Genomic DNA, 56626 nt, shown 5'->3' with positions numbered 1-56626 from the left:
GCTACCGGATTTCATCGCGATAGAGGCGCCGGGGCTGGTCTGGAGCGCGCGCAGCGCCTTGCGCCGGGGTGTTTCGAAGCTCGTCAGCGACTGGCGAGAACAGCGTTGGCAGCACGCCCCGGTGATTCGCCTGGGCCTGCACCCGGTGGACATGCGCCATGAGTTCTCACGCCGATACTGGCTACAAACCCTGGAGCACCTGCTCGACATCGGAAGAGTTCCGATGACCAAGGCCCGCTGGCTGGCGCTGCAAAACGACCGAATGGGCCTTGCCGCATGAGTCGCGCACTGCTGTTGTTCGTCGGTTTGCTCGCGGCAGTGCTGATTCCATTATTGTTGGGCGGCAGCGAAACCTGGTCTCGGCTGAGCGCATTTCCGCTGCCGTGGTTGCTGATCATGTTCGGCATGATCCTGCTGTGCTGGGGAGTGAACACTCTGCGTTTGCGCCTGTTGCTGGGGGATCAGTGCGACAAGGTCGGCCGACTCAGGAGCCTCGGCGTGGTGATGGCCGCCGAATTCGCCTACTGCGCCACGCCCGGCGGCAGTGGCGGACCTCTGACGATCATGGCCTTACTGGCGCGTCGCGGCGTGCGTCCCGCCAGGGGCAGTGCAGTGTTTGCCATGGATCAACTGAGCGACTTGCTGTTTTTCCTCTGTGCCCTGAGCGGGATTCTGATTTACGCCCTGTTCCAGCACCTCAGCCAGCGCATGGAATGGATGCTGATGGTCAGCACCGTTTCGCTGTTCGGCGGCCTGATCAGTTGCGTCATGGTGGCCCGCTATCACCGCTTATTGATTCGCCTGAGTGGCCGTTGGCTCGCCCGACTCAATGTCAAGGCGGCCACGCGAATGCGCTGGGCGCGCAAACTCCTGCAGTTTCTGGCGGCGTTTACCGACACGTTGAAGTTGCCCGTGCGGACCTTGATCAAGGTATTCGCCCTGACCTGCATGCACTGGGTCCTGCGCTACAGCGTGCTGTACCTGGCGCTACGAGGGCTCGGCGCGGACTTGCAGTGGGCCTGGAGTTTTCTGGTCCAGATGCTTGCCCTGAGCGCCGGTCAATTCAGCCTGCTGCCGGGGGGAGCCGGGGCGGCCGAACTGACGTCCGCTGCACTGCTGGCGCCCATGGTCGGGAAATCCACGGCAGCCGCGGCGATTCTGATTTGGCGGGCGGTGACCTATTACTTCTATTTACTGGTCGGTGGGCCGGTATTTTTGCTGATGCTGGGTCGGCCACTGCTGATGAAGTTGATGAAACTCAGGCAGGCTTAGGTTTGTCCTCGGGCTCTTGCTGCATCTGCTCCCACAGCTGCGCGGCGTCAGGAAACTCCGTACCGGTTTCAGGCCCCATGTCATCCGGGTCGTAGCGGCTCAGGCAACCCTCGCCCAGCGTGGCGGGAGCCTTGGAGGTGGCTTTGTCCAGTGGATCGGCCATGGTCATGTCCTCGGTGCAGTAACGGCGAAGGGCCTGAAGCGATTGAACGCCCAGGCCCTTCGAGTTTCAACTGTGACGTACGTCTGTCAGAAGACGACAGTCTTGTTGCCGTGCACCAGCACCCGGTCTTCCAGGTGATAACGCAAGCCACGGGCCAGCACCATTTTTTCGACATCACGGCCGAAACGCACCATGTCTTCGATGCTGTCGCTGTGGCTGACGCGTACCACGTCCTGCTCGATGATCGGGCCGGCATCCAGCTCTTCGGTCACATAGTGGCAGGTCGCGCCGATCAGCTTCACGCCACGCAGGGAGGCCTGGTGGTACGGCTTGGCACCAACGAACGACGGCAGGAAGCTGTGGTGAATGTTGATGACCTTGTGCGCGTATTCGCTGCACAACTCGGGCGGCAGGATCTGCATGTAGCGGGCAAGCACCACCACTTCGGCGTCGTGCTGCTTGACCAGGCGCGAAACCTCGGCGAAGGCTGGCTGCTTGTCCTGCGGATTGACCGGGACGTGGTAGTACGGAATACCGTGCCACTCCACCATGCTGCGCAAGTCATCATGGTTGGAAATCACACAGGAAATTTCGCAGTCCAGCTCATCGCTGTGCCAGCGGTGCAGCAAGTCGGCCAGACAGTGCGACTCGCGGCTGGCCATCAGGACCACGCGCTTCTTTTGCTCGGTATCGGTGATGCGCCAGTCCATCGAGAACTCTTCGGCGATCGGGGCAAAGGCTTCACGAAACGCTTCGATACCAAATGGCAGGGAGTCGGCACGGATTTCGTGACGCATGAAGAACCAGCCACTGAGATTGTCCGAGTGATGGCTCGCTTCAGTGATCCAGCCGTTGTGTGATGCCAGAAAGTTACTGACTTTGGCAACGATGCCAACACGGTCCGGGCAAGAAATCACCAGACGAAAAGTGCGCATGAGGGGGAAACTCCAGAACTTCGCAAAGGCCGCCATTCTAGCGATTGCGCAGCAAAACTGCAGTATTGTTGACGTTTCGCCCTGCCGGAAGGTCAGTGCGCCAGGGCGGACACCCGCAGTGCCTGCTTGCACAGATGCTCTTGCGTCGCCGAGCAATTGTTAATTTATGTATATCTGACAGACCGGGACCACACTAAAAACTGCATTACCAATGCGAGCCAAAACCCCGGCAATTAAATTAAATAAACTTGCCTTAAATGTTTACTTGATGAAACACGGTGACTATTATTGCCGCACTGTCACCTGCCATCCAGCGTACAACATAAGGTAGTCACCATGTCCTTGATCAACGAATATCGCGCCACCGAAGAAGCTATCAAAGAGCTGCAAGCCCGTTTGAAGAACCTGTCCCAAGACGACAAACTGCAAACCGAGCTGGAATTCGAAGGCAAACTGCGCACCCTGATGGGCGAATACTCCAAGTCCCTGCGTGACATCATCGCGCTGCTGGATCCAGAATCCAAAACCAAGGCACCACGCGGCGGTGCAGTGAAAACTACTGGCACCAAGCGTGCTCGCAAAGTTAAACAATACAAAAACCCGCACAACGGTGAAGTCATCGAAACCAAAGGTGGCAACCACAAGACTCTGAAAGAGTGGAAAGCCAAGTGGGGCGGTGACGTGGTGGAAGGCTGGGCTACCCTGCTGGGCTAAGCCTCAGAGCTTGTCGCAGATGGATCCGTGACAAAAAATAACGCCAGCAAATGCTGGCGTTTTTTATGCGCGGTGTTTAAGCCCCGGCATGTTCGATTTCAAAGACTCAAACGCTTGCGCAGTCCCTGGACATAATCCTGCCACTCACCGAGCACCCCCTGCTGAAACGCAGTAGCACTAACGCTCAATTGGGCCGCGGCGTCCACAAAACTATCAAGGGTATTTGGCGCACCCCATTCTGGGTCTGACAAACGTTTCTGACAGAATATTCGCCAGCGTTCTTGCTCTTCGGAATTCAACGTGTCGGGAAAGTTGCGTGCGCGATATCGAAACAGCAATTCAGGCAAACGTTCGTCATCGAAAGGCCACTGCTCTTGTGCCAATTGCATCGGGTCAACGGTCCTGACTTGTTCACACAATCGTCGATCCCGATCACCGATAAATCCATCATATAACTGTTGCTCCGGATCCTGGCTCTGGGAAAAATCTTCGCGCGCATAAATCGCCAGGATTTTATCCTGCCAAACTTTCCGGGCGTCATTGAGCTGCGACACCCTCTGCTGATACAGCGCCATATCCAACCCCAGACGCTGCTGATCTTCCTGGCGAAGTACCGACAACGGAGCCACTACCGGGCACTTGTTGATGTGAATCAGCTTCAATGGCACCGGCAACTCGCCCTCGGCCAGCTCGTCGCGGCGGGTATACAAGCGCTGGCGCAAACTTTCGGCATCCAGGTCGAGCAGGCCCTGGGGATCGAGGTGCAGATCACAGACAATCAGGGCGTTCTTGTTGCGCGGGTGCCAGGCCAGCGGCAACACCACACCCACATAGCTGCGCGCGGCCGAAAAACGTCCGGAAACATGTACCAAAGGTTGCAGCAGGCGTATCTGGTCCATGACTTTCTGTTTGCTGCGCAGTTGAAACAGCCAGTCGTACAACTTCGGTTGTTTTTCCCGTATCAGGCGCGCCAGGGCGATTGTCGCGCGAACATCCGACAGCGCTTCGTGGGCATTGCCATGATCGATGCCATTGGCAGCGGTCAGGCGTTCGAGCTTGAGCGTGACCCGCCCCTCGTCATCGGTCGGCCAGACCAGGCCATCGGGGCGCAGGGCATAAGCGGCGCGCACCACATCGATCAGGTCCCAACGACTGTTACCGCCCTGCCACTCCCGAGCATAGGGGTCGAAAAAGTTTCGGTACAGGCTGTAGCGGGTCATCTCGTCATCGAAACGCAGGGTGTTATACCCCGCGCCACAGGTACCGGGCGCCGAGAGCTGGGCATGCACACGGGTCATGAAATCGGCTTCGCTCAAGCCTTGCGCCTGCAGTTGCCCGGGGGTGATCCCCGTGATCGTGCAGGCAGCCGGATGCGGCAGGATGTCATCACTGGGCTGGCAGTAAAGATTGACCGGCTCATCGATTTCATTGAGATCGAAGTCAGTGCGCAAGCCGGCCATTTGCAACGGACGGTCGCAACGGGGGTTGATGCCAGTGGTTTCGTAGTCGTACCAGAAGATGGAGGTCACGGGCGATTCCTGAACTGAAGATCGACAAAGTCTAGGCGTTCACCTCCCGCCCCGGCCAGTAGTCTTGTCATTCAAACACCTTGCGCGGCTCACCATGCAATACATAGTTATGTCGTTTCCTCCCGCCCCCGCCCCTCGAATAGGCTGCTAGCATCGAATGGATACACAATCCCGAATAAGGCCACATCGTCAGGTTGCCCATGCTCGAGACAACAGCACAGCCACGGAATGCGCCGCTGTCACCGCCACTGGATACGCGGTACCAGGTCGAAACGCCGGAAGGCATCGATCTGCCACTGCGGCCGGCCGGGTTGATGGTCCGTGCGCTGGCATTCTCCATCGACCTTGGTTTGCGCGGCCTGGTCCTGGGCGTGCTGTTCATTGTGCTGGCGATGCTCGGCAAACTGGGAGCCGGGCTCGGCTCGATCCTGCTGTTCGTGGTGAGTTGGTGGTACATGGTGCTGTTCGAGGTGCTGAACCACGGCCGCTCGCCGGGCAAACAATGGATGGGCTTGCGGGTGGTGCACGACGATGGCACCCCGGTCGGCTGGTCGGCGTCGCTGCTGCGCAACCTGTTGCGCGTTGTCGACCTGCTGCCATTCGGTTACTTCCTCGGGGCCGTCAGTTGCCTGCAACACCCCCACTTCAAGCGCCTCGGCGATATCGCCGCCGGGACCCTGGTGATCTACCGCGAACGACCGCACACCCGCCCCCAGCTCCCCGAAGCCCAGTCGCGTCGCCCGGCCTTTGTCCTGACACTCACCGAACAACGGGCCATTCTCGGGTTTGCCGAGCGCCAGGGTGAACTCTCCGCAGCCCGGGTCAAAGAACTGGCTTCGATTCTCGCCCAACCCTTGAAAGTCCAGCCCCCACAGGCGGTGACCGAGCTCAACGGCATCGCCCGCGGCTTGTTGGGGCCGACATGAAGCAAAGCCTTTTTGAAAGCCGGCACAAGGCCGAATGGGAGCATTTCGCCCACCTGCTCGAGCAGTTGGAACGGGACGGCAAAAGCACCGACGCCGGCAGTTTCCCGAAGGACTACCGACGTCTCTGCCAACACCTGGCACTGGCACGGGAGCGTGGCTACAGCAGTTTTCTGATCGACTCCCTGCAGCAACAAGTGCTGCGCGGACACCAACAGCTTTACCGTCATCGCAGCCGTTTGGGGGCCAATGTGCTGGCGTTCATCATGGCTGACTTTCCGCGACTGGTGCGCGAACAATGGCGTTTTGTCCTCGCCGCCAGCCTGATGTTCTTTGGCAGCCTGGCCGGCTTCGCGCTGTTGGTGTACCTGTACCCCGAGCTGGTCTACAACCTGATCCCCGCCGCGCAGGTCAGCGAGATGCAAAGCATGTACGACCCCGTTGCCGGTCACCTCGGGCGCACGGCGGGGCGAGCCGCCAGTGAGGACTGGGCGATGTTCGGCTACTACATCATGCACAACATCGGCATTGCCTTTCAGACCTTCGCCAGCGGTTTGCTGTTTGGTTTGGGCAGTGTGTTTTTCCTGATTTACAACGGCCTGATGATCGGGGCGGTGGCCGGGCATCTGACCTACGTCGGCTATGGGCAAACCTTCTGGTCATTCGTGATCGGCCATGGCGCCTTCGAACTCAGCGCCATCGCCCTGGCCGGTGCCGCCGGTCTGAAGCTGGGCTGGGCCTTGGTCGCCCCCAGGCGCCTGCCACGCGCCGAGGCCTTGCAATTGGCAGCGGGCAAGAGCGTGCTGCTGATCTGCGGGGCCATGCTATTTCTGTTGATCGCGGCCTTTATCGAAGCCTATTGGTCGTCGAAGACCGGCCCTTCGCACCAGACCAAGTACCTGGTCGGCGCGGCGCTCTGGCTGCTGGTGGTGGTTTATCTCGTGTTCGCCGGACGTCACCGCCATGCGCCTGAGTGACGCCACGGTGGTGATTCGCCCACGTTCGAACTGGGAAGCCATGGATCTTGGGGTGCTCCTGAGCCAACGCCATCGACGCCTGTTGATGACCAGCTGGGCCCTGGTTACTTTGCCGGTTTTCGCGCTGCTCAGTTGGGGGCTCTGGGATTCGCCCACTCTAGCGGTGTTCATTTTCTGGTGGCTGAAGCCGGCGTTCGAACGCCTGCCCTTGTACATCCTGTCCAAAGCCATGTTCGGTGAAACGCCTACGCTCAAGCAGGCCCTGCACCAATGGCCACGCCTGCTCAAACCGCAATTGCTGGCCAGCCTGACCTGGCGACGCCTGAGCTTGCCCCGCAGTTTCCTGATGCCGGTGATGCAACTCGAAGGACTGGATGGGCAGCAACGGCAACAACGGATACAGGTGCTGTTGCAGCGAGATGCCGGCGCCGCACGCTGGCTGACAATCGTCGGCGCGCACCTGGAAGGCACGTTGTGGACCGGCTTGATGGTGTTGTTCTATCTATTGCTGCCACAACAGGTCGCGCTCGACTGGAGCTGGCAGTCGCTGATCTCGGCGGCCACCCAGGACTGGCGCTGGCTGGAACACCTGACCAACGCCTTTTATGCGCTGGTGCTGGTGGTCTGGGAACCGATCTATGTCGCCTGCGGTTTCAGCCTGTACCTCAACCGACGCACCGTGCTGGAGGCCTGGGATATCGAACTGGTGTTCCGTCGAATGCGCCAGCGTCTGGTCGGTGCAAGCGCTGTCCTGTTGATGGCCGTGATTGTGCTGATGCCGACCACCCACACCACATGGGCCACGGAGCCGGCCCTCTCACCCGACAGCCCGCGCCTGCTGGATCAGCCCCTGACCAGCCAGGCCTCCAGGGACAGCATCAAGGCGATCCTCGAACAGCCGCCCTTCAAGAACCGGGAGTCGGTCACGCGCTACCGCTTTGGCGAAGAGCAATCGAGTGCTGGCGCCACGGACGATGGCAAGACACCGAAATGGTTGAAGACCCTGCTGAAGCTGTTCGAGGGACAAGGCTTCGGGGCATTGGCGACCCTGATTGAAATCGTGCTGTGGGGCATCGTCATTGGGGCCGTCGGCCTGTTGATCTGGCGCTATCGCGACTGGTTACAGGCCTTCGTCAGCCGCCGACCGATCCCCGTCTACAAAGCCACGGGACCGTTACCGCCGCAGGCGTTCGGCCTGGACCTCAAGCCCGAGTCCCTGCCCAGCGACATCGCCGCCCACGCCGAAAGTCTTTGGCAGACTCATCCACGCGAAGCGCTTGGTTTGCTTTATCGCGCCCTGCTCAGCCGTCTGCTGCACGACTTCAACATCGCGCTCAAGTCCGCCGACACCGAAGGCCAGGTGCTTCGGCGTGTCGAACTACTGCAACAACCGGCCTTGCTGGCCTACAGCCAAAACCTGACCGGGCACTGGCAAAACATGGCCTACGGGCATCGCCTGCCGCCCGCTCAGGTGCAGCAGGAACTGTGTAATGGCTGGCGTGTTCTGTTCGGCCCGGAGACTGCCCGTTGAGCCGGCGCTGGGGCTCGATAGCCGGTGCGTTGGTTGCCGTGTTGCTGGCTGCACTGAGCGTTTATCTGTACCTCAAGGCTACCCCCTACCAGACCGAAATCGACCACGGCCCCTCCCCCGAAGCCAATGCCAACCCTTATCTGGCGGCAGAGTTGTTCCTGCGCAAACAAGGCCTGAGCGTCGACCACGCCAATGGCCTCGACATCCTGCCCAGCCTCGACCCTCGCCAACACAGCCTGCTGTTGCTCGGGGAACGGGGCAACATGAGTCCAAGGCAGATCGACCAGTTGATGAACTGGACCCGGGCCGGCGGGCGCCTTCTGTTCGTCGCCGAGTCGCTGTGGGATGAAAAGCTCGGCCACAGCAATGACCTGCTGCTCGACAAGGTGCAACTGCACCAGTCCCTGAGCAAAGACCTCAAGGCCCCACCGCCGGGTGTCGGTGACGATCCGTACCCGCCACTGACCAAGCTCTACCTGGAAGACGAAGACGCCCCGGCCTATGCCGGTTTCGATACCGCGTTCCATCTCGAAGACCCGAAAAACCTCGCCCTGGCCTGGGCCAACAGCGCCAGGGCCACCCACATGATGCAACTCGACCACGGGCTCGGTTCGATCATCGTGGTCACCGATGCCGACCTGTGGAAAACCCCGGCCATCGACCGGTACGATAACGCCTGGCTGCTCTGGTACCTGACCGCCGACACCCGCGTGACACTAATATTCAACACCGATCACGACAGCCTGCTGACCTTGCTGCTGCGTTATTTCCCCCAGGCGCTTGTCGCGCTGTTCGCCTTGATCGGCCTGGGTTTCTGGCACTTTGGCGTGCGTCAGGGTCCATTGCTGGAACCGGCGCCGAAAGCGCGCCGACAACTGCAGGAGCATCTGCGCGCCAGTGCCGACTTCCTGTTGCGCCGCAACGGTCAGGCCGGCCTGCTGCAAGCCTTGCAGCAAGACATCCTGCGGCGTGTGCGGCGTCGCCACCCCGGTTTTGAACAGCTCGGTGTTGCCGAACAATGGCTGGTGCTCGCGCGCCTGACCGGCCAACCCACACGCGCCATCAGCCAGGCCATGAGCCCGCGGCCGAAACAACGGCTTTCCAGCGTTGAATTCAGCCGTCAGGTCGCCCACCTGCAAACCTTGAGGAACGCCCTATGAGTCAATCGATCGAGCCCGACGCACCGAGCCATGCCGCTCAACAGCGCCAGCGTGCCGGCCATCTGGCCCAGGCCGTACGCAAAGAATTGCAAAAAGCAGTGATTGGCCAGGACTGCGTGATCGACGACGTCCTGACCGCGCTGATCGCCGGTGGCCACGTGCTACTCGAAGGCGTACCGGGCTTGGGCAAGACCCTGTTGGTGCGCGCCCTCGCCCGCTGCTTCGGCGGTGAGTTCGCGCGAATCCAGTTCACCCCGGACCTGATGCCCAGCGACGTCACTGGGCATGCCGTGTATGACCTGCAGACCGAGCAATTCAAACTGCGCAAGGGGCCATTGTTCACCAACCTGCTACTGGCGGACGAGATCAACCGTGCCCCGGCGAAAACCCAGGCCGCGCTGCTCGAAGCCATGCAGGAGCGGCAAGTCACCCTCGAAGGCCAGCCATTGCCGATTGCGCAACCGTTCATGGTGCTCGCCACGCAAAACCCGATCGAACAGGAAGGCACTTACCCCTTGCCGGAAGCTGAACTGGACCGCTTCATGCTCAAAGTGCGCATGGACTACCCAGATGCCGGGCAAGAGCTGGACATGGTGCGTCAGGTCTGCCGCTCGACCCGGGCCGATATGCTTGATGTCCAGCCGATGCGCACGTTACTCCAGGCCAGGGATGTACTGGCCCTGCAACGCATCGCCAGCGACCTGGCCCTGGATGACCAGGTGCTCGATTACGCCGTGCGCCTGGCCCGCTCCACCCGCAATTGGCCCGGTTTGACCCTCGGCGCCGGCCCACGCGCATCCATCGCGCTGGTGCGATGTGCCCGGGCCCGAGCGCTGTTGCGCGGCGGTGAGTTCGTGATTCCGGATGACATCAAGGGCTGTGCCCTGGCCGTGCTGCGCCATCGGGTGCGCATCGCGCCGGAGCTGGACATCGAGGGCCTGGATGTCGATCAGGTGCTCCAGCAGATGCTCGACCAAGTGCCGGCGCCGCGCCTGTGAAACCCTCGCGCCTGATGCTCGCCTGGCTATTGATCCTGCTGGCTTGCACCATTGTGTCGGGCGCTTTGCGGGCATTGCAGTTCGCGGTTCCGGCGAATCTCATGGCGATCAACTGGGGGTTGCTCCTGGCGCTGCTGGCCCTGGCCATCCTCGATGCCATTCGCCTCAAGCGCTTGCCTTCGCCCCGGCTGAAACGCCAGATACCCGGCAGCCTGGCCCTGGGTCGATGGGGCGAGGTGCAACTGACGGTCGAACACGACTTTACGCAACCGCTGAAGGTACAAGTCTTCGATCATGTGCCACCTGGCCTGAGCTTCGAACACCTGCCGCTGACGGTCGAGCTGCAACCCGGCCAGCACAGCCTGGCCGGTTATCGCCTGCGCCCGCTCAAGCGCGGTCACTTCAGCTTCGAACGCTGCGAAGTCGGCCTGCCAAGTCCCTTGGGGCTCTGGTCGGACAGACGCTTGCTCGAACTGCCCGACGCCACCCGCGTCTATCCCGATTTCGCCCGCTTGTATGGAGGGCAATTGCTGGCGGTGGACAACTGGCTCAGCCAGCTTGGCGTCCGCCAGAAACAACGGCGGGGCCTGGGCCTGGAATTCCATCAATTGCGCGAGTTTCGCGAGGGTGACAGCCTGCGCCAGATCGACTGGAAAGCCACCGCCCGCCAGCGCACGCCGATTGCCCGGGAGTATCAGGACGAACGCGATCAGCAGATCATTTTCATGCTCGACTGCGGCCGGCACATGCGCAGCCAGGATGATGAGCTGTCGCACTTCGATCACGCCCTCAACGCCTGTCTGTTGCTTAGCTACGTGGCGCTACGTCAGGGCGACGCGGTGGGCCTGAGTACCTTTGCCAGCGAACAGCCGCGCTACCTCGCGCCGGTAAAAGGCACCAGTCATCTCAACACCCTGCTCAACACCGTCTATGACTTGAGCAGCAGCCAACGCAGCGCCGACTATCAAGCCGCGGCCACGCAACTGCTGGCACGGCAAAAACGCCGGGCACTGGTGGTGCTGGTGACCAATCTGCGCGAAGAGGACGACGATGAACTGCTTCCGGCCGTCCACCGCCTGAGCCGGCAGCATCAGGTGCTGGTCGCGAGCCTGCGCGAAGACGTGCTCGATACCCTGCGTCAGTCATCGGTGCAGACCTTGTCCGAAGCGCTGGCCTATTGCGGGACCGTGGACTACCTCAATGCACGCGCCGAACTCCATGAGCGCTTGAACGCTCATGGAGTGTTGGTGATGGATGCGCGGCCCGGTGAGTTGGGGGCAGAGCTGGTGACTCGGTACCTGGGCTGGAAAAGAACCGGACTCTGAGCCTGAGCAATCACTCACAGCCGAGTTCCCATTGATCTCAGGCCGAAGCCGGCAACGGCAGAAAACTGAAGTACTGCTTCAACGCCTCCACCAATTGCCCATATTCCGGTGGCGCCCGTTGCAGGCTGAACCCGGCGTCGTAATGTTGGGGGGTCGCGTCTTCGTGGCACCACAGGCAACAGGCCTGCAGGTCGATGATTCGCTGGCCACCTTCGCTGGCGGGAATTTTCAGGCGCAGGTTGAAGTCCGCGCCGATCATCATCGGCAACTGGCTGATCAGCATCAGCCCGTCTTCGGAGACATTGCCCAGGTAGCCGATGGGTTTGCCGGTGATGCCGTTGAACACTTTGAGGAAGTACGGCAGTTGATGCCGCTCGATTCGGCGGTCAGTGAACATGTGCAATTTCGCTATGCAAGGCTCTTAAGCAGAGCCGCACTACTGCTTCGGAACGGGTATGCATGAGTCTTTGCCCGCTCTCCCCGCTTCCGGTGCGCCAGTCCTTGTAGCGCAGAGTCCTGCTTGTGCCGGTCACAGGTGTTGCCCCGGTTCAGAGGACAAGGCTCTAAAACCGGTTCATTGGACTATAGCTCAGCACCGCCGGTGAGCCAGCGACTGGAGGGTTATCGCCATCAGAACTGCGTAGGTTTAACAGCCGCTGCACTGCGCATCGGGTAGTGACCCAGGCTCTGCAGGGTTTCGATGCGGGCACGGGCGCGGTAGGCATATTCGCTCTGAGGATAGGACGCCATGATGAACTGATAGGTTTGAACCGCATCGATGTACATCTTCTGCCGCTCCAGGCACAGGCCGCGCATCAACGATACTTCCGGCCACACATAAGGCCGCGCGCGGCTGTCGCGTTCGACCTTGGACAACTCGAGCATCACTTGCTCGCAATTGCCCCGGTCGTAGGCGCTGTAGGCATTGTTCAAATGATGGTTCATCGACCAACGGGTGCATCCCGTGACGCTGAGGGCGCTGATGGCAAGGGCGGCAATGAGAACGAAACGCATGGGGAAATCTCCTGTCTTGAACGCTGTATCGACCCATGGCCGGAAATCTTCAGGCTGCCGGGACGCAAAGTTGCAGGGTTCAATAAAGAAAGAAATAAGTAGTGCAAACGAACAATGACTACAACTTCGGAGCATAGTAGCCTCACTCAGCGCTTGAACTCAGGAGTCTTTGCATGTCCGTCCGTCGTACCAAAATCGTCGCCACCCTAGGCCCGGCCAGTAACTCGCCGGAAGTTCTCGAACAGCTGATTCTGGCTGGCCTGGACGTCGCCCGCCTGAACTTCTCCCACGGCACTCCCGACGAGCACAAGGCTCGCGCGAAGCTGGTGCGTGACCTCGCTGCCAAGCACGGCCGCTTCGTCGCCCTGCTGGGTGACCTGCAAGGCCCGAAAATCCGTATCGCCAAATTCGCCAACAAGAAGATCGAGCTGAAGATCGGTGATCAATTCACCTTCTCCACCAGCCATCCTCTGACCGAAGGCAACCAGCAAGTGGTCGGCATCGACTACCCGGACCTGGTCAAGGACTGCGGCGTGGGCGATGAGCTGCTGCTCGACGACGGTCGCGTGGTAATGCGCGTCGATACCGCCACGGCCACCGAACTGCACTGCACCGTGACCATCGGCGGCCCGCTGTCCGATCACAAAGGCATCAACCGTCGCGGTGGCGGCCTGACCGCTCCGGCCCTGACCGAAAAAGACAAGGCCGACATCAAGCTCGCCGCGGAAATGGAAGTCGACTACCTCGCGGTCTCCTTCCCCCGTGACGCCGCCGATATGGAATACGCCCGTCAACTGCGCGACGAAGCCGGCGGCACTGCCTGGCTGGTGGCGAAGATCGAACGCGCCGAAGCCGTGGCCGACGACGAAACCCTCGACGGCCTGATCAAGGCCTCCGACGCGGTGATGGTTGCCCGTGGTGACCTGGGCGTGGAAATCGGCGACGCCGAGCTGGTGGGCATCCAGAAGAAGATCATTCTGCACGCACGCCGCCACAACAAGGCAGTGATCGTCGCGACCCAGATGATGGAGTCGATGATCCAGAACCCGATGCCGACCCGCGCCGAAGTGTCCGACGTAGCCAACGCCGTGCTCGACTACACCGACGCCGTGATGCTCTCGGCTGAAAGTGCTGCTGGCCTGTACCCGCTGGAAGCCGTTCAGGCCATGGCGCGTATCTGCGTCGGCGCCGAAAAGCACCCGACCAGCAAGACCTCCAGCCACCGCATCGGCAAAGAGTTCGAGCGCTGCGACGAGAGCATTGCCCTGGCGACCATGTACACCGCCAACCACTTCCCGGGCGTGAAGGCGATCATCGCCCTGACCGAAAGTGGCTACACCCCGCTGATCATGTCGCGCATCCGCTCCTCGGTGCCGATCTACGCGTTCACCCCCCACCGCGAAGCCCAGGCTCGCGCGGCAATGTTCCGTGGCGTGTACACCATCCCGTTCGACCCGGCTTCGCTGGCGCCGAACGAAGTCAGCCAGAAGGCTATCGACGAGCTGGTCAAGCGCGGCGTAGTACAGAAAGGCGACTGGGTCATCCTGACCAAAGGCGACAGCTACCACACCACCGGCGGCACCAACGGCATGAAGATCCTGCACGTTGGCGACCCGATGGTCTGAATGACCGGTTGTTCGAAAAACCAAGGCCCCGCCATGTGAATGGCGGGGCTTTTTTACATATAAAAACAAGAAAAAACAGATAAATACCTGTCAAGTTTGACAGTAGACAGCTCACTCCACTCCTTACTTAATACAGCTGAACCTTGGCAAAGCATGATGACGCCCAGACTTCACTCTGCAGGCGCTTCACCAACTCGCTGAAATCAACTGATTAAGGAATGGAAGAAATGAATACCCGCCCCGTTCACTCCGCTGGTGCTTTGGACCCAAGTTTTGGGCCGCTACAAGATGGCCAGCTGCTTCTGACATACAGCGACTACATGACGACCACCGGCCGATTGGTTTCGGAAGCTGCAAACGGCAAAATCTATATCGGTGGATCCAGCTGGGCGCCTGAAGATGCTTTACCTGAGCATCTCAGTCTGACTCGAGTTTTAAGCGATGGCACACTCGATGCCGAGTTCGGCATCGCAGGTACTGCTCACATAAGAATCAAGGTACCGGATATCGAATCATTGGGCACAACGCCTATTCAATTGTTCTACATAACCCATGAAGGAGAAGACAAAATCCTGATATCGGTGGGGAGCTACACCATGGGAGTGGGTACGCCCACAGTGGCGCAAGCGCTGATCCGATTGAACGATAAGGGAGAGCTGGACAAAAAATTCGGCACCGATGGAATTTTGCTCATCCATTCTCCTTTCAAGGTCGAGCACGATCAACAAACAGAAGCGGACATCCTGCAATTCGGCAGTGCTGCTTCAGGTCGTGCGGTGCATGCATCGGATGGCAAAATTTACATAATTTCGACAGGGATTGATCCTGATCTGCAATTGGTAGCGGGCGTCGTGATGTGTTTTGATTATGACGGAATTGTTGACCTGTCATTTAACAACACCGGATACGCGTCTCTTTCTGAAGTGTACGGTGTCCGTAGCTCATTCAACGACATTGTTGTACAGAATGGAAAAATCACTGTGTGTGGGTGGGCAGGCTCCGCCGCGGTACTGGCCAGACTTAATATCGATGGTAGCTTTGACAGAACCTTTTCAGAAGTTGGATACAAACTATTGGAAGGACCAAGTTTTCAGTTCACTTCCCTGACAGTGCTATCTGATGAGCGAACGATTAGCACCGGTTTTGGCTTTCCTGATCGCAAAGGTTTAATTGCAGTTTATACGTCCACCGGTTTAATTGACCGGAGCTTTCACCAAGGCGCGCCCATTTACGAAAACTTTGACGACTTCGCGAGTGTGATGTTTTTTGGTATAGGCGATAAAGACGGAAAAATCATTGCTTCAGGAAGATACATCAAGGATCAGACTCTAAATTTTGTCACCGCTCGATACCTCGCCAATGGTCGCCGCGACACGACGTTTGGGAATGGCAAGGGCTGGGTGGTTCACAAGCCAGGTATTCGAGCCCTTGCTCAGGGGATGAGTCTGCAATCCGACGGAAAGATATTGGTCATAGGTAATGATTATTACGGTTTCTATGGCAAAACTGTCATCGTCACTCGGCTGCTGAACGGCGCCTGAAGTTACGCTGGCTTCATAAGGCAACCCGGCCCGTTGCCTTCAAGCTACCTGCTAAAAAATCCCGACAACGCCGCCAACGCCTCCGGCGACCGCAGCCGCTGGGTAAACAGCGCCCCCTCCTCCTCAATCACCTTGCGCAACAGCTCCCGGTCCGGCGCCTTCATCAATTGCTTGCTGATGCGCACCGCTTCCGGCGGCAGCGACTCGAAGCGCAGGGCCATCTCCCGCGCCTTGGCCAGGGTCTCTTCGCCACTGCCCAGCGCCTCGCAGGCAATGCCCCACGCAGCCGCCTGTTCACCACTGAAACTTTCACCCAGCAGCAACAACTCCGCCGCCTTGGCCTGCCCAAGCAGACGCGGCAGGATCAGGCTGGAGCCGAACTCCGGGCATAGGCCAAGGTTGACGAACGGCATGCGCAGGCGTGCGTCACGGCTCACGTAGACCAGATCACAATGCAGCAACATCGTCGTGCCAATGCCCACCGCCGCTCCGGCCACGGCGGCGATCACCGGTTTGCGGCATTCGAGCAGATTGTGCATGAACCGGAATACCGGGCTGTCGAGTCCATTCGGCGGTTGCTGGATGAAATCGGCGATATCGTTGCCGGCGGTGAAGCATTCGGCAGAGCCGGTGATCAGCACGGCGTTGATCCCGGGGTCGCTGTCAGCCTGTTGCAACGCCTCGGCCAAGTGACTGTACATGGCGCGGGTCAGGGCGTTTTTCTTGTCCGGGCGATTCAGGCGCAGGGTCAACAGGCCGCGTTCGCGTTCAACTTGGATGGCATCGGTCATGGCAGGTCTCGCGTCTGAAAAGTCAGCGCTCAACCACGGGGCAGGAACACATCGGCCAGCAGTTGATTGCGCGGCAATCCCGCCAGGTACAGGCGCCGGGCAAAGGCGTCGACACTGTCGGGGGCTCCGCAGAGTAAGGCCAGGGTTTGCCGGGAAACAAGGCGCAGTTGCGCCAAAGCCGCAGGCAACTCGGCCGGGGTCCACAGTTCGACACTCAGGTTCGGACGGCTGGCGGCCATGGCTTGCAGGGGTTTGGCCAGGTAGTGTTCATCGGCATCATGGGCCAGGTGGATGACGCGGATAGTGCCCTGGTGATTCTGACGCAGCGCTTCGCGCAAGACACCAAACAATGGCCCCAGCCCGGTGCCGGCCGCCATCAACCACAACGGCCTGGTGTGCCAGTCAGGGTCGTAATGCAAGGCACCGCCGCGCAGTTCACCGAGACGGATCGGATCGCCGATGCGCAATTGCCTGGCGGCATCGCTGAATTCCCCGGGTTTGCGGCAATCGAGATGAAACTCCAGAAAACGATCTTCCTGCGGCAGGCTGGCCAGAGAATACGGCCGCGCCACACTGCCCGCCCACAACACCAGGTGTTGACCGGCGCTGTAGCGCAATGGTCGCTGGGGGATTACCCGCAAGCGCAGCACCGTGGTACTCAGCCAATCGATCGCCGCGACTTCGGCCGGATGACCATCGGTTTGCGGATCGAAGGCGTGCACCTGCAAGTCCTCGACCACCTGGCACTGGCACGCCAGTCGCCAGCCCTGTTCACGCTGCCGGGCACTCAGGGCATCGGGGCGGCTGTCGCTCGGCAGCCCCCGCACACACTGCACCAGGCACGCATGGCAACTGCCGGCGCGGCAACTGTAAGGCACTGGTACGTCGTTCTGGTTCAGCGCGTCGAGCAGATTGCTGCCCGCCGCCACCGACCATTGGCGCTCGCCAACCCGCAGCTCAGGCATCGACGTTCTCCCACGCTGCCGCGCACCGGTTGCGGCCATCACGCTTGGCGCGATAAAGCGCCTGATCGGCCCGTTGCAGAGCGTCATCAAGGTCGTCACCCAGTTCCAGCAGGGTCATGCCGGCGGACAGGCTGAGGCTGCGTACATTCAGACCCATCAGCTCGACATCGGTGAACGCGATGCGCAGCCGTTCGCAGCACGAAGTCAGACTGTCGGCATCGCAATCGGGCAGCAGCACCACGAACTCTTCACCACCGTAGCGGGCCAGAACATCGCCGTCGCGCAGGCACGCGCTGGCAACCCCGGCAAAGGCTTGCAGCACCTGATCGCCGGCGGCATGGCCGTGCAGATCGTTGATGCGTTTGAAATGGTCGAGGTCGATCAGCGCCAGGCCATGCATGACACCCGGGTCCATGGCGTTCAATTCGCGGGAAGCCAGGCGCAGGAAATGCCGGCGATTGAACAGACCCGTGAGTTCATCAGTGGCCACCAGGTCTTCGAGCTGGCGCATCATCCCGCGCAACGTGTCCTGGTGCGCCTGCAAGGCAAAACGCCGCTGGCGCATTCGCTGTCGCGAAGCCTGGACATAGCGGGCATACAGCACCAGCCACACCAGCACGATGAACAGCACACAGACCTGCAACAACGCCATGGCCGGGTCGGGCAGCTGTAAGTGGTAACCCTCCCACAGCGTGATTGCACTGAAACTGAAAAACACCAGCAGCGCGCATCGTACTAAAGACCGGCGTGACAGATGGAACAGGCCGAACAGCAGGATAAGCACGTAAAACACCAGGAACGCACCCCGGGCTTCGTCCAGATGGGCAATCAGCCAGGTTTGCCAGCCCAGCCCCAGCAACACTTGCACCTCGGTCAGGCTGGGGTCGGCGAAGCGCAGATTGCAGCCGCTGTAGAACACCGCGAACAGGATGGCCTGGTTGATCACCACCAGTGCGCTGCCGATGGCGACACTGGAAAGCGGTGCATCGTAGTGACCGGTAAAGAATGCCAGCCACAGCAACAGCAATGCCAGAGCATAGGTGCCGGCCGCGAGGGCGAAACGTTTGAGCAACAGGCGCTGGATGGCGTTATGGGTCAATCGTTGACTCACCAGATGAAAGGAGACTGACAGAGCGTCCTACTCTACAGACCGCATGTCACTTTAGTTGCGTGACCGATAAATGACCATTCAATTTTCGGGATCGACTTTCCGAGCATCGGAAGACTCTGTGGCGAGGGAGCTTGCTCCCGCCGGGCTGCGAAACGGCCCCCGCATTCTTTCAGGAGTAATGTGCCGGCAGATTTACGATCTGCTTCGCAGCCGAGCGGGAGCAAGCTCCCTCGCCACAAATATCATGCGCTTTGACTTGCAGCTTCAAACTTGCCGCTTGCAGCTGCATCTATGCGACCAACGATTGACTGCCGGCGGGTGTGCCTGTCCGCGAGGCGCGGTATACTGCCGCGCCTTTTTAGCGTCGCGCCAGCTTGCCCGGCGTGCCTTGAAAGGTGCTTGCAACCGACCGATGCACCCAAGCTGCAAGCACCTTATTGAATGTTCCCGTCTTTTAGAGGAGCGCGACTCATGACCGTGATCAAGCAAGACGACCTGATTCAGAGCGTTGCCGACGCCCTGCAGTTCATTTCCTACTACCACCCCGTGGATTTCATCCAGGCGATGCACGAGGCCTACCTGCGCGAAGAATCGCCAGCGGCCCGCGACTCGATGGCACAGATCCTGATCAACTCGCGCATGTGCGCCACCGGCCATCGTCCGATCTGCCAGGACACCGGCATCGTGACCGTATTTGTCCGCGTGGGCATGGACGTGCGTTGGGATGGCGCCACCATGAGCCTGGACGACATGATCAACGAGGGCGTACGTCGCGCCTACAACCTGCCGGAAAACGTCCTGCGCGCTTCGATCCTCGCCGACCCGGCAGGCGCTCGCAAGAACACCAAGGACAATACCCCGGCAGTCATCCACTACTCCATCGTTCCGGGTAACACCGTGGAAGTGGACGTGGCGGCCAAGGGCGGCGGTTCCGAGAACAAGTCGAAGATGGCCATGCTCAACCCGTCCGACTCGATCGTCGACTGGGTGCTGAAAACCGTCCCGGAAATGGGCGCCGGCTGGTGCCCACCGGGCATGCTCGGCATCGGCATCGGCGGCACCGCCGAGAAAGCCGCAGTGATGGCCAAGGAAGTGTTGATGGAATCCATCGACATTCACGAGCTCAAAGCCCGTGGCCCGCAGAACCGCATTGAAGAAATGCGCCTGGAGCTGTTCGAGAAGGTCAACCAACTGGGCATCGGCGCCCAGGGCCTCGGTGGCCTGACCACCGTGCTTGACGTGAAGATCATGGACTACCCGACCCACGCCGCTTCGCTGCCGGTGTGCATGATCCCGAACTGCGCCGCCACCCGTCACACGCACTTCGTGCTCGACGGTTCCGGCCCGGTTGCCCAGGAAGCGCCACCTTTGGACGCCTACCCGGAAATCGTCTGGGAAGCCGGTCCGTCGGCCCGTCGCGTCAACCTCGACACCCTGACCCCGGAAGACGTGCAGAGCTGGAAGCCGGGCGAAACCGTCCTGCTCAACGGCAAGATGCTCACCGGTCGCGACGCGGCGCACAAGCGCATGGTCGAGATGCTGAACAAGGGCGAAACCCTGCCGGTCGATCTGAAAGGTCGCTTCATCTATTACGTCGGCCCGGTTGATCCGGTGCGCGAAGAAGTGGTTGGCCCGGCGGGCCCGACTACCGCCACGCGGATGGACAAGTTCACCCGTCAGATCCTCGAGCAAACCGGCCTGCTGGGCATGATCGGCAAATCCGAGCGCGGCCCTACCGCGATCGAAGCGATCAAGGACCACAAAGCCGTTTATCTGATGGCTGTAGGTGGCGCGGCTTACCTGGTGGCGCAAGCGATCAAGAAATCCCGCGTGGTCGCTTTCGCCGAACTGGGCATGGAAGCGATCTACGAGTTCGACGTCAAAGACATGCCTGTGACCGTTGCGGTCGACAGCAAGGGCGAGTCGGTACACATCACCGGTCCTGCCATCTGGCAGAAAAAGATCAGTGAAAGCCTGGCGGTGGAAGTGCAGTAAGCGCTGAACCGTTGATTAAAAAGAGCCGCGCTGTCAGTACGACAGCGCGGCTTTTTTATACGTACAAATCCAACTTTCAACGACAGAGGTTCCAGACTCTATCCGTTCACGGAGACCAGGAGATCGCAGGTCTGGACGGTCAAACCGTAAACGCTTTATCGACTGCCCACTCGGAATCTCCCCCAGTGACCGTGCCGATCTGCCTTGCAGTAATGAGGTGATTTCCTGAGCTCCACGCCGTCGGGGCAGAAACCCGCCAACTTCCATCGGATTGAACCGTCGTAGATAATAAGACGCCGCCGCTCCCGCCCGTATTCCAGATCTCAAGCCTGGCGCCTTGGAGCCCCCCCGTACCACTTATAGTGGGTTTTCCGTCAGCAGAAACAGTTACATCGGTAATCAATGGCGTGAACAGGACAGCAAAAAGAACCGGGCTCGCCCATTCGGACACCACATCATTCAGTTTCTGTATGGCGGTTAGCCTGAACGGATCGCCCATCCACAATGGCTCCGCAAGCACGGTCTTCCAGGAACCATCGGACTGTACTGTCGCGGTTCCGAATAGAACGGTACCAACACCCTCTTCACAAAGTAAGATCGTTGCACCCGCCACACCGTTGGTTCCTTGTATTTCTGGTTGTGGCACCCGCACGGTTCCGGGATGGGCAATTACCGGCGTAGGGGGTATGACCTGGCCAATTTTAAAGTTACGACTCTTAGCCCAATGGCTGTATAGAAGGACTTTATACTGGATCTTGAAATATATCTGCTCTTCTACCGGCAACTCATCGGGCACCACAAACGCTATAAAACCAACTCCTACGCCACCACTGTATCTTTTAATTTTTTGATTATTGCTCGCTCTAAAGAAGTCCAGATTCCATTTGGTGTGCGTGGGTGATGGTACGATTGCATGAACGTTAAATCGACGACTAACAGTTCCCGCTGTGGGAGCCGTGATTATGGGACTGGGCAGTACCTCCCACTTTGGTTCAATTTTTCTCCGCGTCCGGGATTCCGTATCTTTTTTCATGATCTCAACTCTCCTGCGCCCGGCACGCTCGCTGGCGCTTGTGTCACTATATTCATCTTGATCCGCACGAGGTGACTACCTGTAAAAAGTGACAGTTCCGACGAATGGACATTCATAAGAATTTTTGAGAACGCCTGGATTTCGTTGAGAAAACTCGAAAATGAAATAGTACAAATGCGCAAAACAAACATGAGTTCCTGATAGCTCAGGGTATCGACTTTAATGTATGAGATGAGCACTGGTGCAAGATGATCCGCATGCTATCTTGCGCCTGTCTTTTTTCCGATCTCTGTTCGATGCTCCCGACCTCCCGAACCCTGCGCCTGGCGCTCTACACCTTATTGATCATCGCCGGTGCCGCCATCGCCGCCACCCTGGCGATGCGCCACACCGTGCGCCAGTCAATGGTCGAGGACGCGGCTCGCGCCAATCAGCAACTGGCGCTGTATGCCACGTCCCTGCATACCCTGATCGAACGTTACCGAGCCCTGCCTTCGGTGCTGGCGCTGGACCCGCAATTGCGCGACGCCCTCAAAGGCCCGGTGAGCCCCGAGCAACAGGATGCGCTGAACCGCAAACTGGAAAAGATCAACGGCGCCGCCGAATCCTCGACCCTGGAACTGCTCGATCGCACCGGTCTGGCCGTAGCCGCGAGCAACTGGCGTTTGCCCAGCAGTTATGTCGGCCACAACTACGGTTTCCGTCCCTATTTCAACCAGACCCGTACGCAGGGCACCGGTCGCTTTTATGCCGTGGGGGTGACCAGCGGGATTCCCGGCTACTTCCTCTCCAGCGCGGTCAGCGATGACGACGGTCAGTTCCTCGGTGCCATGGTGGTGAAACTGGAGTTCCCCGAACTGGAACGCGAGTGGCGTCAGGGCAGCGACACCTTGCTGGTCAGCGACGCACGTGGAATCATCTTCATCGCCAACCAGCCGGGCTGGCGCTATCGCCTGCTCAAGCCGCTGAGCGACAGCGACCACGCCGAACTCAAGACCACCCGCCAGTACGACAAGCAGCCGCTGACGCCGCTTGAGTTTCAATCGTTGCGGCGCTTCGATGACAACAGCGACCTGGCTCGGGTCGATGGCCCGGACGGCAAGGCCGATTACCTGTGGGAATCCCTGCCGCTAAGCACCGAAGGCTGGACGCTGCACCTGCTGCGGCGTCCGCAAGTCGCCTTCGAAGACAGCCGCAACGCAGCCCTCGCCGCGGCAGGGCTATGGCTGACCCTGGTGTTCCTGCTGCTGTTTCTCAATCAACGCTGGCGCCTGGCCAAACTGCGTCAACGCAGTCGCGAAGAACTCGAGCAGCTTGTAGAAGAGCGTACCCGCGACCTGCGCACCGCTCAGGAAGGCCTGGTGCAATCGGCCAAACTCGCCGCGCTTGGCCAAATGTCGGCGGCGCTGGCTCACGAGATCAATCAACCGCTAACTGCCCAGCGCATGCAGCTGGCGACCTTGCGCCTGTTGCTCGACCACGGTCGAGTCGATGACGCCTACAAGGCGCTCAAGCCAGTGGATGAAATGCTCACCCGCATGGCGGCCCTCACCGGCCATCTGAAAACCTTCGCCCGCAAAAGCCCCGGCGGTTTGCGCGAACGCCTGGACCTGGCGGCGGTGGTGGATCAGTCGCTGCAACTGCTCGACACCCGGTTGCGCGACGAACAGGTCAGCACCGTGCTGCACCTGACCCGCCCGGCCTGGGTGCGTGGCGATGCGATTCGCCTGGAACAGGTGCTGATCAACCTGCTGCGCAATGCCCTCGATGCGATGCAGGATAAACCCTGCAAACGCCTGGAAATCCGCCTCGAAGCCGACGAACAATTGTGGCGCCTGAGCGTGATCGACAACGGTGGCGGTATCGCCGAAGAGAACCTGCCCAAGGTCTTCGATCCGTTCTTCACCACCAAGCCGGTGGGCGATGGCCTGGGGATCGGGCTGGCCGTGTCCTTTGCCATCGTTCATGAATCCGGCGGGCGCCTGACTGCCGACAATCATGACAAAGGCGCCGTGTTTACCATGACTTTGCCCATCGACCTGGAGGTGCATGAACCATGCTGAACTCAGTGATCGTGGTCGACGACGAAAGCAGCATTCGCAGTGCCGTCGAGCAATGGTTGAGCCTGTCGGGGTTCGAGGTGCAGTTGTTCAGCCGCGCCGACGAGTGCCTGGCGCAGTTGCCCAGGCATTTTGCCGGGGTGATTCTCAGCGACGTGCGCATGCCCGGCATGACCGGCCTGGAACTGTTGGCCGAGGTGCAACGCCGGGATGCCGATTTGCCGGTGATCCTGCTGACCGGCCACGGCGATGTACCGATGGCCGTCGAGGCCATGCGCGACGGTGCCTACGATTTCCTCGAAAAACCTTTCAGCCCGCAAACCCTGCTCGGCAGCCTGCGCCGCGCCCTCGACAAGCGCCGGCTGGTGCTGGAGAACCGCGCGCTGCACGAGCAGGCGGACAACCGCGCCAAACTGGATGCCACGCTGCTTGGCGTGTCCCGGGGCTTGCAGACCCTGCGACGGCAAGTTCTGGACCTGGCAGCATTGCCGGTCAACGTGCTGATTCGCGGCGAAACCGGTAGCGGCAAGGAACTGGTCGCGCGTTGCCTGCACGACTTCGGGCCGCGGGCCGACAAGCCCTTTGTCGCGCTCAACTGCGCGGCCATTCCCGAGCAATTGTTCGAGGCCGAGCTGTTCGGTCACGAGAGCGGCGCGTTTACCGGTGCGTCCGGCAAGCGCATCGGCAAGCTCGAGTACGCCGACGGCGGCACGCTGTTTCTCGATGAAATCGAAAGCATGCCCCTGGCCCAGCAGGTGAAACTGCTGCGGGTGTTGCAGGAGCAGAAGCTTGAACGGCTGGGCTCGAACCAGAGCATCCGCGTGGATTTGCGCATCATTGCCGCGACCAAGCCGGACCTGCTCGACGAAGCGCGGGCCGGACGTTTCCGCGAAGACCTGGCCTATCGTTTGAACGTCGCGGAACTACGTCTGCCGCCCTTGCGCGAACGCCGTGAAGACATACCCCTGCTGTTTGAATCCTTTGCACAAAACGCCGCCGAACGCCTGGGACGCAAGTTTCCACCGTTGAGCGGTGCCCAGTTGAGTCACCTGCTGAGCCACGACTGGCCGGGCAACGTGCGCGAACTGGCGAACGTCGCCGAGCGTCAGGTATTGGGGCTCGGTGAGCCGGAGCCCTTGGGCATCGAGCCCGGCCAGTCACTGGCGGCGCAACAGGAAGCGTTCGAAGCGCAATGCCTGCGTGCGGCATTGACCCGGCACAAGGGCGATGTGAAAGCGGTGCTCGAAGAACTGCAACTGCCGCGCCGGACCTTCAATGAAAAGATGCAGCGGCATGGTCTGACCCGGGAGATGTTTTTAAGCGAGTAGCCCTCAAAATCAAAAGATCGCAGCCTTCGGCAGCTCCTACCGATGAACGCGATGTCCTTGTAGGAGCTGCCGAAGGCTGCGATCTTTTCAGCGGATTTCCGCTCACGCAAACATCCTCATAGGCGGATTTCCGCTCAGCCAAACATCCTGCCCCCTCTAAACCGGCCCTCTCCCCGTTGGCACAGCTCCTGCTATAGCCCTGGCAGGCTGCGTTTATTCGCGCTCCACAAAAACAATTAAATGAAGGATCCTTCAATGGATAACTCCAACGCCCTGCCCCTTGGGTCGGCTGCCACGCCGGCTAAAGAAAGAACCACCGCCAGTCGCATCAAATCGATTTTCAGCGGTTCTGTCGGCAACATGGTCGAGTGGTACGACTGGTACGTCTACGCCGCCTTCTCCCTGTACTTCGCCAAGACCTTCTTCCCCAAAGGCGACACCACCGCACAACTGCTCAACACCGCCGCGATCTTCGCCGTGGGCTTCCTGATGCGTCCGATCGGTGGCTGGCTGATGGGTCTGTATGCCGACAAGGTCGGGCGCAAAAAGGCCCTGATGGCCTCGGTGTACCTGATGTGCTTCGGCTCGCTGCTGATCGCCCTGAGCCCGAGTTATGAAGTCATCGGCATCGGCGCACCGATCCTGCTGGTGTTCGCGCGCTTGCTGCAAGGCCTGTCGGTGGGTGGCGAATACGGCACCTCCGCCACTTACCTCAGCGAGATGGCAACCAAGGAGCGTCGTGGCTTCTACTCCAGCTTCCAGTACGTGACCCTGATCTCCGGCCAGCTCATCGCTTTGGCGGTGCTGATTGTCCTGCAGAACTTCCTGACCACCGAGGAGCTCTACGCCTGGGGCTGGCGCATCCCGTTCGCCATCGGCGCGCTGTGTGCCGTGGTTGCGCTGTACCTGCGTCGCGGCATGGAAGAGACCGAGTCCTTCACCAAGAAAGAAAAAGCCAAGGAAAGCGCGATGCGCACCTTGATGCGTCACCCGAAGGAACTGATGACCGTGGTTGGCCTGACCATGGGCGGTACGCTGGCGTTCTACACCTACACCACCTACATGCAGAAATACCTGGTGAACACCGTCGGCATGAGCATTTCCGACTCCACCACCATTTCCGCCGCCACGCTGTTCCTGTTCATGTGCCTGCAACCGATCATCGGCGGGCTGTCGGATAAAATCGGTCGCCGGCCGATCCTGATTGCCTTCGGCATTCTGGGCACGCTGTTCACCGTACCGATCCTGACCACCCTGCACACCATCACGACCTGGTGGGGCGCGTTCTTCCTGATCATGGCGGCGCTGATCATCGTCAGCGGCTACACCTCGATCAACGCGGTGGTGAAAGCCGAACTGTTCCCGACCGAAATCCGCGCCCTGGGCGTCGGCCTGCCGTACGCACTGACCGTCTCGATTTTCGGCGGCACCGCTGAATACATCGCGCTGTGGTTCAAGAGCATCGGCATGGAGACGGGTTACTACTGGTACGTTACCGCGTGCATTGCCGTGTCGTTGTTGGTGTACGTCACCATGAAAGACACCCGCAAGCATTCGCGGATCGTCACTGACTGACAGATAGATCGAAGCTGGCAGTACTGGCCTCTTCGCGAGCAAGCCCGCTCCCACATTCGACCGCGTTCCTTCTGGAACAACCCGGTTAAATGTGGGAGCGGGCTTGCTCGCGAAGACGGCGGCATATCCAATATCAATGTGACTGGCACACCGCTTTCGCGAGCAAGCCCGCTCCCACATTGGATCTCATCAACTCAAGTACCGAATCCGACTGGAAATCCGTGGCGCATGCTTGCACCATGAACGTCTCCCGAAAGCCCTGGAAATCCCATGCCCGACGACATCCACTTCTACGAACCCGCCAACGGCCACGGCCTGCCCCACGATCCGTTCAACGCCATCGTCGGCCCGCGCCCCATCGGCTGGATCTCTTCACAGGACGCCGAGGGCCGCTTGAACCTGGCGCCCTACAGCTTCTTCAACGCCTTCAACTACATCCCGCCGATCATTGGTTTTTCCAGCGTCGGGCGCAAAGACAGCCTGAACAACATCGAACAGACCGGCGAGTTCGCCTGGAACCTGGCCACCCGGCCGCTGGCCGAGCAGATGAACCAGAGCTGCGCCATGGTCGGGCCTGAGGTCAACGAATTCGAACTGGCCGGGCTGACGACCGCTGCCTCGAAGGTCATTCAGGTGCCGCGGGTGGCAGAGAGCCCGGTGTCCTTCGAGTGCAAGGTCACGCAGATCATCCAGTTGCAACGGGCGGACGGCAACGTGGTGCCGAGCTGGCTGATCCTCGGCGAAGTGGTCGCCGTGCATATCGCCAAATGGCTGTTGAAGGATGGGGTATACGACACCGCCGCGGCAGAACCGATTCTGCGCGGCGGCGGGCCGGCGGATTACTTCCAGCTGGGGCCTGAGGCGTTGTTCAAGATGTACCGCCCGGGGCGGTGAGAATCACCAGAGCAGGTCGGTGTTTTCCTTGACGTCCTTGAGGCGGGTCAGCTCCTTGGCGGCCGCATCATCGGCCTCGTGAGCGGTCTTGAAGATCTGGCCTTCCAGCACTTTGTGAAAACGCGGGGCGCCGGCACCACCCAGCGCTTTGACGGCGATAGCGGCGTGGTAACCACCCTCGCCCGGTACTACGGCGGAAACAGCTTCGAAGTGATCAAAGGCTTTACGTGCCATGTCGCGCATCCTGGCTGATTGAGAATGCCGTCATTAAACCCTCAACCGGCCAGTTTGTGTACCGCCACTTCGGACTGTCCCAGAGCCTGCGCCGCCGAGACATCCTTGAAGGTGTGGAAGTCCAGGCTGTTGACCACCAACTCCTGCACCAACTCGGCAAAAATCTCCATCGCCGGCGTGTTGAAGTACGCGGTCATAGCCTGTTGATTGCTCCAGAAACCGGACACCAGCCACAACTGCGGATCGCATTGCGAATGCTGCAAGGAAAAGCTCAGGCAGCCTGGCGCTGCACGGGACGGTTCGATCAGGGCGCTGAGGCGCACACCGAGTTCCGCCGAACGCCCGGCGCGCGCTCGAACGAAGGCCATATGACTGACGGGGATTTGCGTGGACATGTTCAACCCTCCCGGGGAGTCGCGTGGCAGCCAGGGGACGGGCTGCGACAGGATCAAAGGTTAAGGGTCGCGACGCCTTTCTCGTTAGTCGATTCCTGCCGGTGCGTTGCACAATCCTGCGAAACTGCATGACAAGCCTGTAACAAGCTGTAAAACACTGTCACGGTTCTGCCATACGAGCTTTGTGTAGGAGCTGCCGAAGGCTGCGATCTTTTGACTTTCACTTTCAAAATCAAAAGATCGCAGCCTTCGGCAGCTCCTACGGGGTTATCGGCGTTAGTTCAAGCGCGCCTGTGCGTTGGCCGTGCTTGGGTACGAAACCAACCCCAGGCAGAATCAGGCAAGCATCCGGCAGGATGTGTCTACCGCTGCCGCTTGCACAAACATATGCTCTGCACCACTCCCTCCATGCCTTGCCGAGGATGCCTCGCATGTCGTCGCTCGATCACTTTCAAGCCCCGCTGGACACCGACATGGAAAAGCAGCGCGCGGAACTGGCGGCCATCATCCGCCGCAACACCGCCGAAGATGGCAGTTATGCCACAGCCATCGGCTCGCTGTTCATGTCCCGCCACAGCCAGTCCCACGAGTTCGCCCCGGTTCTGGCGCAACCGGCGCTGTGCATCATGGCCCAGGGGCGCAAGGAAGTTCAGTTGGCCAACGAGTACTTCAACTACGACCCATTGAACTACCTGGTGGTCTCGGTCTCGATGCCGCTCAGTGGGCGGGTGGTGGATGTCTCGCCTGAGGAACCGATCCTGGCCCTGCGCCTGGACATCGACCCGACGGAAATCACCGCACTGATCGCCGACGCCGGTCCCCTCGGCGTGCCCACCCGGCCGGCCGGACGCGGGCTGTATGTCGAAAAACTCGACACCGCGATGCTTGATGCGGTGCTGCGTCTGGCACGGTTACTGGACACGCCGAAAGACATCGCCATGCTGGCGCCGCTGATTCGCCGGGAGATCCTCTATCGACTGTTACGCAGCAAACAGGGACATAGGCTGTACGAAATCGCCATCGCCAACAGTCAGAGCCATCGCATCAGCCAGGCGATCAAATGGCTCAACGGCAATTTCGAACAGCCGTTACGCATTGATGATCTGGCCAAGGAAGTGAACCTGAGCGTGTCGACGCTGCATCATCGTTTCAAGGCGATGACGGCGATGAGCCCGTTGCAGTATCAGAAGCAGCTGCGCCTGCAGGAAGCACGGCGGCTGATGCTGGCCGAAGGACTGGAGGCTTCGGCGGCAGGGTATCGGGTCGGGTATGAAAGCCCTTCGCAGTTCAGCCGGGAGTACAGCCGGTTGTTCGGGGCTCCGCCGTTAAGGGATCTGGCGCGGTTGCGGTTGACGGTTTGATCCGGATCCAGTGATGCGGCTACTGACGCCTTCGCGGGCAAGCCCGCTCCCACAGGTTTTGTGAACGCCACATACCCTGTGGGAGCGGGCTTGCCCGCGAAGAGGCCAGCAAGGCCAACATCAAATCCTGATCAGGCGCCAAGTACCCGGCAAGCCTCCACCGGCAAGGTCACCGACACCGGATGCCCAACGCTCAAGCCAAAGCCCTGGCACGGCGTGCTCAGCGCGGTAAAGGACACCCCTGAACACTCCACCGTGGTCTCGATGGTCGCGCCGATATCGCGCACGAAGGTCACTTTGCCCAGCAGGCGGTTGCCCGCCGTCGCCTGTGGCGCTGACAGTTGCAGGTCTTCCGGGCGAATCAACATCTTCACCTTTTCACCGACCACGATGCTGCTGCAGATCGGTACTTGCAGCGCATCGCCGCCCGGCAAACTCACTTTGCCATTACCCAGCGCCGTGGCCGGGAAGATGTTGCCCGAGCCGATGAAGTCCGCGACGAACTCGTTGGCCGGGTGCCGGTAGATCTCGATCGGCGTACCCACCTGCTGCACCTTGTGTTCACCCAATACGACCACGATATCGGCCATGGTCATGGCTTCACGCTGGTCGTGGGTCACCATGATGGTGGTGATGTTCAGGCGTTGTTGCAGTTGACGGATTTCCACCTGCATCGACTCGCGCAGCTTGGCGTCCAGCGCTGACAGCGGTTCGTCGAGCAGGAGGATTTTCGGGTGTGAGGCAATCGCCCGGGCAATCGCCACGCGCTGGCGTTGGCCGCCGGACAGCTTGGCCACCGGGCGATTGATCATCTGCTGCAGCTGGATCAGTTCCAGCAATTCCACCACCCGCGCCTGTTGGTCAGCCTTGCTGACTCCACGCAGTTTCAGCGGATAGGCGATGTTCTCCCCGACTGTCATGTGCGGGAACAGCGCCAGGGACTGGAACACCATGCCGAAGTTGCGCAGGTGCGCCGGGGTGTTGCCGATGTCTTCGCCATCCAGGCGGATCTCGCCGCCGGTCAGGGTTTCAAGGCCGGCGATCATGCGCAGCAAGGTGGTTTTGCCACAACCCGAAGGGCCGAGGAAACACACCAGTTTGCCCTCGGGCAAATGCAGGTTCACATCCGTTACCGCGCAGGCCGAGCCGTAATGTTTCTCGACGTTTTCCAGAATCAGACCAGACATGTGAATCACCTCAAGAAATCAGAACGAAACGCCACCTTCACCAACCAGCTTCTCCAGCGCCCAGATCAGGACGAAGTCGATCAGCACGATCAGCACGGCAAACGAAAATACGGTTGGGTCGAGCGAAGACACGGTGCGGCTGTACATCCAGATCGGCACGGTCATGACGTCGATGGTGTAGAGGAAGTAGGTCACGGTGAATTCGTTGAACGAGACGATGAACGCCAGCAGCATGCCCGCCAGGATCCCCGACTTCATCAACGGCACCACCACATCGACAATCGCCCGCAGCGGTGAAGCGCCGAGCATTTGCGCGGCCTCTTCGACTTCGCTGCCGATGGAAAGCATCGCCGCCGTGCAGTTCTTCACCACGAACGGCAACGCGAGGATCACGTGGGCAATCACCAGGCGCGAGGTGGTCATGTGGAACGGCAGGCTGTCGAACACCAGCAGCAACGCCAGGCCCAACACCACCATCGGGAACACCAGCGGCAACGACATCAGTTGCAGCGCCACGGCCTTGCCACGGAACTCGCAACGGGTCAGCGCGTAGGCCGCCGGCACCGCGATGATCGTGGCGAAAACCATGGTCAGGCACGACACCAGCAGGCTGGTGCTCATGGCCTGGCCGAGGCTCAGGACGTCACTGGCGTCCGGCGACACGAAGGTGTGCCAGGCGGCCTTGTACCATTGCAGGCTGTAGCTGCTCGGCGGGAAGTCGAGGTTCGACGCACCGCTGAACGACATCACGATCATGGTCAGAATCGGCAACACCGCCAACAGCAGGATGAAGCCCGAGAGGATGCCGGCAAACTTGCCGGTTTCACCGGGCAACAACTGGCGCTTCTTGATCAGGGTACTCATTGCGAAGCCTCCAGCATGCGGCGACGGCGGCCAGTGATGTATTCGGACAAGGTCATGATCGCGAGGGTGGTGACGATCAGCACCACACCGGCAGCGGATGCGGCGGGCCAGTTCATCAGCGGGGCGATCTGGTCATGCACCATCACCGCCAGCATCGGCACGCGCCGGCCGCCGAGCAGCAAGGGCACCACGAAACTGCTGGCGTTGTAGGCGAACACCAGGGTCGCGCCGGTAATGATCCCCGGCAGGCTCATCGGCAACACCACTTGGCGGAACACTTGGAAGCGACTGGCGCCGAGGGTGGCGGCAGCTTCTTCGTAACTGCGGGCGACGCCGCGCATGGCGCTGGCAATCGGCAACACGGCCAGCGGGAAGGCGGTTTGCACCAGGCCCATCAACACGCCGTTCTGGTTGTACAACAGCATGATCGGGCGCTTGATCAGGCCCAGGCCCATCAGTGCCTGGTTGAGCATGCCGCCAGGGCCGAGGATCACCAGCCAGCCGTAGCTTTGCAGCAACAGGTTGACCAGCAAGGGCAGCAACACCGCCGCCAGGAAGATCCGCCGCACGAACGGTGAGGTCAGGCGCGACATGGTGTAGGCCACCGGGATTGCCAGGATCACTGCGATCACCGCGCTGATCAGCGCCAGGCGCAGGGTCAGCATCAGCGACTTGAGGTAATAGGGTTCCAGCAACTGGGCGTAACTGGCCAGGCTGAACCCGGACCATTCCGCGCCCTTGGTGCCCACGCTCATGCGCAGTACCAGCAGGCTCGCGGCGATCAGCACGCCGAGAAACAGCATCGACGGCGAGAGGAAAAGCCAGGCGCGCGTCGTTGGCGAAACACCCCGAGCGGCGCGCACGGGGGCGGCACTCACCGGATGAGTCAGAGGTTGGTGTTCCATAGCAAAGGGTCTCGTCAATGGAAGATCAGAAATATCAGCCTGTACGGCCCCCTTGTAGGAGCTGCCGCAGGCTGCGATCTTTTGATCTTTTTCAGAGCTACCGAAGAGCAGGATCTAAAGATCGCAGCCTTCGGCAGCTCCTACGGATCAGGAAGAAAAGATTTCCGTGTAACGACGAATCCATTGGTCATGCACAGTCGCCAGGAAGGCGTTGTCGTGCATGATCGCTTTCTCGGCAATCTGCTCCGGCGTGAGGATGTACGGGCTCTTGCGTGCTTCGGCGGAGATGATCGCCTTGGCGTTGACCGGGCCGTTGTAGATGTCTTCAGCCATCTTGCCCTGCACCAGCGGGTCCAGGGAGTGGTTGATGAAGGCGTAGGCCATGTCGGTATCGCCCGGACGGTTCTTCGGCATCACCGACAGCATCAGGTCGGTGTAGAAACCTTCCTTCATGCCGAACGTGGCGCCCAGGCCGTAGTTCGGGTCGCGGATCTGTTTCGGGAAGAAGGCCGGTGCGTACAGGCCACCCATGTCCAGGGAACCGGTGCGGAACAGTTCGGCGATCTGGTTCGGGTTTTCACCCAGGGTCACCACACGATCTTTCAGCTCGGCGAGTTTCTTGAAGCCAGGCTCGATGTTGTGTTCGTCACCACCGGCCAGTTTGGCGCCGATGATGATCAGGTCCATGGCCTCGGTCCAGTTCGGCGGCGGCAGGAAGATGTTTGGCGCCGCGTCGGCATCCCACAGGGAGGCGTAGCTGGTCGGGGCTTCTTTCTGGGTGCGGGTGCTGTAGACCAGGCTGTTGCACCACAGCAGGTAACCGATACCGTGGCCATTGGCGCCGGTGCGGTATTTCTCCGGTACATCGACAAGATTTGGAATGCGGTTGAGGTCGGGCTTTTCCAGCAGGTTGGCGGCGGCCAGACCTTCGGCGCCGACGCCTGCCAGGGTGATGATGTCGTACTGCGGACGATCACCGCCGGCCTTGAGCTTGGCGACCATTTCCGAGGTACTGCCGGTGCGGTCGGCGATGACCTTGCAGCCGTACTTGTCTTCGAACGTCGCGGCGATGTTGCGTAGCGCAGCCAGGCCGGTGTCATCGGACCAGGTCAGCAAACGCAGGGTCTTGCCGGCAAAACGTGTGTCGCTGGCATTGGCCTTGATGAACGGCATGCTCATGGCTGCCGCTGCAACCGAGGCTACGCCTACGGTCTTGATAAATTGACGTCTGTTCAGATCATGCTCGCCCATTACGGACTCCCTTTGTTTTTGTAGGTATAAGGCAGGTCGAAACTGTTGCATCCGCGCGACCGGACCAGCGTTAGCCCTCGTATTTTCGGGGGCTTGGCTGAGCCAGCGAGTTCATCCTGAGGTCGTGTAAAACACCTGACTATCGATAAAAACTCATTGAAGCCATGACGCCAGCGCATGCCTCAACGCGAGGCATGCGCTCACCTTTTTCGTGCCTTCAGACGGCCCGGATCACGTGTTTGATTTCCTGGAAAGCCTGCAAGCCCCACGGCCCCAATTCACGGCCGATGCTGCTCTGCTTGTAGCCACCCCAGGCGGTCTGCGGGAAGATCACCTGCGGCGCATTGATCCACACAAGCCCCGCCTGCAAAGCGTTGGCGACACGGTCAGCGGTCTGTGCATTGCGTGTCACCACACTGGCGACCAGGCCAAACTGGCTGTCGTTGGCCAGGGCAATCGCCTCGGCTTCAGAGGCGAAACGGCGTACGCAGATCACCGGACCAAAAATCTCTTCATTCCACAGCGCACTGCCCTGGGGCACGTCGGTAAACACCGTCGGCTGCAAAAAATATCCGCGCGGCAGGTCTGCCGGGCGATTGCCACCGCAAACCAGCTTGGCGCCGGCACTCAAACCGCGATCGATGTGACCGAGCACGCGCTGGTATTGCGCCTGATTGACCAGCGCGCCCATTTCCACGTCCGGGTCGAACGGGTCGGCCACGCGGATCGCTTCGGCACGGGTCTTCACTCGGCTCAGGAATTCATCGGCCAGTTCATCGGCGACCAGCACGCGGCTGGTGGCGGAGCACATCTGCCCGGCGTTGAAGAAACCACCGCCACAGGCCACTTCCACCGCCAGGTCGAGATCGGCATCGGCCAGTACCAGCAGCGAGGATTTTCCGCCCAGTTCCAGGCTCACGCCCTTGACGGTTTCCGCCGCCCGCTGCATGACCTGCACGCCGACCGCATTGCTGCCGGTGAAGGAAATTTTCGCGATGCGCGAGTCCGCCGACAGGGGCGCGCCAACCGCAAGACCAGTGCCGCACACCAGGTTGAACACGCCTGCCGGCAACCCGGCTTGCGCGATGATCGCTGCCAGTTCCAGCTCCGGCAGCGGCGTCACTTCCGAAGGCTTGAGCACCACGCAGCAACCGGCGGCCAGGGCCGGGGCGAGTTTCCACGCGGTGGTGACCATCGGGAAATTCCACGGCACGATCAGGCCGACCACACCGCACGGCTCGCGGCGCAAACGTGCGCTGAAGTCGTCGGTCGGCAGTTCTATCGCGCTGTCTTGTTTGGCATCCAGCCCTTCGGCGAGACCGGCGTAATACTCGAAAGTGGCGATCACGTCATCGACATCAATCGCGGCTTCGAACTGCGGCTTGCCGTTGTTGCTCGACTGCAAGTGCATCAGCTTTTCACGATTGGCCTGCACCCCCACGGCGATTTTGCGCAGGATCGCGCCGCGCTCGGCGCCCGTGGTTTTCGACCAGTCGGCGAACGCCTGGGTCGCCGCGCTCACCGCGTGGTCAACGGCGCGCTCATCGCCGCCATTGACGGTGGTCAACAGGGCTTCGGTCGCCGGGTTGATCACCCGCAGGTGTTCGTTGCCGGCCGACCATTGGCCGTTGATGTACAGGCCATCCAGGGTCGTAGGGAAAGTCATTTCGACACCGCCTGCATCCACTGGGTCTGGTCGATTTCAATCAGGGTCGGGCCCTGGCGATCGGTAGCCACACGCAATGCGCCACGCAGTTGCTCGACGCTGCTGACCGCTTCGGCGGCGCAACCCAATGCCTTGGCCACACCGATGAAGTCCGGGGTGTAGATGTCCACGCCCACCGGCTCGATGGCACGGTTGACCATGTACTTCTTGATCTCTTCGTAGCCCTGGTTATTCCACAGCAGCACGATCACCGGGGTGCGCGCTTCAACGGCGCTGGCCAGTTCCGGCAGGGTGAACTGCAGGCCACCGTCGCCGATCAGGCACACCACCGGAGGCCGCGCACCACCTTCGACGCTGCCACCCAGCCAGGCGCCAATCGCTGCCGGCAGGGCGTAGCCGAGGGTGCCGTAGCCGGTGGACGAGTTGAACCAGCGACGCGGACGCTCCGGGTTGAACGTCAGGTTGCCGGTGTATACCGGTTGGGTCGAATCGCCGACGAACACCGCGTCCGGCAATTCCTGCAGAACGGTTTCGAGGAAGCGGGTCTGGGCGAGGGTCGGTGCATCCCAGGTCGCGGCCAGGTCTTCACGCAGACGGGCGGCACGTACCTGGCCCCAATCGTTGCGGCGCTCGGCCAGGGATTTGTGCGACAGGGCGCTGAGCAAAGCCTGGGCGGCGTTGCGCGAGTCGGCCACCAGTGCCACGTGCGGCGGGTAGTTGCGCACGGTCTGGTCCGGGTCGATATCGACGCGCAGCAACTTGCCAGGAATTTCGAAGCCACCGGCGAAGGTCACGTCGTAGTCGGTTTCGGCCAGTTCGGTGCCGATGGCCAGTACCACGTCGGCCTCGGCAACCAGTACACGGGTGGCGACCAGGCTCTGGGTCGAGCCGATCAGCAGCGGGTGGCCGGAGGCGAGCATGCCCTTGGCATTGATGGTCAAGGCGACTGGCGCGTCCAGCAATTCTGCCAGCTCAGTCAACTCGACGGCCGCGTCGATGGCGCCGCCACCGGCGAGGATCAGCGGACGCTTGGCACCGGCCAGCAATTCAGTCATGCGCGACACGGCGCTCGGCGAAGCGCCAGCGCGGTCGATATTGACCGGCAGGCTGGCGAGCAAGTCGTCGGCTTCTTCAACCAGGACATCCAGCGGAATTTCAATGTGCACCGGACGCGGACGTCCCGCCTGGAACAGCGCGAAGGCGCGGGCCAACACACCCGGCAATTCCGACGCCGACATCAGGGTGTGGGAGAACGCCGCGACACCGGCACACAGTGCGCCCTGGTTCGGCAACTCATGCAGCTTGCCGCGACCGCCGCCCAACTGGCTGCGCGATTGCACGCTGGAGATCACCAGCATCGGGATCGAATCGGCATAGGCCTGGCCCATGGCGGTGGTGATGTTGGTCATGCCAGGGCCGGTGATGATGAAGCACACACCCGGTTTGCCGCTGGTGCGGGCGTAGCCGTCGGCCATGAAGCCGGCGCCCTGCTCATGACGCGGCGTGACGTGGTTGATGCTCGAACGGGCCAGCCCGCGATACAGCTCCACGGTATGCACCCCCGGAATGCCGAACACCTGCTCGACCCCGTAGTTTTCGAGTAACTTGACCAATACTTCGCCGCACGTCGCCATGTCTTTGCCCTTTTTGTTCGTTTGAGACGCCGGGCGTGCGCTGTGTTTATGATGGATTCGCAGGCCCGGGAATGGCCTCATTGGAACGGGCGACAGGTAGCCGCAACAATGGATAAAAAGTCATACTAGCCATGTCCTCACGTCATACCTTGGATCCCAATGAAACGACTGCCTCCCCTGCCGGCGCTGCACACTTTTCTGATTACCGCGCAGTGCTGCAATTTCACCCGGGCCGCCGAACAGCTGCATATCACCCAGGGCGCGGTGAGTCGGCAGATCGCCGGGCTGGAAGATCATCTGGGTTATGAGCTGTTCATCCGCCTGGCCCGAGGCCTTGCCCTGACAGCCGAGGGACGGGAATGGCTGCCACGGGTGCAGCAGATTTTCGGTTTGATCGACGAGGCCGTTGAGCAGATCGGCGAGAAGCGCGAAACCCTGCAGCTCAAGGCACCGACCTGCGTCATGCGCTGGTTGCTGCCACGTCTGTTGCAATGGCAAAGGGAACGCCCGGACGTGCCGGTGGAACTGACCACCACGGTCAAGCATGGGGTGGATTTTCATCGCGAGCAATTCGATGCAGCGGTGATGTACGGCGCACCGCCGGACGATTCATTGATGTCGCAAAAACTCTTCGACGAACAACTCACGCCGGTGTGTTCCAGACCGATGCTCGAAGGCCCCATGCCCCTGCAGAGCCCGGCCGATCTGCAACAGCACCTGCTGCTGCACCCGACCCGAGACGAGCGGGACTGGAAGGCCTGGTTGAAAGCGGCGAATGTGCATTTGACCAATGTCGGCAAGGGCCAGCATTTCGAAACACTGGACCTGGCGATGTCGATGGCGTCCCAGGGAACGGGGGTGGCGATTGGCGACTGGTCGCTGATCGGCGATGACCTGAACGCCGGGCGGCTGGTCATGCCATTCGACTTGAAGGTGACGACAGGACTGGCGTATTACCTGGTATTCCCCGAAAAACCCGGGCCTTCGCCGAAGTTGCGTGAATTGATGGGCTGGTTGGTGGAGCAGGCGCAGTCGCGTTGAACCACGGTATCTGTAGGAGCTGCCGCAGGCTGCGATCCTTTGACTTTGATTTTCAAGATCAAAAGATCGCAGCCTGCGGCAGCTCCTACATGGATTGCGGTGTTAGTACCCGACTGTAAACCGCTGCCGCGAATGCTTCGGCGCTTCCACTTCGTCGAGCATTGCAATCGCGTAGTCGGCAAAGGTAATCCAGCTGCGCCCTTCGCTGCTCACCAGCAAGTCATCCTGACCCAGGCGGAATGTACCCGTGCGCTCGCCCTCGACAAATTCGGCCGATGGCGACAGGAAGGTCCAGTCCAGATCCCGTTCTTCACGCAAGCTGGCGAGGAATTCGGCACCCGCGCCGGCCTCTGCCTTGTAGGCCTCTGGGAAACCTTCGCTATCGATCACTCGAGTGCCATCGGGCAATAGCAGTGAACCCGCCCCGCCCACCACCAGCAGACGTTTAACCCCGGCTTTTTTCACCGGACCAACGACTGCGCCGGCAGGTAGCGTGGCGAAATGCGCCGCGCTGATAACCACGTCATGGCCCGCAATCGCAGCTTGCAACGCAGCGGCATCAAGGGCATCGACGGCCTTGCCGGCCACACCGTCACGCGGGTCGATTTTCGATGTATCGCGGGCAATGGCGGTAACGCTGTGACCGCGGCGCAGGGCTTCTTCCAGCAGTTGGCTACCGGCACGACCGGTGGCACCGATGATTGCGATTTTGCTCATGACGTTCTCCAGTGGGTTGAGCTTCTAGGATTTCAGTTGAGGCGGGGTACCACTTCATCTCGCCCTTGGCGACCTTGGCGCTCAGCTCCAGGGAGCTTTCATCTTCCAGGGTCGGGAAGCGCTTTTTCATCGCCGCGATCAGCGCGGCGGAATCCTTGGCCTTGGCGGTTTCCTCGTCGAAGGCCTTGATGTATGCGGCGGTGAACTGCACGGCGGCCAGGGAGCGATCGCTCTCGCCAAGGTAATGACCCGGCACCACGGTCTGCGGTTTCAGGGTTTCAATGGAGTGCAGCGTAGCCAACCAATCGGCATGGGACTGTGGCGTTTGCGTGTCCGCCATCCACACGTGGATGTTTTGCGCCACCACGACACCACCGACCACGGCCTTGAGCGACGGAATCCACACAAAGCTGCGATCCGGCTGCGGGCCCTCAAGACCAAGCACCTGCAACTTCTGCCCTTCAAGGATCAGGCTGTCACCCTTGAGCACGTCCGGCACGATGGTTTTGGCCGGCACGTCCGCACCCATTTTCGGGCCCCAGAACGCCAGTTTGCCGTCGACGGTTCGCTTGATGTGGTCGACGGTCGGCTGCGAGGCGAGGACCTTCGCCTTGGGGAACGCAGCCGTCAGGGTATCGAGGCCGAAGTAGTAATCCGGGTCACCGTGGCTGATGTAGATGGTGGTCAGCTGCTTGCCGCTGGCGCGGATTTTTTCCACCACCTGCTCGGCCTGGGATTTGCCGAATTGCGCATCCACCAGGATCGCTTCTTTCTCGCCACTGACCAGCACCGAGGTCACCGGGAAGATCGCTTTATCACCGGGGTTGTAGACATCCAGCGTCAAGGTCGAGGCGGCTGCATGGGCGGCGAAACCGAGGGCGACGCCTGCCAGCAAAATGCGCTTTAAAGTGGTGAAACCGATCATCTGTTGCTCCGTTGTCCGAATGCCTTGCTTGGCGATGGAACAGAGCTTAGTTGCCTGACTCAGTACAAAAAATGCGATGCTTGAACATAGTTTGTTTCTGAAAGCGGGCAAATCATGGATCGTCTTCAAGCAATGCGCGTGTTCGTCACGGTGGTCGACCTCGGCAGCCAGTCGGCCGCCGCCGATCATCTGGAGCTGTCACGGCCGGTGGTGTCGCGGTATCTGGCGGAACTGGAAGACTGGGTCGGCGCGCGCCTGATGCATCGCACCACACGCAAGTTGAGCCTGACCGCTGCCGGCACCGAGATCCTGCCCCGCTGTCGGCAGATGCTCGATTTGTCCTCCGACATGCAAGCCGCCGTCAGCGAACCGAATGACGCACCGCGCGGCCTGCTGCGGATCAGCGTCAGCACCTCCTTCGGCCAGGCACAACTGGCCGATGCCATGGCTGCGTATGTCCGGCGCTACCCCGGCGTCAGCATCGACATGCAGATGCTCGACCGCACCGTGAACCTGGTGGATGAGCGCATCGATCTGGCGATCCGCACCAGCAACGACCTGGACCCGAACCTGATCGCCCGCCGCCTGACGGTTTGCCGCTCGGTGATCTGCGCGTCCCCCGCTTACCTGCGTGAGCACCCGGTGCCGCAACGGGTCGAGGACCTGAGCCTGCACAACTGCCTGACCCACTCCTACTTCGGCAAAAGCCTGTGGCATTTCGAGCAGGACGGCGAGCAGGTTTCTGTACCGGTGCAGGGCAACATCAGCGCCAACGAGGCCAGCACGCTGCTGCGCGCAACGATCGCCGGCGCCGGGGTGGCGATGCTGCCCACCTACCAGGCCGGCGTGCACATCCACAGCGGCGAATTGATTCGCCTGCTGCCGGCGGCGGAACCCCGGCAAATGAACGTGTATGCGGTGTATGCCTCGCGCAAGCACATGCCGACGGCGTTGCGCAGCTTGCTGGATTTTCTGGTGCTTAGATTTCCGGAAGAACCGGAGTGGGATATCGGGTTGTAACACCGCCCCCCTGTAGGAGTTGCCGAAGGCTGCGATCTTTTGATCTTGCTTCTTAAAATCAAAGTCAAAAGATCGCAGCCTTCGGCAGCTCCTACACAACTCACCGGCGCTGACCTATGCTCAAAGTAATACCGAAAGGTATTCGTTCAGAGGTCAACGCCATGAACATCAAAACAAGAAGATACCTCGCGATTTTCATCACCTGCGCGGTCACTCTCGGGCTGTATGGCGCTGCGGCCTGGCGCGTCGAGCAACTGCGCAACCTGCCCCGTGAAGCGGCGAGTTGCAACTTCGAACGCTGCATCCCCCACAACGCCACCCTCAACGCCCTCCGATAACGAAGGGGTCAGGCTTCGTTGTCCTGATCGGCCTTCAGGCGGTCGCGGAACGCCTTGGGCGAAATCCCCACACGACGCCGGAACAGGCGCGTGAAGTTGGTCGGATCGGAAAACCCCAACACGTCGGACATTTCATAAATGGTCATGCTGGTGTAGGTCAACAAACGCTTGGCCTCCAGCAATTGACGTTCGTGCATGATCTGCAACGCCGGTTGCCCCGCCAGCTCACGACAGGTGCCGTTGAGGTGGGATACGGAAATCCCCAGCCGATGGGCCAGGTCCTCGACCTTGACGTGCTGGCGATAGGTCTCTTCCACCAGCTGAATAAAGCCGTTGAGGTATTCCCGGGCCCGCTGCGGTCGCGCCATGGCGGTGCGGCGCTGGATCACCTGGCGGCTGACCCACACCACGATCACACTGACCAGCGAATGCATGAGCATTTCCCGCGCCGGTTGATGGCTGGTGTATTCGTTCTGCAAGGCGCTGAACAGGCTGTTGAGGTACTCGGCGTCCTTGCCTGCCGGGTAGCTTTCGGACTGGGCCAGGGCATTGACCGATTGCCCCAACTGTATCTGCAGGTGGGCGATCAGCGGCGCGGCCAGGGTCACGACAAACCCTTCCACATCCTCGGAAAAGCGAAAGCCGTGCACTGACAGCGGTGGCAGGATCTGGATTGCCGGTTCCACCAGTTGCGTTCGCTTGCCTTCGATTTCAAGCTCTGCCTGACCTTTGAACACGAAGAGCAACTGGCACAAATCAGCGTGGCGGTGAGGTTTGATTTCCCAATGATGTTCGCGACTGCGTTTGGAAATGGTTTCACAGTGCAGCAAGTCCGGGGTCGGCCAATCCAGGCTTTCACCGTAGAGCTTGAACACCGGAATCGAAGGCAGGTCAGGCTTGTTCATCACTTCAATCCAGGCCTCGGAGTAGATGGCGGGCGATAATCGCACCGATTGGCAGAATGTACAGCTATCGGCTCAGTTTTCACCTTCAATTGACAGACCCGCAAGGGAAAAATGCAAGCACTCGATCCATAAAAATCATTCACCGGCCCTGGTCGCGTGAAGCTTGCGAGTCATAAAAACAATGAAAACGCTGAAAACCCAAGTCGCCATCATCGGCGCCGGCCCTTCTGGCCTGTTGCTCGGCCAATTGCTGCACAACGCCGGCATCGACACCCTCGTTCTCGAACGCCAGACCCCGGACTACGTGCTCGGCCGAATCCGCGCCGGCGTGCTTGAACAAGGCATGGTAGAGCTGTTGCGTCAGGCCGGCGTGAGTCAGCGCATGGACGCCGAGGGACTGGTCCATGGAGGCTTCGAACTGGCCCTCGGCGGACGCCAGGTCCACATCGATCTGCACGCCCTGACGGGGGGCAAGAGCGTGATGATCTATGGCCAGACCGAAGTCACCCGCGACCTGATGGCCGCTCGTCGGGAGGCTGGCGCGCAGACGATTTATCAAGCCGACAACGTCGTTCCCCACGGCATGAAAACCGACGAAGCGTTTGTCACTTTTGAGAAGGACGGCGAACGGTATCGCCTCGATTGCGACTACATCGCCGGTTGCGACGGCTTCCATGGAGTGGCACGGCAATCGATTCCCGCCGACAGCCTGAAAGTCTTCGAACGGATCTATCCGTTCGGCTGGCTCGGGATCCTGGCCGACACCCCGCCAGTCCACGAAGAGCTGGTCTACGCCCGCCATGAGCGCGGTTTCGCGCTGTGCAGCATGCGCTCGCCGACACGCACCCGTTATTACCTGCAAGTGCCCACCAGCGATCATGTCGACAACTGGTCGGATCAACGCTTCTGGGACGAACTCAAGTCGCGACTGCCACAACAGTTGGCGGACAAACTGGTAACGGGCCCGTCCATCGAAAAAAGCATCGCGCCACTGCGCAGCTTCGTCGTCGAACCCATGCAATACGGGCGCATGTTCCTGGTCGGAGACGCCGCGCACATCGTCCCGCCCACTGGCGCCAAGGGCCTGAACCTGGCGGCCAGTGACGTCAGTACGCTGTTCAACATCCTGGTCAAGGTATACCGCGAAGATCGCCTCGATCTGCTGGAGAAGTACTCGGAAATCTGCCTGCGCCGGGTGTGGAAGGCCGAACGGTTTTCCTGGTGGATGACCTCGATGCTGCACCGTTTCGACGATCACGATGCCTTTAGCCAGCGCATTGCCGAGTCGGAGCTGGAGTATTTTGTCGGCTCTGAAGCGGGTCGAAAAACCATTGCAGAAAACTACGTCGGGCTTCCTTACGAGGCTATCGAATAGCTTCCTACCGACTTACACTGGCGAGCATCCCCGCTCGCCTAGCTACTTGCGGGTCAATCACTGCCCGCAGGTTTTCCCGTGACTAATCTCCACCAACCTGAAACGCCCAAACCCGCTATCCGCAGCGTGCTGATCGCCCTGATGCTGGCGATCTTCCTCGGCGCGCTGGACCAGACCATCGTCGCCGTTTCGATGCCGGCCATTTCCGCGCAATTCAAGGACGTCAGCCTGCTGGCCTGGGTGATTTCCGGCTACATGGTGGCCATGACCGTGGCGGTGCCGATCTACGGCAAACTGGGCGACCTGTACGGGCGGCGCAAACTGATGCTGTTCGGCATGGGCCTGTTCACCCTGGCATCGGTGTTCTGCGGCATGGCCCAGAGCATGGAGCAACTGGTGCTGGCCCGGATCCTCCAGGGCATCGGGGCCGGCGGAATGATCTCGGTGAGCCAGGCGATCATCGGTGACATCGTGCCACCACGGGAGCGCGGTCGTTACCAGGGCTATTTCAGCAGCATGTATGCCGTGGCCAGCGTGGCCGGCCCGGTGCTTGGCGGCTATATGACCGAATACCTGTCCTGGCGCTGGGTGTTCCTGATCAACCTGCCGCTGGGCCTGGGTGCCTGGCTGGTGGCCCATCGCACGCTGGTGGGCCTGCCGATTCCGCAACGCAAACCGATCATCGATTACCTGGGCACTGTGCTGATGATCATCGGGCTGACCGCATTGTTGCTGGGCATCACCCAGGTCGGCCAGGGCCACTCGTGGCGCAGTGCCGAAGTATTGGCGCTGCTGGCCTGTGCGGTGCTGGTGCTGGGGCTGTTCGTCGTCCACGAGCGACGGGCACGGGAGCCGTTGCTGCCCATGCATCTGTTCGCCAACCGCAACGCGATCCTGTGCTGGTGCACGATTTTCTTCACCAGCTTCCAGGCCATCTCACTGATCGTATTGATGCCGCTGCGCTTCCAGAGCGTCACCGGCGCCGGTGCCGACAGCGCCGCCCTGCACCTGCTGCCGCTGGCCATGGGCTTGCCGATCGGCGCGTATTTCGCCGGCCGCCGCACCTCGGTGACCGGGCGCTACAAACCGATGATCCTTGCCGGCGCGGCGCTGATGCCTGTCTCGATTATCGGCATGGCGTTCAGCCCGCCCCAGGCATTCGTCGTGAGCAGCCTGTTCATGCTGCTCTGCGGCATTGCCTCCGGCATGCAGTTCCCGACGTCATTGGTTGGCACGCAGAACTCGGTGGACCAACGGGACATCGGCGTCGCCACCAGCACCACCAATCTGTTCCGTTCGCTGGGTGGTGCCGTGGGTGTGGCATTGATGTCGGCGCTGCTGTTGGCGTTGTTGCAGGACTCGAGTTTCGCGCACCTGGCCGGCTCGTCGCTGATTGCCGAAGGTCATTCGGGGAATGTGTTGCTGGACGGTTTGAATGCCGCGCCAGGTGATGCGCAGAACGCCTTGCGTGCCGAGTTGTTGCTGACGTTCCGGCACTTGTTGACGGTCAGTGCGGCCGTTTCACTGCTGGGGCTGGCGGCGGCGATTGCCATGCCGAACATGTTGTTGCGCGGGCGGGAGGATAAGGTTCGGTAGGCAGACCGAGTCGCTTGTATTCGCGAGCAAGCCCGCTCCCACATTAGACCGAGCTCTTCATAAGTACGCAGTCAACTGTGGGAGCGGGCTTGCTCGCGAAGACGGTTTAACAGTCACTACCATTCAAGGGCTGTAATACCCGACAGCCACCAGAAAATGCCCAACCTTTTTCAGGTAGGCATGTTTGTTCTCGACCTTGCCGGTCACCGGGTTTTTCCAGCGGTATTCGTATTCGCCATCATCCTGCTGGGCCATCAACGCCAGAATCGGCTCGCCCACCGGTTTGCCTTCCGGGTCTGCGATCTTGCTGAAGTCGGTATTGATCAGCCGCAGGTTGGTGCCGTGGGCCACGTAACGCTGGGTGTCCAGGTCGACAACAAATACGTACAGGTCATCCTGCAGGTAGCCGCCCTTGAGGGAGTTGATCGCCGTCAGGGTGCCCTTTTCGTCCCTGGTCAGATCGGTTGCCGCTTTGTTCAGCAAGGCCATGGCCTGTTCGGCGGAGGCCCTGGGCAGGTAATAACCGACCGCCAGAATCCGCTGGCCAATGCGCTGGTAGTAGACATGCTTGCGCTCGACCTTGCCATCATTCCAGTTCTGCCAGCGATATTCCGCCTGCTGAATGCCATTGCCTTCCGGCACTTTCAGGGCGTCCTTGAAGGTTTTCTGCAAGTCCGGCCCGAGCACTTCCGACACGTCCCGGCCAATCAGCGCCGACGACGGCCCGCCACTGGCAAGCATCACACCCTTGGTGTCGAGCACGAAGACATAACGGTCCTTGTCGACAAACTCACCCTGGCGGCTGAACGCCGCAAGGGCCTTGTCGCCATTCTGGTGGTAGTAGGCCAGGGCTTTTTCCAGCAGGGCTATGGCCGCCTTGCTGTCGTCCTTTTCCGTCCCGGCGGCTTGCGCCTGGCCCAGGCACAACAAAAACATGCCGCACAGCAAGGTGAACCTATGCAGAAACCCCATTGCGCATCCCTCGTTCCTGGTGGTGTTTCAAGAGCGTAGACGGCAATGGGGGATGCATGGATATCAGGAACCTCCTGAAGCAGTCGATTACTGCCGGGCGCGCAGTTGCTGCTGAAGGTTCTGGATCTGCGCCTGAAGGGTATTGATGTTGCGGGTGACCTGGCTGCGGAAGGCATCGAACTCGGCCGTGTTGGTCGAACCCTGTGTGACCGCCGGACGGTTGTCCTGCACGCTCTTGACCACGATCATGTCTTGTTCGAGACGCTCGATGGCCGCGCTCGGGTTGCCTTGTTTCTTCAGTGCGGCAATATCGGCGCCCAGGCTTTTGAGCTGTGCATCGAATTTTTCCGAATCCGACGGGGCACTTTTCAGGGCGGCCAGTTCAGTGCTCAAGGCTTTGACCTGGGCCTGTAACTGCGTATTAGCCGTCTGATGTTCGGTGTCCTGGGCAGTCAATTGCGCCAGGCGTTTGTCCAGTTCGGTGGTTTGCGCGGTCATTTGTGCCAGTCGCTTGTCCAGGTCCGAGGCCTGGCCGGCAACACCTTGCTGCTGGGCGCTCTGGTCCTGGAGCTTGCTTTCCAACTGGCGGATTTGCAGCTTCAAAGCCTCGCTGTCAGTGTTGACGCTGGTCTGGCTGGCGACAACCTTTCCGGAAATATCCTGCAGGCGCCCCGCCGCTTCCTCACTGATTCGCGCGAAGCTTTCCTGGGTCGCCACCAGTTGCTGCTCCATCAGGGAGATCTGCTGAAAGCTCCACCAGGCCAGGCCCGCGAACGCAAAGAACAACGCCCCGACCAACGCCCACAAGGCACCGGTACTCGCCGCCTTGACCTTCACCACTGGCGCCGTGCGCGAGTGCACGACCGTGCGGGCGGTCGGCGCAAAGTCGTCATCGAGAACGTCTGCACGCAGGCTCGGTACATCATCGAAGTCGTCGTTGGCATCGTTTCGCATAGACATTGAATCAACCTTAGTGAATCACATAATGGCTTTATGCCGCACAGTATAAACCCCACAGCCGCAACCATTGACCCCCAAGCCCGAATCCGGTTCAGTCAGGGGTCATGGTTCGAGGGTCAGCGAACAGCCTGGGCCTTCCACCAGCCACAGAATTCATCGAGCGCCGTCCAGAGGCTGACCTTGGGATCGTAATCCAGATAATGCCGGGCGCGGCTGATGTCCAGGGTGAAATTTTTGTTCATGACCTGCATGCCCAGACGCGACAGCGTCGGTTCGGGACGCCCCGGCCACAACTTGCACACACCCTCGTTGAGCGCCGCCACGCTGTAGGCCAGGCCGTAGGAACGGTAACGGGTGACCTGTGGGACTTCCATGTTGCGCATGACGTAATTGACCACGTCCCACAGGGGGATCGGCGTGCCGTTGCTGATGTTGTAGGCCTTGCCCAGCGCAGAACCACTAGCCAGCAAACTGCTGAGCAACGCCTCGTTGAGGTTTTGCACGCTGGTGAAGTCAACTTTGTTCAGACCGTTGCCGATGATTGCCAGGCGTCCCTTGCGCTGCATGTTCAACAGGCGCGGGAAGATGCTCATGTCGCCGGCCCCCGTGACGAAACGCGGGCGCAGGGCCAGGGTTTCGAGACCGAACTCCTGGGCACCGAAGACTTTTTGCTCGGCCAGGTACTTGGTGGCGGCGTAAGGGTGTTTGAAGCGCTTGGGCACCTGTTCTTCGGTCAGGCCCAGGTGATCGCGACCATCGAAGTAGATCGACGGCGACGACAAATGCACCAGCCGCCGAACTCGCTGCTTCAGGCAAGCTTCGACCACGTTCTCGGTGACCTGGACGTTGCCCTGATGGAAGTCCTGATAACGGCCCCACAATCCAACAGCGCCGGCGCAATGCACCACGGCCTCGACGTCCGAACACAGCTCGCGCGCCAGTTCCGGGTCGCTCAAGTCACCCGGGATGAACTCCGCTCCCCGGCGTACCAGATGCTCCACGCTCTCGGCCCGGCGACCGTTGACCCGCACGTCCAGGCCCTGCTCCAGGGCAAAACGCGCAAAGCGCCCGCCGATGAAGCCGCTTGCGCCGGTAACCAGAATCTTCATGAATTGCTCCGAATATTTCGTTTTGCGTATTACGTGAGGTCTTGACGCTGCGCGTCAGTCCAACGGCACCAGCCATTGCTTCGATGCGCTGACCAATTGATCGGTGAGCAGCCCCAGCAACTGGCCGCCATTACGCCAATGATGCCAGTACAGCGGCACATCGATCGGCTTATCTGGCAGCAGCTCCTGCAATACCCCCCTTTCAAGTTGCTCGCGCACCTGCAGTTCCGGAACCAGCCCCCAGCCCAGCCCGGCTTCCGTCAGACGAATGAAACCTTCGGAGGACGGGCACAAATGGTGTTCGAATCCACCCTCGACACCGAGGGACGCAAGGTAGCGATGCTGCAGGAAATCGTCCGGGCCAAATACCAGCGCCGGGGTTCGGGCCAACTGATCGGCGCGTACCCCCTGCGGAAAATGCCGGGCAATGAAGGCGGGGCTGGCCAGCGCACGGTAACGCATGGCCCCCAGCAACACGCTGCGCGCACCTGCCACCGGACGCTCACTGGCGCAGACGCAGGCTGCCACTTCACCGGCACGCATGCGCTTGAGGCCGACGGTCTGGTCTTCGACCACCAGATCCATCAACAGATGTTGCTCGGCGCAAAACTCGCCCACCGCCTGCGCCCACCAAGTGGCCAGGCTGTCGGCGTTCAGGGCGATCCGCAGGCGTTCCGGCAGGCCCTCTTCATCCAGCGCCGGCACCAGGCTTTGCAGATCCCGTTCAAGCAAACGCACCTGCTGCACATGGTTGAGCAACCGCCGGCCGATTTCCGTCGGCGTTGGCGGTGTGGCCCGCACCAGCACCGGTTGGCCAACCCGCGCCTCCAGCAGCTTGATGCGCTGGGAAATCGCCGATTGCGACAATCCCAGCACCTGGGCCGCCCGCTCAAAACCGGCCTGTTCGACCACAGCGGCCAAGGCAGAAAGCAATTTATAGTCGAACATCAGTTTTCCTAATGAGCGATCAGCAAGATTGGTTTTTCTTATACAGCTTTCACAAGGACAATGACCAGCAAGAACTCTTGAGCAAGGATCACCCATATGGCTGGCGAAACATCATTGGCAACGCTGCTGCGCAGCATGAGCCCGCAACTCAACGCCGGCGAATACGTGTTCTGCACCCTGCGAGACGGCAAGTTGCCCAGGGATCTGGAGATTGTCGGCAGCTTCCGTGAACAGGAAGGCCTGACCGTGATTCTCGAACGTTCCCACGCCGTAAAAGCCGGATTCAGCTTCGACTACATCGCAGCCTGGATCACCTTGAACGTACATTCGGCCCTCGAAGCGGTCGGCCTGACCGCCGCGTTCGCCACGGCACTGGGCAAGGCCGGAATCAGTTGCAACGTGATTGCCGGCTACTACCACGACCATTTGTTTGTCGGCCATGCCGACGCCGACCGCGCCCTGCAAGTGCTGCGGGATCTGGCAGCCAACGCGGAGTAAAAAATCATGTGGCAAAGTTATGTGAACGGGCTGCTCGTGGCCTTCGGCCTGATCATGGCGATCGGCACCCAGAATGCGTTTGTCCTGGCGCAAAGCCTGCGACGTGAACATCACCTGCCGGTGGCGGCGCTCTGCGTGGCCTGCGACGCCCTGTTGGTGGCCGCCGGGGTATTCGGCCTGGCGACCGTACTGGCGCAGAACCCGACGCTGTTGGCCATCGCCCGCTGGGGCGGTGCAGCATTCCTGTTGTGGTATGGCAGCCAGGCGCTGCGCCGGGCCTTCTCGAAGCAGAGCCTTGAGCAGGGCGAAGGCCAGACCGTACGCTCGCTGCGGGCGGTGATGCTCAGCGCGCTGGCGGTGACCTTGCTCAACCCGCACGTCTATCTGGATACCGTTTTGCTGATCGGCTCCCTGGGCGCCCAACAAACCGAGCCCGGCGCTTATGTCGTAGGCGCGGCCAGTGCCTCGCTATTGTGGTTTTTCACCCTGGCCCTCGGCGCGGCATGGCTGGCACCGTGGCTCGCCCGGCCCAGCACCTGGCGAATTCTCGATCTGTTGGTGGCGGTGATGATGTTTGCCGTAGCGCTGCAACTGATCGCGGCCATCTGATCGGCGGAACCTCTATTCCACACAGTTGTTGCGTGGTTATGCCGCCCCCCCGGTGCTATGATCCGACTCCCTGCGCCGCAAAGAGTACAAACTCCCCGGCGCTTGTCTGGCCGCCCGTGATCGGCCTTGCGCTCACCGCAACTGACCTGACTAGGAGAATCATCATGGCTTTCGAATTGCCGCCACTGCCGTACGCACACGATGCCCTGCAGCCGCACATCTCCAAGGAAACCCTGGAGTTCCACCACGACAAGCACCACAACACCTACGTCGTGAACCTGAACAACCTGGTGCCAGGCACCGAGTTCGAAGGCAAGACCCTGGAAGAAATCGTCAAGACTTCCTCGGGCGGTATCTTCAACAACGCCGCTCAGGTCTGGAACCACACTTTCTACTGGAACTGCCTGGCGCCAAACGCTGGCGGTCAACCAACCGGCGCTCTGGCTGAAGCCATCAACGCGGCCTTCGGTTCGTTCGACAAGTTCAAGGAAGAGTTCAGCAAGACTTCCATCGGCACCTTCGGTTCCGGTTGGGGCTGGCTGGTGAAGAAGGCTGACGGTTCCCTGGCCCTGGCCAGCACCATCGGCGCCGGCAACCCGCTGACCAACGGCGACACCCCGCTGCTGACCTGCGACGTCTGGGAACACGCTTACTACATCGACTACCGCAACCTGCGTCCGAAGTACGTCGAAGCGTTCTGGAACCTGGTCAACTGGAAGTTCGTGGCCGAGCAGTTCGAAGGCAAAACCTTCACCGCTTAAGCTCGACGCCAGTCAAAAAACCCGGCTTTTTAGCCGGGTTTTTTATTGCCCGGGATTTTCAGCGTTCGGCAGGGCCCCTTCGCGAGCAGGCTCGCGATGAACGATGACGCGGTCAACCTGACTGAATACCTATCCCTGCGAATCGACGTTATCCAACGCACGATTCACCGCCAGTTCCGCCAGCATGATGATCTGCGCAATGGCCAACGCCGTGTTGCGCTGAGGGCCGGTCAGGAAGGTGGCGAAATCACTCGCCATGACGTTGGCCGAAGCCAATGACTCACAAGCGTGGGCCAGCAGGGATTCGGTATCCATGTCCGGGACGATCATGAACATGGTGTTGGGGGTGTAGGGTTTGGTGGTGTTGTAGGGGGGATCGGGGATTAATTTGTCCATAAAACCATTCCTCTAGCGCTGGGGCCACCACTTGCCGTTTCTCACGCGGTGAAGAGGTGGCAGCTATGTGCGAGGTGAGAAACCGGTATGGACACCCGGGCCAGACCTAAGTCTGCCCGCACACAGCCGCCATGACGCATTTACAGACAGCGGACTAGCTGGCGGCGATTATGCGTGCACAGGTTCTGGATGACCATAAGTAGCCGGGTTCTCACACCCGATCGCTGAGTTTTCAGCGACAGCCAAAGGCTATTCAGCCCGCTTCCGACGGGCAACCTGAAAACTGCGTGGGAAACTTCTGGCGCTTTCCTACACCGCGTTAACCCGCAAAAACGTAACGCGGAGCGTCACTGGCAGCGTTCCCACGCGGGAAGCGTGGGAACGATCAGCTTAGAGGCGTGGGAGATTGGTCGGCTGTCAGGCCACCATCGCAGGCAAGCCAGCTCCCACAGGGATCGGGGACATCTGCAAGAAATTGGTCGGCTGTCAGGCCGCCATCGCAGGCAAGCCAGCTCCCACAAGGATCGGGGACATCTGCAAGAAATTGGTCGGCTGGCAGGCCGCCATCGCAGGCAAGCCAGCTCCCACAGGGATCGGGGGACATCTGCAAAAACCAGGTCGGCTGTCAGGCCGCCATCGCGAGCAAGCTCGCTCCCACAGAAAAGCAAAGGCAGGTCGGCGTACACCACGCTTTTCACCACTCAACAGGCCGAGCGTTAGCTCGCCTGCAGCTCTTGATCCACCCGCCCCCATCGGCAGGCTGAGCGGAGGTGTTTATCCGGGGATTGGCGCGCAGCGCCGTTCGACGCAGTCGAACACATCGCATGTAGGTGCCAGCGAAGCCAACCGGAGGGCGATGCCCCCGGATGAATGCCGGAGCGAAGGAACCCCGAGCCTCAGCGAGGGGCCGTACGTAAGGGGCGAGACCTTTTGGTTCCTTTTGGGGCGTTTGCCAAAAGGGACTCGCCGTAAGGGCGAAACCATAAGCCGCCGTTACCGAAGAAATGGATATGCCCCCGCTCCGTTAAAACTCCAAAACAACCTACAGAATCCATGGCGTTTTCCGACGATGAAACAAGTCTTCCGGCCCTTGCTCCCCCGCCGCGGACGACTAACATCAACAAAAGGAAAATATCTCCCCCCGCCCCTCAAGTTGAAGGACTCGACAACCGACACAGTGCTAATAGGCTAACTCGCCAGTACAACTGCAAATCGGCCAAGCTGCAGGCAAAATCCCCCAAGGATGATTGTCCCTTTGACTGCCATCACGGGATTGCCAATACTCATGGCAACTTGATGCTACCCGCACGGAACAAGGAATAACCCTTTGAAGCTGGAACTCAAGAACAGCTTGTCGGTGAAGTTGCTCCGGGTCGTGCTCCTGTCGGCATTGATCGTCGGCGTGGTCTTGAGCTGCGCGCAAATTGTGTTCGATGCCTATAAAACACGCCAGGCCGTCGCCAGCGATGCCGAACGGATCCTCGACATGTTTCGCGATCCCTCGACCCAGGCCGTCTACAGCCTGGACCGGGAAATGGGCATGCAGGTGATCGAAGGCCTGTTTCAGGACGAAGCCGTGCGCAAGGCCTCCATCGGTCATCCCAACGAAGCCATGCTCGCGCAAAAAACCCGCGAATTGCAGCACTCCAACAGTCGCTGGCTCACCGACCTGATTCTTGGCAAGGAACGCACCTTCACCACCCAACTGGTCGGCCGCGGGCCCTACAGCGAGTATTACGGCGACCTGAGCATCACCCTCGATACCGCCAACTACGGCCAAGGGTTCATTGTCAGCTCGGTGATCATATTCATCTCCGGCGTCCTGCGCGCACTCGCCATGGGGTTGGTGTTGTACCTGGTCTACCACTGGCTGCTGACCAAGCCGCTGTCGCGGATCATCGAGCACCTCACGGAAATCAATCCGGATCGTCCCAGCGAACACAAGATTCCGCAGCTCAAGGGGCACGAGAACAACGAACTGGGCATCTGGATCAACACCGCCAACCAGTTGCTCGAGTCCATCGAACGCAATACCCATCTGCGCCACGAAGCGGAAAACAGCCTGGTGCGCATGTCCCAGTACGATTTCCTGACGGGGCTGCCGAACCGTCAGCAATTGCAGCAGCAACTGGACAAGATCCTCGTCGACGCCGGCAAATTGCAACGCCGGGTCGCCGTGTTGTGTGTCGGCCTCGATGACTTCAAGGGCATCAACGAGCAATTCAGCTACCAGACAGGCGACCAATTGCTGCTGGCCCTGGCCGATCGCCTGCGCGGTCATAGTGGTCGCCTGGGCGCCCTCGCCCGCCTCGGTGGCGACCAGTTCGCCCTGGTCCAGGCCGACATCGAGCAGCCCTACGAAGCCGCCGAGCTGGCGCAAAGCATTCTCGATGACCTGGAAGCGGCGTTTGCCCTCGACCATCAGGAAATCCGCCTGCGCGCCACCATCGGCATCACCCTGTTCCCCGAGGACGGTGACAGCACCGAGAAACTGCTGCAAAAGGCCGAGCAGACCATGACGCTGGCCAAGACCCGTTCGCGCAACCGCTATCAGTTCTATATCGCCAGCGTCGACACCGAAATGCGTCGTCGCCGCGAGCTGGAAAAAGACCTGCGCGATGCGTTGATCCGCAATCAGTTCTACCTCGTCTACCAGCCGCAGATCAGCTACCGCGACAACCGCGTGGTGGGCGTCGAAGCCCTGATTCGCTGGCAACATCCCGAGCACGGTCTGGTGCCGCCGGATCTGTTCATCCCACTGGCCGAACAGAACGGCACCATCATTGCCATCGGCGAATGGGTGCTGGACCAGGCCTGCAAACAACTGCGAGAGTGGCATGACCAGGGCTTCTCCGACCTGCGCATGGCGGTGAACCTGTCTACGGTTCAATTGCACCACGCCGAACTGCCACGGGTGGTCAACAACCTGCTGCAGATGTACCGCCTGCCACCGCGCAGCCTGGAACTGGAAGTCACCGAAACCGGCCTGATGGAAGACATCAGCACCGCGGCCCAGCACTTGCTCAGCCTGCGCCGCTCCGGCGCGCTGATCGCCATCGACGACTTCGGAACCGGCTATTCGTCCTTGAGCTATCTCAAGAGCCTGCCTCTGGACAAGATCAAGATCGACAAGAGCTTCGTCCAGGACCTGCTCGATGACGACGACGATGCGACCATCGTTCGCGCCATCATCCAGTTGGGCAAGAGCCTGGGCATGCAGGTGATTGCCGAAGGCGTGGAAACCGCCGAGCAAGAGGCCTATATCATTTCCGAAGGCTGCCACGAAGGTCAGGGCTATCACTACAGCAAGCCTTTGCCGGCACGGGAACTGGGCGTTTACCTCAAGCAGGCCCAACGCAGTAATGCGGCCATCCTCTGAATCGTCAAAAACCGCACGGCGACCCTCGCTCGCTCGGGCGATCCTTTGATTTGCAGCAAACCACCCGCTGAATAAGAAATATTTACAGGTACAACCCTTTACAGATAATGCGAAAGATTTGCATTATGTCGCAGTTTTGCGTGTGCATAGCACGACTCCACCCCTATCGAAGCAGGATGTTCGCCATGATTCGTATGCCTCTGGCTACCGCCAGTCTGTTGGCCATCGCTATTTCCCTCGCCGGTTGCGGCGAAGGTAAAGACCAAGAAAAAGCTGCCGCGCCAGCTGCCAGCACTGCGGCTGCCCCGGCTGCTCCAGCCGCTGCGCCTGCTGCTGCCGGTAAAGTCGACGAAGCTGCCGCCAAGGCCGTTGTCGCCCATTACGCCGACATCGTTTTCGCCGTTTACAGCGATGCCGAATCCACCGCGAAGACCCTGCAAACCGCCGTAGACGCTTTCCTCGCCAAGCCGAACGCCGACACCCTGAAAGCCGCCAAGGCTGCCTGGGTTGCCGCTCGCGTGCCTTACCTGCAGAGCGAAGTGTTCCGCTTCGGCAACACCATCGTTGACGACTGGGAAGGTCAACTGAACGCCTGGCCGCTGGACGAAGGCCTGATCGACTACGTCGACAAATCCTACGAACACGCTCTGGGCAACCCGGGTGCCACTGCCAACATCATCGCCAACACTGAAGTGCAGATCGGCGAAGACAAGGTCGATGTCAAAGACATCACCCCGGCAAAACTCGCCAGCCTGAACGAGCTGGGCGGTTCCGAGGCCAACGTCGCCACCGGCTACCACGCCATCGAATTCCTGCTCTGGGGCCAGGACCTGAACGGCACCGGCCCTGGCGCCGGCAACCGTCCGGCTTCGGACTACCTGGAAGGCAAAGGCGCTACCGGCGGTCACAACGATCGTCGTCGTGCCTACCTGAAGTCCGTGACTCAGTTGCTGGTCAGCGACCTGGAAGAAATGGTCGGTAACTGGAAGCCGAACGTGGCCGACAACTACCGCGCCACCCTGGAAGCGGAACCGGCTGAAACCGGCCTGCGTAAAATGCTGTTCGGCATGGGCAGCCTGTCCCTGGGTGAACTGGCGGGCGAGCGCATGAAGGTTTCCCTGGAAGCCAACTCCCCGGAAGACGAACAGGATTGCTTCAGCGACAACACCCACAACTCGCACTTCTACGATGCCAAGGGCATTCGTAACGTGTACCTGGGTGAATACACTCGCGTCGACGGCACCAAAATGACCGGCGCCAGCCTGTCGTCCCTGGTGGCCAAGGCCGATCCGGCTGCCGACACCGCGCTCAAAGACGACCTGGCCGCCACCGAAGCCAAGCTTCAGGTCATGGTCGACCACGCCAACAAGGGTGAGCACTACGACCAGTTGATCGCTGCCGGCAACACCGCGGGCAACCAGATCGTCCGTGACGCCATCGCGTCCCTGGTCAAGCAGACCGGTTCGATCGAAGCCGCCGCTGGCAAACTGGGCATCAACGACCTGAACCCGGACAACGCTGATCACGAATTCTGATCAATGCTGGCTGAGTGAATAAGGCGACCTTCGGGTCGCCTTTTTCATACCTGCCCTACACCGTCCATTGTGGGTAAGCCAAATTACCTGTCCCACATCAAGCAAACGATAATTCCTCTTATTCAAATTCCCATCCCCTGTTAGACTTTGCGCCCTTGTTTTGCTCGTCTTGCAGGATGTCTGATGCCCTCGCTGCCTCTTCGCTTGTCCGCACTGTTTCTGGCCCTGGGCCTGAGTGCCTGCGATGACGCCCCGAAATTCACCCAGGCCGAACCCGGTGAAGCCCGCTCCGGCGGCAATGCAACGGTGCGCAAGACCGATCAGAACGCGTTTTCCATGCCTTCGGCGAATCTGCCGCCGTCTCGGCGCGTGGACTTCAGTGTCGGCAACAGCTTCTTCCGCAGCCCCTGGGTAATCGCCCCGTCGACGACGACCGCTCGCGATGGCCTCGGTCCACTGTTCAACACCAATGCCTGCCAGGGCTGCCACATCAAGGACGGCCGCGGCCATCCGCCGACTCCCGACGATGTGAACGCCGTGTCGATGCTGGTACGGCTGTCGATTCCCGACGCCCCGGCGTATGCCA

52 protein-coding genes and 1 pseudogene (2 of these 53 only partly in view) are annotated in these 56626 nt (G+C 60.5%); 28 read left to right on the top strand and 25 right to left on the bottom strand.

Annotated features, from left to right (window positions below; all coding sequences use genetic code 11):
- Positions 1–280, top strand: the end of a protein-coding gene (locus tag ACM6G4_RS22260) for a DUF2334 domain-containing protein (RefSeq protein ID WP_414914640.1). The gene continues 497 nt to the left of window position 1, outside the view; the window shows 280 of its 777 coding nt (coding positions 498–777); the start codon falls outside the window, past its left edge; the stop codon is at positions 278–280.
- The gene (locus tag ACM6G4_RS22255; protein WP_414914639.1) at positions 277–1272 is read left to right on the top strand and encodes a lysylphosphatidylglycerol synthase transmembrane domain-containing protein; all 996 of its coding nucleotides are present in this window, start codon (positions 277–279) and stop codon (positions 1270–1272) included. Before ACM6G4_RS22260 ends, ACM6G4_RS22255 begins: the two co-directional genes overlap by 4 nt.
- Here ACM6G4_RS22255 and ACM6G4_RS22250 read toward each other — a convergent pair.
- Both ACM6G4_RS22250 and purU read right to left on the bottom strand, forming a co-directional pair.
- Entirely contained in the window at positions 1259–1435 is a 177-nt protein-coding gene (locus ACM6G4_RS22250; RefSeq protein WP_177336478.1) for a hypothetical protein, read from the bottom strand. The genes ACM6G4_RS22255 and ACM6G4_RS22250 overlap by 14 nt on opposite strands.
- Positions 1436–1521: 86 nt before the next feature.
- Positions 1522–2370 carry a formyltetrahydrofolate deformylase gene (purU, locus tag ACM6G4_RS22245; protein ID WP_007993692.1) on the bottom strand — a complete coding sequence of 283 codons (849 nt, stop codon included), beginning with the start codon at positions 2368–2370 and terminating at the stop codon, positions 1522–1524.
- A 336-nt stretch (positions 2371–2706) separates the two neighbouring features.
- Here purU and mvaT point away from each other — a divergent pair, with 336 nt between their 5' ends.
- Positions 2707–3084 carry a histone-like nucleoid-structuring protein MvaT gene (gene mvaT / locus ACM6G4_RS22240; protein ID WP_007933316.1) on the top strand — a complete coding sequence of 126 codons (378 nt, stop codon included), beginning with the start codon at positions 2707–2709 and terminating at the stop codon, positions 3082–3084.
- A 98-nt stretch (positions 3085–3182) separates the two neighbouring features.
- On the opposite strand, the gene sbcB is transcribed toward mvaT, so the two are convergent.
- A complete protein-coding gene (gene sbcB / locus ACM6G4_RS22235; protein WP_056726076.1) occupies positions 3183–4613 on the bottom strand; it encodes an exodeoxyribonuclease I in 1431 nt (476 codons plus the stop codon).
- A gap of 200 nt (positions 4614–4813) precedes the next feature.
- Between sbcB and ACM6G4_RS22230 the strand changes: the two genes are divergently transcribed.
- The 6 genes from ACM6G4_RS22230 to ACM6G4_RS22205 are packed head-to-tail and all read left to right on the top strand — an operon-like array spanning position 4814 to position 11527.
- Positions 4814–5539 carry an RDD family protein gene (locus ACM6G4_RS22230; RefSeq protein WP_056726077.1) on the top strand — a complete coding sequence of 242 codons (726 nt, stop codon included), beginning with the start codon at positions 4814–4816 and terminating at the stop codon, positions 5537–5539.
- Positions 5536–6513, top strand: coding sequence for a stage II sporulation protein M (locus ACM6G4_RS22225; protein WP_409078383.1), 978 nt, complete (start codon positions 5536–5538; stop codon positions 6511–6513). The genes ACM6G4_RS22230 and ACM6G4_RS22225 overlap by 4 nt, the downstream gene beginning before the upstream one ends.
- Positions 6500–8044, top strand: a complete 1545-nt coding sequence (locus tag ACM6G4_RS22220) for a DUF4129 domain-containing protein (protein ID WP_414914638.1) — start codon at positions 6500–6502, stop codon at positions 8042–8044. Before ACM6G4_RS22225 ends, ACM6G4_RS22220 begins: the two co-directional genes overlap by 14 nt.
- Positions 8041–9204 (top strand): DUF4350 domain-containing protein, encoded by a 1164-nt coding sequence (locus ACM6G4_RS22215; protein WP_414914637.1) that lies wholly within the window; start codon positions 8041–8043, stop codon positions 9202–9204. The genes ACM6G4_RS22220 and ACM6G4_RS22215 overlap by 4 nt, the downstream gene beginning before the upstream one ends.
- Positions 9201–10202, top strand: a complete 1002-nt coding sequence (locus ACM6G4_RS22210) for an AAA family ATPase (RefSeq protein ID WP_056726081.1) — start codon at positions 9201–9203, stop codon at positions 10200–10202. The genes ACM6G4_RS22215 and ACM6G4_RS22210 overlap by 4 nt, the downstream gene beginning before the upstream one ends.
- Positions 10199–11527, top strand: coding sequence for a DUF58 domain-containing protein (locus ACM6G4_RS22205; protein ID WP_056726082.1), 1329 nt, complete (start codon positions 10199–10201; stop codon positions 11525–11527). The genes ACM6G4_RS22210 and ACM6G4_RS22205 overlap by 4 nt, the downstream gene beginning before the upstream one ends.
- A 37-nt stretch (positions 11528–11564) precedes the next feature.
- On the opposite strand, the gene ACM6G4_RS22200 is transcribed toward ACM6G4_RS22205, so the two are convergent.
- Positions 11565–11924 (bottom strand): PilZ domain-containing protein, encoded by a 360-nt coding sequence (locus ACM6G4_RS22200; RefSeq protein WP_056726083.1) that lies wholly within the window; start codon positions 11922–11924, stop codon positions 11565–11567.
- A 233-nt stretch (positions 11925–12157) separates the two neighbouring features.
- On the bottom strand, positions 12158–12541 hold the full coding sequence (locus ACM6G4_RS22195; protein WP_056726084.1) for a tetratricopeptide repeat protein: 384 nt from the start codon (positions 12539–12541) through the stop codon (positions 12158–12160).
- A gap of 173 nt (positions 12542–12714) precedes the next feature.
- On the opposite strand from ACM6G4_RS22195, the gene pyk reads away from it, so the two are divergent.
- Both pyk and ACM6G4_RS22185 read left to right on the top strand, forming a co-directional pair.
- Positions 12715–14166 (top strand): pyruvate kinase, encoded by a 1452-nt coding sequence (gene pyk / locus ACM6G4_RS22190; RefSeq protein ID WP_056726085.1) that lies wholly within the window; start codon positions 12715–12717, stop codon positions 14164–14166.
- 227 nt (positions 14167–14393) lie between these two features.
- A complete protein-coding gene (locus ACM6G4_RS22185) occupies positions 14394–15707 on the top strand; it encodes a hypothetical protein (RefSeq protein WP_414914636.1) in 1314 nt (437 codons plus the stop codon).
- A 44-nt stretch (positions 15708–15751) separates the two neighbouring features.
- Here the strand turns inward: ACM6G4_RS22185 and ACM6G4_RS22180 are convergent, their stop codons facing one another.
- Genes ACM6G4_RS22180 through ACM6G4_RS22170 form a run of 3 tightly spaced genes read right to left on the bottom strand, consistent with a single transcriptional unit; the run spans position 15752 to position 18562 of the window.
- Positions 15752–16498, bottom strand: a complete 747-nt coding sequence (locus ACM6G4_RS22180) for an enoyl-CoA hydratase-related protein (protein ID WP_414914635.1) — start codon at positions 16496–16498, stop codon at positions 15752–15754.
- 29 nt (positions 16499–16527) lie between these two features.
- The gene (locus ACM6G4_RS22175) at positions 16528–17463 is read right to left on the bottom strand and encodes an iron-sulfur-binding ferredoxin reductase (RefSeq protein ID WP_056726087.1); all 936 of its coding nucleotides are present in this window, start codon (positions 17461–17463) and stop codon (positions 16528–16530) included.
- Positions 17456–18562, bottom strand: coding sequence for a GGDEF domain-containing protein (locus ACM6G4_RS22170; RefSeq protein ID WP_414914634.1), 1107 nt, complete (start codon positions 18560–18562; stop codon positions 17456–17458). Before ACM6G4_RS22170 ends, ACM6G4_RS22175 begins: the two co-directional genes overlap by 8 nt.
- A gap of 483 nt (positions 18563–19045) precedes the next feature.
- Between ACM6G4_RS22170 and ACM6G4_RS22165 the strand changes: the two genes are divergently transcribed.
- Positions 19046–20569 carry a fumarate hydratase gene (locus ACM6G4_RS22165; RefSeq protein WP_056726089.1) on the top strand — a complete coding sequence of 508 codons (1524 nt, stop codon included), beginning with the start codon at positions 19046–19048 and terminating at the stop codon, positions 20567–20569.
- A 139-nt stretch (positions 20570–20708) separates the two neighbouring features.
- Here the strand turns inward: ACM6G4_RS22165 and ACM6G4_RS22160 are convergent, their stop codons facing one another.
- Entirely contained in the window at positions 20709–21602 is an 894-nt protein-coding gene (locus tag ACM6G4_RS22160) for a hypothetical protein (RefSeq protein ID WP_414914633.1), read from the bottom strand.
- A gap of 296 nt (positions 21603–21898) precedes the next feature.
- Here ACM6G4_RS22160 and ACM6G4_RS22155 point away from each other — a divergent pair, with 296 nt between their 5' ends.
- The 4 genes from ACM6G4_RS22155 (at position 21899) to ACM6G4_RS22140 (ending at position 27459) form a co-directional block, all read left to right on the top strand.
- Positions 21899–23665: a sensor histidine kinase gene (locus tag ACM6G4_RS22155; protein ID WP_414914632.1), complete on the top strand. Its 1767-nt coding sequence runs from the start codon at positions 21899–21901 to the stop codon at positions 23663–23665.
- Entirely contained in the window at positions 23659–24990 is a 1332-nt protein-coding gene (locus ACM6G4_RS22150) for a sigma-54-dependent transcriptional regulator (protein WP_056726092.1), read from the top strand. The genes ACM6G4_RS22155 and ACM6G4_RS22150 overlap by 7 nt, the downstream gene beginning before the upstream one ends.
- Positions 24991–25245: 255 nt before the next feature.
- The gene (locus ACM6G4_RS22145; protein ID WP_056726093.1) at positions 25246–26565 is read left to right on the top strand and encodes an MFS transporter; all 1320 of its coding nucleotides are present in this window, start codon (positions 25246–25248) and stop codon (positions 26563–26565) included.
- A gap of 270 nt (positions 26566–26835) precedes the next feature.
- The gene (locus tag ACM6G4_RS22140; RefSeq protein ID WP_223541147.1) at positions 26836–27459 is read left to right on the top strand and encodes a flavin reductase family protein; all 624 of its coding nucleotides are present in this window, start codon (positions 26836–26838) and stop codon (positions 27457–27459) included.
- 3 nt (positions 27460–27462) lie between these two features.
- On the opposite strand, the gene ACM6G4_RS22135 is transcribed toward ACM6G4_RS22140, so the two are convergent.
- Positions 27463–27693 (bottom strand): hypothetical protein, encoded by a 231-nt coding sequence (locus ACM6G4_RS22135; RefSeq protein WP_223532182.1) that lies wholly within the window; start codon positions 27691–27693, stop codon positions 27463–27465.
- 41 nt (positions 27694–27734) lie between these two features.
- Positions 27735–28088, bottom strand: coding sequence for a putative quinol monooxygenase (locus ACM6G4_RS22130; protein ID WP_056726097.1), 354 nt, complete (start codon positions 28086–28088; stop codon positions 27735–27737).
- A 431-nt stretch (positions 28089–28519) separates the two neighbouring features.
- Here ACM6G4_RS22130 and ACM6G4_RS22125 point away from each other — a divergent pair, with 431 nt between their 5' ends.
- Positions 28520–29449 (top strand): AraC family transcriptional regulator, encoded by a 930-nt coding sequence (locus ACM6G4_RS22125; RefSeq protein WP_414914631.1) that lies wholly within the window; start codon positions 28520–28522, stop codon positions 29447–29449.
- 131 nt (positions 29450–29580) lie between these two features.
- Here ACM6G4_RS22125 and ACM6G4_RS22120 read toward each other — a convergent pair whose 3' ends face one another.
- The 6 genes from ACM6G4_RS22120 to ACM6G4_RS22095 all read right to left on the bottom strand — a co-directional run bounded on the left by ACM6G4_RS22120 (position 29581) and on the right by ACM6G4_RS22095 (position 36956).
- Positions 29581–30636: an ABC transporter ATP-binding protein gene (locus ACM6G4_RS22120; protein WP_008052508.1), complete on the bottom strand. Its 1056-nt coding sequence runs from the start codon at positions 30634–30636 to the stop codon at positions 29581–29583.
- Between the two features lie 18 nt (positions 30637–30654).
- On the bottom strand, positions 30655–31500 hold the full coding sequence (locus ACM6G4_RS22115) for an ABC transporter permease (protein WP_414914630.1): 846 nt from the start codon (positions 31498–31500) through the stop codon (positions 30655–30657).
- Complete coding sequence (locus ACM6G4_RS22110; protein ID WP_223541149.1) at positions 31497–32405, bottom strand: ABC transporter permease; 909 nt, start codon at positions 32403–32405, stop codon at positions 31497–31499. The genes ACM6G4_RS22115 and ACM6G4_RS22110 overlap by 4 nt, the downstream gene beginning before the upstream one ends.
- 147 nt (positions 32406–32552) lie before the next feature.
- The gene (locus ACM6G4_RS22105) at positions 32553–33656 is read right to left on the bottom strand and encodes an extracellular solute-binding protein (RefSeq protein ID WP_414914629.1); all 1104 of its coding nucleotides are present in this window, start codon (positions 33654–33656) and stop codon (positions 32553–32555) included.
- A gap of 217 nt (positions 33657–33873) precedes the next feature.
- Positions 33874–35322, bottom strand: a complete 1449-nt coding sequence (locus ACM6G4_RS22100) for an aldehyde dehydrogenase family protein (RefSeq protein WP_223541150.1) — start codon at positions 35320–35322, stop codon at positions 33874–33876.
- Positions 35319–36956: a 5-guanidino-2-oxopentanoate decarboxylase gene (locus ACM6G4_RS22095; protein ID WP_414914628.1), complete on the bottom strand. Its 1638-nt coding sequence runs from the start codon at positions 36954–36956 to the stop codon at positions 35319–35321. The genes ACM6G4_RS22100 and ACM6G4_RS22095 overlap by 4 nt, the downstream gene beginning before the upstream one ends.
- 159 nt (positions 36957–37115) lie before the next feature.
- Here ACM6G4_RS22095 and ACM6G4_RS22090 point away from each other — a divergent pair, with 159 nt between their 5' ends.
- Complete coding sequence (locus ACM6G4_RS22090; RefSeq protein ID WP_056726103.1) at positions 37116–37997, top strand: LysR substrate-binding domain-containing protein; 882 nt, start codon at positions 37116–37118, stop codon at positions 37995–37997.
- 102 nt (positions 37998–38099) lie between these two features.
- On the opposite strand, the gene ACM6G4_RS22085 is transcribed toward ACM6G4_RS22090, so the two are convergent.
- Both ACM6G4_RS22085 and ACM6G4_RS22080 read right to left on the bottom strand, forming a co-directional pair.
- Positions 38100–38714: an NAD(P)-dependent oxidoreductase gene (locus ACM6G4_RS22085; RefSeq protein ID WP_414914627.1), complete on the bottom strand. Its 615-nt coding sequence runs from the start codon at positions 38712–38714 to the stop codon at positions 38100–38102.
- Between the two features lie 49 nt (positions 38715–38763).
- Positions 38764–39639, bottom strand: a pseudogene (locus ACM6G4_RS22080) (MBL fold metallo-hydrolase); the annotation flags it as partial.
- Between the two features lie 114 nt (positions 39640–39753).
- On the opposite strand from ACM6G4_RS22080, the gene ACM6G4_RS22075 reads away from it, so the two are divergent.
- Both ACM6G4_RS22075 and ACM6G4_RS22070 read left to right on the top strand, forming a co-directional pair.
- A complete protein-coding gene (locus ACM6G4_RS22075) occupies positions 39754–40659 on the top strand; it encodes a LysR family transcriptional regulator (protein WP_414914626.1) in 906 nt (301 codons plus the stop codon).
- A gap of 161 nt (positions 40660–40820) precedes the next feature.
- Positions 40821–40997, top strand: coding sequence for a hypothetical protein (locus ACM6G4_RS22070; protein WP_020799474.1), 177 nt, complete (start codon positions 40821–40823; stop codon positions 40995–40997).
- Between the two features lie 8 nt (positions 40998–41005).
- Here the strand turns inward: ACM6G4_RS22070 and ACM6G4_RS22065 are convergent, their stop codons facing one another.
- Complete coding sequence (locus ACM6G4_RS22065; RefSeq protein ID WP_056726108.1) at positions 41006–41902, bottom strand: helix-turn-helix domain-containing protein; 897 nt, start codon at positions 41900–41902, stop codon at positions 41006–41008.
- A 181-nt stretch (positions 41903–42083) separates the two neighbouring features.
- Here ACM6G4_RS22065 and pobA point away from each other — a divergent pair, with 181 nt between their 5' ends.
- Together pobA and ACM6G4_RS22055 are read left to right on the top strand one after the other, a co-directional pair.
- Positions 42084–43277 (top strand): 4-hydroxybenzoate 3-monooxygenase, encoded by a 1194-nt coding sequence (gene pobA, locus ACM6G4_RS22060; RefSeq protein ID WP_414914625.1) that lies wholly within the window; start codon positions 42084–42086, stop codon positions 43275–43277.
- 78 nt (positions 43278–43355) lie between these two features.
- On the top strand, positions 43356–44873 hold the full coding sequence (locus tag ACM6G4_RS22055) for an MDR family MFS transporter (protein ID WP_414914624.1): 1518 nt from the start codon (positions 43356–43358) through the stop codon (positions 44871–44873).
- A gap of 123 nt (positions 44874–44996) precedes the next feature.
- Here ACM6G4_RS22055 and ACM6G4_RS22050 read toward each other — a convergent pair whose 3' ends face one another.
- The 4 genes from ACM6G4_RS22050 to ACM6G4_RS22035 all read right to left on the bottom strand — a co-directional run bounded on the left by ACM6G4_RS22050 (position 44997) and on the right by ACM6G4_RS22035 (position 48862).
- On the bottom strand, positions 44997–45845 hold the full coding sequence (locus ACM6G4_RS22050) for a cache domain-containing protein (RefSeq protein ID WP_414914623.1): 849 nt from the start codon (positions 45843–45845) through the stop codon (positions 44997–44999).
- Between the two features lie 87 nt (positions 45846–45932).
- Positions 45933–46805 (bottom strand): ATPase, encoded by an 873-nt coding sequence (locus ACM6G4_RS22045; RefSeq protein WP_414914622.1) that lies wholly within the window; start codon positions 46803–46805, stop codon positions 45933–45935.
- Positions 46806–46921: 116 nt separating this feature from the next.
- Positions 46922–47914, bottom strand: a complete 993-nt coding sequence (locus ACM6G4_RS22040; RefSeq protein WP_414914621.1) for an NAD-dependent epimerase/dehydratase family protein — start codon at positions 47912–47914, stop codon at positions 46922–46924.
- 54 nt (positions 47915–47968) lie between these two features.
- On the bottom strand, positions 47969–48862 hold the full coding sequence (locus ACM6G4_RS22035) for a LysR family transcriptional regulator ArgP (protein ID WP_056726114.1): 894 nt from the start codon (positions 48860–48862) through the stop codon (positions 47969–47971).
- Between the two features lie 96 nt (positions 48863–48958).
- Between ACM6G4_RS22035 and ACM6G4_RS22030 the strand changes: the two genes are divergently transcribed.
- The 3 genes from ACM6G4_RS22030 to ACM6G4_RS22020 all read left to right on the top strand — a co-directional run bounded on the left by ACM6G4_RS22030 (position 48959) and on the right by ACM6G4_RS22020 (position 50730).
- On the top strand, positions 48959–49360 hold the full coding sequence (locus ACM6G4_RS22030) for an ACT domain-containing protein (RefSeq protein ID WP_056726115.1): 402 nt from the start codon (positions 48959–48961) through the stop codon (positions 49358–49360).
- Positions 49361–49366: 6 nt separating this feature from the next.
- Positions 49367–49969, top strand: a complete 603-nt coding sequence (locus ACM6G4_RS22025) for a LysE/ArgO family amino acid transporter (protein WP_056726116.1) — start codon at positions 49367–49369, stop codon at positions 49967–49969.
- A gap of 164 nt (positions 49970–50133) precedes the next feature.
- Positions 50134–50730 (top strand): superoxide dismutase, encoded by a 597-nt coding sequence (locus ACM6G4_RS22020; protein WP_008022038.1) that lies wholly within the window; start codon positions 50134–50136, stop codon positions 50728–50730.
- A gap of 129 nt (positions 50731–50859) precedes the next feature.
- Here ACM6G4_RS22020 and ACM6G4_RS22015 read toward each other — a convergent pair whose 3' ends face one another.
- Positions 50860–51126, bottom strand: a complete 267-nt coding sequence (locus tag ACM6G4_RS22015) for a DUF6124 family protein (RefSeq protein WP_414914620.1) — start codon at positions 51124–51126, stop codon at positions 50860–50862.
- 1327 nt (positions 51127–52453) lie between these two features.
- On the opposite strand from ACM6G4_RS22015, the gene ACM6G4_RS22010 reads away from it, so the two are divergent.
- From ACM6G4_RS22010 to ACM6G4_RS22000, 3 genes are all read left to right on the top strand, one after another.
- Entirely contained in the window at positions 52454–54505 is a 2052-nt protein-coding gene (locus tag ACM6G4_RS22010) for a putative bifunctional diguanylate cyclase/phosphodiesterase (protein ID WP_056726118.1), read from the top strand.
- Between the two features lie 185 nt (positions 54506–54690).
- Complete coding sequence (locus ACM6G4_RS22005; protein ID WP_056726119.1) at positions 54691–56040, top strand: imelysin family protein; 1350 nt, start codon at positions 54691–54693, stop codon at positions 56038–56040.
- A 183-nt stretch (positions 56041–56223) separates the two neighbouring features.
- Positions 56224–56626, top strand: the beginning of a protein-coding gene (locus ACM6G4_RS22000; RefSeq protein ID WP_414914619.1) for a di-heme oxidoredictase family protein. It continues 1025 nt past the right edge of the window; the window shows 403 of its 1428 coding nt (coding positions 1–403); the start codon lies at positions 56224–56226; its stop codon lies beyond the right edge, outside the window.

Source organism: Pseudomonas sp. IT-P258, assembly GCF_949767825.1.
Taxonomy (GTDB): domain Bacteria; phylum Pseudomonadota; class Gammaproteobacteria; order Pseudomonadales; family Pseudomonadaceae; genus Aquipseudomonas; species Aquipseudomonas monachiensis.
This window is presented reverse-complemented; position numbering and strand designations above follow the sequence as displayed.

Excerpts from the sequence above, each read along its gene's own strand:
- ACM6G4_RS22180 (WP_414914635.1), bottom strand. The coding sequence starts at position 16,498 with ATGACCGATGCCATCCAAGTTGAACGCGAACGCGGCCTGTTGACCCTG.
- ACM6G4_RS22100 (WP_223541150.1), bottom strand. The coding sequence starts at position 35,322 with ATGACTTTCCCTACGACCCTGGATGGCCTGTACATCAACGGCCAATGG.
- ACM6G4_RS22135 (WP_223532182.1), bottom strand. The coding sequence starts at position 27,693 with ATGGCACGTAAAGCCTTTGATCACTTCGAAGCTGTTTCCGCCGTAGTA.
- ACM6G4_RS22230 (WP_056726077.1), top strand. The coding sequence starts at position 4,814 with ATGCTCGAGACAACAGCACAGCCACGGAATGCGCCGCTGTCACCGCCA.
- ACM6G4_RS22065 (WP_056726108.1), bottom strand. The coding sequence starts at position 41,902 with ATGAACAAGCCTGACCTGCCTTCGATTCCGGTGTTCAAGCTCTACGGT.
- ACM6G4_RS22250 (WP_177336478.1), bottom strand. The coding sequence starts at position 1,435 with ATGGCCGATCCACTGGACAAAGCCACCTCCAAGGCTCCCGCCACGCTG.
- ACM6G4_RS22020 (WP_008022038.1), top strand. The coding sequence starts at position 50,134 with ATGGCTTTCGAATTGCCGCCACTGCCGTACGCACACGATGCCCTGCAG.
- ACM6G4_RS22220 (WP_414914638.1), top strand. The coding sequence starts at position 6,500 with ATGCGCCTGAGTGACGCCACGGTGGTGATTCGCCCACGTTCGAACTGG.
- ACM6G4_RS22225 (WP_409078383.1), top strand. The coding sequence starts at position 5,536 with ATGAAGCAAAGCCTTTTTGAAAGCCGGCACAAGGCCGAATGGGAGCAT.
- pyk (WP_056726085.1), top strand. The coding sequence starts at position 12,715 with ATGTCCGTCCGTCGTACCAAAATCGTCGCCACCCTAGGCCCGGCCAGT.
- ACM6G4_RS22130 (WP_056726097.1), bottom strand. The coding sequence starts at position 28,088 with ATGTCCACGCAAATCCCCGTCAGTCATATGGCCTTCGTTCGAGCGCGC.
- ACM6G4_RS22070 (WP_020799474.1), top strand. The coding sequence starts at position 40,821 with ATGAACATCAAAACAAGAAGATACCTCGCGATTTTCATCACCTGCGCG.
- ACM6G4_RS22120 (WP_008052508.1), bottom strand. The coding sequence starts at position 30,636 with ATGTCTGGTCTGATTCTGGAAAACGTCGAGAAACATTACGGCTCGGCC.
- ACM6G4_RS22210 (WP_056726081.1), top strand. The coding sequence starts at position 9,201 with ATGAGTCAATCGATCGAGCCCGACGCACCGAGCCATGCCGCTCAACAG.
- ACM6G4_RS22035 (WP_056726114.1), bottom strand. The coding sequence starts at position 48,862 with ATGTTCGACTATAAATTGCTTTCTGCCTTGGCCGCTGTGGTCGAACAG.
- ACM6G4_RS22200 (WP_056726083.1), bottom strand. The coding sequence starts at position 11,924 with ATGTTCACTGACCGCCGAATCGAGCGGCATCAACTGCCGTACTTCCTC.
- ACM6G4_RS22075 (WP_414914626.1), top strand. The coding sequence starts at position 39,754 with ATGGATCGTCTTCAAGCAATGCGCGTGTTCGTCACGGTGGTCGACCTC.
- ACM6G4_RS22140 (WP_223541147.1), top strand. The coding sequence starts at position 26,836 with ATGCCCGACGACATCCACTTCTACGAACCCGCCAACGGCCACGGCCTG.
- ACM6G4_RS22165 (WP_056726089.1), top strand. The coding sequence starts at position 19,046 with ATGACCGTGATCAAGCAAGACGACCTGATTCAGAGCGTTGCCGACGCC.
- ACM6G4_RS22145 (WP_056726093.1), top strand. The coding sequence starts at position 25,246 with ATGGATAACTCCAACGCCCTGCCCCTTGGGTCGGCTGCCACGCCGGCT.
- ACM6G4_RS22115 (WP_414914630.1), bottom strand. The coding sequence starts at position 31,500 with ATGAGTACCCTGATCAAGAAGCGCCAGTTGTTGCCCGGTGAAACCGGC.
- ACM6G4_RS22090 (WP_056726103.1), top strand. The coding sequence starts at position 37,116 with ATGAAACGACTGCCTCCCCTGCCGGCGCTGCACACTTTTCTGATTACC.
- ACM6G4_RS22025 (WP_056726116.1), top strand. The coding sequence starts at position 49,367 with ATGTGGCAAAGTTATGTGAACGGGCTGCTCGTGGCCTTCGGCCTGATC.
- ACM6G4_RS22255 (WP_414914639.1), top strand. The coding sequence starts at position 277 with ATGAGTCGCGCACTGCTGTTGTTCGTCGGTTTGCTCGCGGCAGTGCTG.
- ACM6G4_RS22110 (WP_223541149.1), bottom strand. The coding sequence starts at position 32,405 with ATGGAACACCAACCTCTGACTCATCCGGTGAGTGCCGCCCCCGTGCGC.
- ACM6G4_RS22175 (WP_056726087.1), bottom strand. The coding sequence starts at position 17,463 with ATGCCTGAGCTGCGGGTTGGCGAGCGCCAATGGTCGGTGGCGGCGGGC.
- ACM6G4_RS22105 (WP_414914629.1), bottom strand. The coding sequence starts at position 33,656 with ATGGGCGAGCATGATCTGAACAGACGTCAATTTATCAAGACCGTAGGC.
- ACM6G4_RS22125 (WP_414914631.1), top strand. The coding sequence starts at position 28,520 with ATGTCGTCGCTCGATCACTTTCAAGCCCCGCTGGACACCGACATGGAA.
- ACM6G4_RS22150 (WP_056726092.1), top strand. The coding sequence starts at position 23,659 with ATGCTGAACTCAGTGATCGTGGTCGACGACGAAAGCAGCATTCGCAGT.
- purU (WP_007993692.1), bottom strand. The coding sequence starts at position 2,370 with ATGCGCACTTTTCGTCTGGTGATTTCTTGCCCGGACCGTGTTGGCATC.
- ACM6G4_RS22085 (WP_414914627.1), bottom strand. The coding sequence starts at position 38,714 with ATGAGCAAAATCGCAATCATCGGTGCCACCGGTCGTGCCGGTAGCCAA.
- ACM6G4_RS22095 (WP_414914628.1), bottom strand. The coding sequence starts at position 36,956 with ATGGCGACGTGCGGCGAAGTATTGGTCAAGTTACTCGAAAACTACGGG.
- ACM6G4_RS22050 (WP_414914623.1), bottom strand. The coding sequence starts at position 45,845 with ATGGGGTTTCTGCATAGGTTCACCTTGCTGTGCGGCATGTTTTTGTTG.
- ACM6G4_RS22195 (WP_056726084.1), bottom strand. The coding sequence starts at position 12,541 with ATGCGTTTCGTTCTCATTGCCGCCCTTGCCATCAGCGCCCTCAGCGTC.
- ACM6G4_RS22185 (WP_414914636.1), top strand. The coding sequence starts at position 14,394 with ATGAATACCCGCCCCGTTCACTCCGCTGGTGCTTTGGACCCAAGTTTT.
- ACM6G4_RS22005 (WP_056726119.1), top strand. The coding sequence starts at position 54,691 with ATGATTCGTATGCCTCTGGCTACCGCCAGTCTGTTGGCCATCGCTATT.
- ACM6G4_RS22045 (WP_414914622.1), bottom strand. The coding sequence starts at position 46,805 with ATGTCTATGCGAAACGATGCCAACGACGACTTCGATGATGTACCGAGC.
- mvaT (WP_007933316.1), top strand. The coding sequence starts at position 2,707 with ATGTCCTTGATCAACGAATATCGCGCCACCGAAGAAGCTATCAAAGAG.
- pobA (WP_414914625.1), top strand. The coding sequence starts at position 42,084 with ATGAAAACGCTGAAAACCCAAGTCGCCATCATCGGCGCCGGCCCTTCT.
- ACM6G4_RS22015 (WP_414914620.1), bottom strand. The coding sequence starts at position 51,126 with ATGGACAAATTAATCCCCGATCCCCCCTACAACACCACCAAACCCTAC.
- ACM6G4_RS22030 (WP_056726115.1), top strand. The coding sequence starts at position 48,959 with ATGGCTGGCGAAACATCATTGGCAACGCTGCTGCGCAGCATGAGCCCG.
- ACM6G4_RS22155 (WP_414914632.1), top strand. The coding sequence starts at position 21,899 with ATGCTCCCGACCTCCCGAACCCTGCGCCTGGCGCTCTACACCTTATTG.
- ACM6G4_RS22040 (WP_414914621.1), bottom strand. The coding sequence starts at position 47,914 with ATGAAGATTCTGGTTACCGGCGCAAGCGGCTTCATCGGCGGGCGCTTT.
- ACM6G4_RS22160 (WP_414914633.1), bottom strand. The coding sequence starts at position 21,602 with ATGAAAAAAGATACGGAATCCCGGACGCGGAGAAAAATTGAACCAAAG.